This window comes from Nostoc sp. WHI (assembly GCF_015714725.1).
GTDB lineage: Bacteria > Cyanobacteriota > Cyanobacteriia > Cyanobacteriales > Nostocaceae > Nostoc.
The window spans coordinates 1-56,832 of record NZ_WBKM01000365.1 but is presented as its reverse complement, the minus strand read 5'-3'; the positions used below and the strand labels follow the sequence as shown (position 1 = coordinate 56,832).

Annotated in this window: 59 protein-coding genes and 2 pseudogenes; 15 read left to right on the top strand and 46 right to left on the bottom strand. The window is 40.9% G+C overall.

The genetic code is table 11. From position 1 onward, the window contains the following. Positions 1-229 precede the first annotated feature (229 nt). The gene (locus tag F8S12_RS37840) at positions 230-367 is read right to left on the bottom strand and encodes a hypothetical protein (protein WP_196521459.1); all 138 of its coding nucleotides are present in this window, start codon (positions 365-367) and stop codon (positions 230-232) included. A gap of 390 nt (positions 368-757) precedes the next feature. Here F8S12_RS37840 and F8S12_RS37835 point away from each other — a divergent pair, with 390 nt between their 5' ends. After that, entirely contained in the window at positions 758-2,959 is a 2,202-nt protein-coding gene (locus tag F8S12_RS37835) for an HAD-IIB family hydrolase (protein ID WP_196521458.1), read from the top strand. A gap of 363 nt (positions 2,960-3,322) precedes the next feature. Here the strand turns inward: F8S12_RS37835 and F8S12_RS37830 are convergent, their stop codons facing one another. The 3 genes from F8S12_RS37830 to tnpA all read right to left on the bottom strand — a co-directional run bounded on the left by F8S12_RS37830 (position 3,323) and on the right by tnpA (position 5,135). Then, complete coding sequence (locus tag F8S12_RS37830) at positions 3,323-3,814, bottom strand: YajQ family cyclic di-GMP-binding protein (RefSeq protein WP_196521457.1); 492 nt, start codon at positions 3,812-3,814, stop codon at positions 3,323-3,325. A 77-nt stretch (positions 3,815-3,891) separates the two neighbouring features. Then, positions 3,892-4,626 (bottom strand): DUF1995 family protein, encoded by a 735-nt coding sequence (locus tag F8S12_RS37825; protein WP_196521456.1) that lies wholly within the window; start codon positions 4,624-4,626, stop codon positions 3,892-3,894. Positions 4,627-4,712: 86 nt separating this feature from the next. After that, positions 4,713-5,135 carry an IS200/IS605 family transposase gene (gene tnpA / locus F8S12_RS37820; protein WP_196521455.1) on the bottom strand — a complete coding sequence of 141 codons (423 nt, stop codon included), beginning with the start codon at positions 5,133-5,135 and terminating at the stop codon, positions 4,713-4,715. A 63-nt stretch (positions 5,136-5,198) separates the two neighbouring features. Here tnpA and F8S12_RS37815 point away from each other — a divergent pair, with 63 nt between their 5' ends. Then, the gene (locus F8S12_RS37815) at positions 5,199-6,446 is read left to right on the top strand and encodes an RNA-guided endonuclease InsQ/TnpB family protein (protein WP_230968555.1); all 1,248 of its coding nucleotides are present in this window, start codon (positions 5,199-5,201) and stop codon (positions 6,444-6,446) included. Positions 6,447-6,802: 356 nt separating this feature from the next. On the opposite strand, the gene F8S12_RS37810 is transcribed toward F8S12_RS37815, so the two are convergent. The 6 genes from F8S12_RS37810 to F8S12_RS37780 all read right to left on the bottom strand — a co-directional run bounded on the left by F8S12_RS37810 (position 6,803) and on the right by F8S12_RS37780 (position 12,702). Beyond that, positions 6,803-7,828, bottom strand: coding sequence for a glucokinase (locus F8S12_RS37810; protein WP_196521454.1), 1,026 nt, complete (start codon positions 7,826-7,828; stop codon positions 6,803-6,805). 82 nt (positions 7,829-7,910) lie between these two features. Continuing rightward, positions 7,911-8,558 carry a histidine phosphatase family protein gene (locus F8S12_RS37805; protein ID WP_196521453.1) on the bottom strand — a complete coding sequence of 216 codons (648 nt, stop codon included), beginning with the start codon at positions 8,556-8,558 and terminating at the stop codon, positions 7,911-7,913. 812 nt (positions 8,559-9,370) lie between these two features. Then, the gene (locus tag F8S12_RS37800; RefSeq protein WP_196521452.1) at positions 9,371-9,940 is read right to left on the bottom strand and encodes a Uma2 family endonuclease; all 570 of its coding nucleotides are present in this window, start codon (positions 9,938-9,940) and stop codon (positions 9,371-9,373) included. A gap of 242 nt (positions 9,941-10,182) precedes the next feature. Continuing rightward, positions 10,183-11,037 carry a DUF4394 domain-containing protein gene (locus F8S12_RS37795; protein WP_196521451.1) on the bottom strand — a complete coding sequence of 285 codons (855 nt, stop codon included), beginning with the start codon at positions 11,035-11,037 and terminating at the stop codon, positions 10,183-10,185. Between the two features lie 400 nt (positions 11,038-11,437). After that, positions 11,438-11,845: an IS66 family transposase gene (locus F8S12_RS41875; RefSeq protein WP_269144872.1), complete on the bottom strand. Its 408-nt coding sequence runs from the start codon at positions 11,843-11,845 to the stop codon at positions 11,438-11,440. Positions 11,846-11,955: 110 nt separating this feature from the next. Then, a complete protein-coding gene (locus tag F8S12_RS37780; RefSeq protein ID WP_196521450.1) occupies positions 11,956-12,702 on the bottom strand; it encodes an ABC transporter ATP-binding protein in 747 nt (248 codons plus the stop codon). A 223-nt stretch (positions 12,703-12,925) separates the two neighbouring features. On the opposite strand from F8S12_RS37780, the gene F8S12_RS37775 reads away from it, so the two are divergent. After that, a complete protein-coding gene (locus F8S12_RS37775) occupies positions 12,926-13,822 on the top strand; it encodes a DUF4351 domain-containing protein (RefSeq protein WP_196521467.1) in 897 nt (298 codons plus the stop codon). Between the two features lie 53 nt (positions 13,823-13,875). Continuing rightward, a pseudogene (locus F8S12_RS37770) lies at positions 13,876-14,199 on the top strand (DUF4351 domain-containing protein); the annotation flags it as partial. Positions 14,200-14,201: 2 nt separating this feature from the next. On the opposite strand, the gene F8S12_RS37765 reads toward F8S12_RS37770, so the two are convergent. The 9 genes from F8S12_RS37765 to F8S12_RS37725 all read right to left on the bottom strand — a co-directional run bounded on the left by F8S12_RS37765 (position 14,202) and on the right by F8S12_RS37725 (position 22,691). After that, on the bottom strand, positions 14,202-14,993 hold the full coding sequence (locus tag F8S12_RS37765; protein ID WP_196521449.1) for an ABC transporter ATP-binding protein: 792 nt from the start codon (positions 14,991-14,993) through the stop codon (positions 14,202-14,204). Between the two features lie 23 nt (positions 14,994-15,016). Beyond that, positions 15,017-15,940, bottom strand: a complete 924-nt coding sequence (locus F8S12_RS37760) for a branched-chain amino acid ABC transporter permease (RefSeq protein ID WP_196521448.1) — start codon at positions 15,938-15,940, stop codon at positions 15,017-15,019. 49 nt (positions 15,941-15,989) lie between these two features. Further along, positions 15,990-16,592: a Uma2 family endonuclease gene (locus F8S12_RS37755; protein ID WP_196521447.1), complete on the bottom strand. Its 603-nt coding sequence runs from the start codon at positions 16,590-16,592 to the stop codon at positions 15,990-15,992. A 14-nt stretch (positions 16,593-16,606) separates the two neighbouring features. Beyond that, positions 16,607-17,557, bottom strand: coding sequence for a branched-chain amino acid ABC transporter permease (locus F8S12_RS37750; RefSeq protein ID WP_196521446.1), 951 nt, complete (start codon positions 17,555-17,557; stop codon positions 16,607-16,609). A 7-nt stretch (positions 17,558-17,564) separates the two neighbouring features. After that, the gene (locus F8S12_RS37745) at positions 17,565-18,803 is read right to left on the bottom strand and encodes an ABC transporter substrate-binding protein (RefSeq protein ID WP_196521445.1); all 1,239 of its coding nucleotides are present in this window, start codon (positions 18,801-18,803) and stop codon (positions 17,565-17,567) included. 369 nt (positions 18,804-19,172) lie between these two features. Then, on the bottom strand, positions 19,173-19,982 hold the full coding sequence (locus F8S12_RS37740) for a WecB/TagA/CpsF family glycosyltransferase (protein WP_196521444.1): 810 nt from the start codon (positions 19,980-19,982) through the stop codon (positions 19,173-19,175). Between the two features lie 15 nt (positions 19,983-19,997). Next, a complete protein-coding gene (locus F8S12_RS37735; protein WP_196521443.1) occupies positions 19,998-21,071 on the bottom strand; it encodes a glycosyltransferase family 4 protein in 1,074 nt (357 codons plus the stop codon). Positions 21,072-21,630: 559 nt separating this feature from the next. After that, positions 21,631-21,960, bottom strand: a complete 330-nt coding sequence (locus F8S12_RS37730; protein ID WP_196521442.1) for a DUF6464 family protein — start codon at positions 21,958-21,960, stop codon at positions 21,631-21,633. A gap of 230 nt (positions 21,961-22,190) precedes the next feature. Further along, a complete protein-coding gene (locus tag F8S12_RS37725; RefSeq protein ID WP_196521441.1) occupies positions 22,191-22,691 on the bottom strand; it encodes a hypothetical protein in 501 nt (166 codons plus the stop codon). A 355-nt stretch (positions 22,692-23,046) separates the two neighbouring features. Between F8S12_RS37725 and F8S12_RS37720 the strand changes: the two genes are divergently transcribed. Together F8S12_RS37720 and F8S12_RS37715 are read left to right on the top strand one after the other, a co-directional pair. Then, positions 23,047-23,538, top strand: coding sequence for a GNAT family N-acetyltransferase (locus F8S12_RS37720; RefSeq protein ID WP_196521440.1), 492 nt, complete (start codon positions 23,047-23,049; stop codon positions 23,536-23,538). A gap of 16 nt (positions 23,539-23,554) precedes the next feature. Next, positions 23,555-24,097 (top strand): annotated as a pseudogene (locus tag F8S12_RS37715) (alpha/beta hydrolase). Here F8S12_RS37715 and F8S12_RS37710 read toward each other — a convergent pair. The 21 genes from F8S12_RS37710 to F8S12_RS37610 form a co-directional block, all read right to left on the bottom strand. Beyond that, positions 24,094-24,291, bottom strand: coding sequence for a hypothetical protein (locus F8S12_RS37710; RefSeq protein ID WP_196521439.1), 198 nt, complete (start codon positions 24,289-24,291; stop codon positions 24,094-24,096). The pseudogene F8S12_RS37715 and the gene F8S12_RS37710 overlap by 4 nt on opposite strands. Before the next feature lie 122 nt (positions 24,292-24,413). Continuing rightward, complete coding sequence (locus F8S12_RS37705) at positions 24,414-25,034, bottom strand: low-complexity tail membrane protein (protein ID WP_196521438.1); 621 nt, start codon at positions 25,032-25,034, stop codon at positions 24,414-24,416. 91 nt (positions 25,035-25,125) lie between these two features. Continuing rightward, complete coding sequence (gene infB / locus F8S12_RS37700) at positions 25,126-28,278, bottom strand: translation initiation factor IF-2 (protein WP_196521437.1); 3,153 nt, start codon at positions 28,276-28,278, stop codon at positions 25,126-25,128. Between the two features lie 487 nt (positions 28,279-28,765). Beyond that, a complete protein-coding gene (locus F8S12_RS37695) occupies positions 28,766-29,035 on the bottom strand; it encodes a YlxR family protein (protein ID WP_196521436.1) in 270 nt (89 codons plus the stop codon). 150 nt (positions 29,036-29,185) lie between these two features. Continuing rightward, a complete protein-coding gene (gene nusA / locus F8S12_RS37690; protein WP_196521435.1) occupies positions 29,186-30,460 on the bottom strand; it encodes a transcription termination factor NusA in 1,275 nt (424 codons plus the stop codon). 206 nt (positions 30,461-30,666) lie between these two features. Further along, on the bottom strand, positions 30,667-31,128 hold the full coding sequence (gene rimP / locus F8S12_RS37685; RefSeq protein ID WP_196521465.1) for a ribosome maturation factor RimP: 462 nt from the start codon (positions 31,126-31,128) through the stop codon (positions 30,667-30,669). Positions 31,129-31,480: 352 nt separating this feature from the next. Continuing rightward, positions 31,481-31,804: a type II toxin-antitoxin system VapC family toxin gene (locus F8S12_RS37680; RefSeq protein ID WP_196521434.1), complete on the bottom strand. Its 324-nt coding sequence runs from the start codon at positions 31,802-31,804 to the stop codon at positions 31,481-31,483. A 105-nt stretch (positions 31,805-31,909) separates the two neighbouring features. Next, positions 31,910-32,191 (bottom strand): hypothetical protein, encoded by a 282-nt coding sequence (locus tag F8S12_RS37675; protein WP_196521433.1) that lies wholly within the window; start codon positions 32,189-32,191, stop codon positions 31,910-31,912. A gap of 179 nt (positions 32,192-32,370) precedes the next feature. Continuing rightward, positions 32,371-32,613 carry a YgiT-type zinc finger protein gene (locus F8S12_RS37670; protein ID WP_196521432.1) on the bottom strand — a complete coding sequence of 81 codons (243 nt, stop codon included), beginning with the start codon at positions 32,611-32,613 and terminating at the stop codon, positions 32,371-32,373. Positions 32,614-32,624: 11 nt separating this feature from the next. Continuing rightward, on the bottom strand, positions 32,625-33,026 hold the full coding sequence (locus tag F8S12_RS37665; RefSeq protein ID WP_196521431.1) for a hypothetical protein: 402 nt from the start codon (positions 33,024-33,026) through the stop codon (positions 32,625-32,627). Positions 33,027-33,028: 2 nt separating this feature from the next. Next, on the bottom strand, positions 33,029-33,436 hold the full coding sequence (locus F8S12_RS37660; protein WP_196521430.1) for a hypothetical protein: 408 nt from the start codon (positions 33,434-33,436) through the stop codon (positions 33,029-33,031). After that, positions 33,429-33,923: a hypothetical protein gene (locus tag F8S12_RS37655; protein ID WP_196521429.1), complete on the bottom strand. Its 495-nt coding sequence runs from the start codon at positions 33,921-33,923 to the stop codon at positions 33,429-33,431. Before F8S12_RS37655 ends, F8S12_RS37660 begins: the two co-directional genes overlap by 8 nt. 219 nt (positions 33,924-34,142) lie before the next feature. Then, a complete protein-coding gene (locus F8S12_RS37650; RefSeq protein WP_230968553.1) occupies positions 34,143-34,490 on the bottom strand; it encodes a type II toxin-antitoxin system RelE family toxin in 348 nt (115 codons plus the stop codon). Continuing rightward, positions 34,462-34,725: a type II toxin-antitoxin system Phd/YefM family antitoxin gene (locus F8S12_RS37645; protein WP_196521428.1), complete on the bottom strand. Its 264-nt coding sequence runs from the start codon at positions 34,723-34,725 to the stop codon at positions 34,462-34,464. Before F8S12_RS37645 ends, F8S12_RS37650 begins: the two co-directional genes overlap by 29 nt. A 268-nt stretch (positions 34,726-34,993) precedes the next feature. Next, a complete protein-coding gene (locus F8S12_RS37640) occupies positions 34,994-35,257 on the bottom strand; it encodes a DUF2281 domain-containing protein (protein ID WP_196521427.1) in 264 nt (87 codons plus the stop codon). Between the two features lie 178 nt (positions 35,258-35,435). After that, positions 35,436-35,678, bottom strand: coding sequence for a YgiT-type zinc finger protein (locus F8S12_RS37635; protein WP_196521426.1), 243 nt, complete (start codon positions 35,676-35,678; stop codon positions 35,436-35,438). A 135-nt stretch (positions 35,679-35,813) separates the two neighbouring features. Beyond that, positions 35,814-36,938, bottom strand: a complete 1,125-nt coding sequence (locus tag F8S12_RS37630; protein ID WP_196521425.1) for an AAA family ATPase — start codon at positions 36,936-36,938, stop codon at positions 35,814-35,816. 147 nt (positions 36,939-37,085) lie between these two features. Continuing rightward, positions 37,086-38,876, bottom strand: a complete 1,791-nt coding sequence (gene typA, locus F8S12_RS37625; RefSeq protein ID WP_196521424.1) for a translational GTPase TypA — start codon at positions 38,874-38,876, stop codon at positions 37,086-37,088. A gap of 278 nt (positions 38,877-39,154) precedes the next feature. Beyond that, positions 39,155-40,174 (bottom strand): aldo/keto reductase, encoded by a 1,020-nt coding sequence (locus F8S12_RS37620; RefSeq protein WP_196521423.1) that lies wholly within the window; start codon positions 40,172-40,174, stop codon positions 39,155-39,157. Positions 40,175-40,312: 138 nt separating this feature from the next. Beyond that, entirely contained in the window at positions 40,313-40,648 is a 336-nt protein-coding gene (petJ, locus tag F8S12_RS37615; protein ID WP_196521422.1) for a cytochrome c6 PetJ, read from the bottom strand. Between the two features lie 55 nt (positions 40,649-40,703). Then, a complete protein-coding gene (locus F8S12_RS37610; protein ID WP_196521421.1) occupies positions 40,704-40,928 on the bottom strand; it encodes a hypothetical protein in 225 nt (74 codons plus the stop codon). A gap of 191 nt (positions 40,929-41,119) precedes the next feature. Here F8S12_RS37610 and F8S12_RS37605 point away from each other — a divergent pair, with 191 nt between their 5' ends. After that, positions 41,120-41,920: a histidine kinase gene (locus tag F8S12_RS37605; RefSeq protein WP_196521420.1), complete on the top strand. Its 801-nt coding sequence runs from the start codon at positions 41,120-41,122 to the stop codon at positions 41,918-41,920. 621 nt (positions 41,921-42,541) lie between these two features. Here the strand turns inward: F8S12_RS37605 and F8S12_RS37600 are convergent. From F8S12_RS37600 to F8S12_RS37585, 4 genes are all read right to left on the bottom strand, one after another. Continuing rightward, positions 42,542-42,733, bottom strand: a complete 192-nt coding sequence (locus tag F8S12_RS37600; RefSeq protein WP_196521419.1) for a YqaE/Pmp3 family membrane protein — start codon at positions 42,731-42,733, stop codon at positions 42,542-42,544. Between the two features lie 149 nt (positions 42,734-42,882). Further along, on the bottom strand, positions 42,883-43,278 hold the full coding sequence (locus tag F8S12_RS37595) for a phage holin family protein (RefSeq protein ID WP_196521418.1): 396 nt from the start codon (positions 43,276-43,278) through the stop codon (positions 42,883-42,885). Between the two features lie 542 nt (positions 43,279-43,820). Further along, positions 43,821-44,162 carry a 2Fe-2S iron-sulfur cluster-binding protein gene (locus tag F8S12_RS37590; protein ID WP_196521417.1) on the bottom strand — a complete coding sequence of 114 codons (342 nt, stop codon included), beginning with the start codon at positions 44,160-44,162 and terminating at the stop codon, positions 43,821-43,823. 13 nt (positions 44,163-44,175) lie between these two features. Next, on the bottom strand, positions 44,176-46,335 hold the full coding sequence (locus tag F8S12_RS37585; RefSeq protein WP_196521416.1) for a Tex family protein: 2,160 nt from the start codon (positions 46,333-46,335) through the stop codon (positions 44,176-44,178). A gap of 271 nt (positions 46,336-46,606) precedes the next feature. Between F8S12_RS37585 and F8S12_RS37580 the strand changes: the two genes are divergently transcribed. From F8S12_RS37580 to F8S12_RS37550, 7 genes are all read left to right on the top strand, one after another. Then, positions 46,607-46,921 (top strand): hypothetical protein, encoded by a 315-nt coding sequence (locus F8S12_RS37580; protein WP_230968552.1) that lies wholly within the window; start codon positions 46,607-46,609, stop codon positions 46,919-46,921. 734 nt (positions 46,922-47,655) lie between these two features. Next, complete coding sequence (locus tag F8S12_RS37575; RefSeq protein ID WP_196521415.1) at positions 47,656-48,039, top strand: EamA family transporter; 384 nt, start codon at positions 47,656-47,658, stop codon at positions 48,037-48,039. Between the two features lie 36 nt (positions 48,040-48,075). Then, the gene (locus F8S12_RS37570) at positions 48,076-48,432 is read left to right on the top strand and encodes an EamA family transporter (protein ID WP_196521414.1); all 357 of its coding nucleotides are present in this window, start codon (positions 48,076-48,078) and stop codon (positions 48,430-48,432) included. Between the two features lie 92 nt (positions 48,433-48,524). Continuing rightward, positions 48,525-49,829 (top strand): NAD(P)/FAD-dependent oxidoreductase, encoded by a 1,305-nt coding sequence (locus tag F8S12_RS37565; RefSeq protein WP_196521413.1) that lies wholly within the window; start codon positions 48,525-48,527, stop codon positions 49,827-49,829. Positions 49,830-49,869: 40 nt separating this feature from the next. Beyond that, positions 49,870-50,694 (top strand): glycosyltransferase family 2 protein, encoded by an 825-nt coding sequence (locus tag F8S12_RS37560; RefSeq protein ID WP_196521412.1) that lies wholly within the window; start codon positions 49,870-49,872, stop codon positions 50,692-50,694. A gap of 545 nt (positions 50,695-51,239) precedes the next feature. After that, positions 51,240-52,712, top strand: coding sequence for a TldD/PmbA family protein (locus F8S12_RS37555; RefSeq protein WP_196521411.1), 1,473 nt, complete (start codon positions 51,240-51,242; stop codon positions 52,710-52,712). 338 nt (positions 52,713-53,050) lie between these two features. Continuing rightward, the gene (locus F8S12_RS37550; RefSeq protein WP_196521462.1) at positions 53,051-54,391 is read left to right on the top strand and encodes a TldD/PmbA family protein; all 1,341 of its coding nucleotides are present in this window, start codon (positions 53,051-53,053) and stop codon (positions 54,389-54,391) included. Positions 54,392-54,461: 70 nt separating this feature from the next. Here F8S12_RS37550 and F8S12_RS37545 read toward each other — a convergent pair whose 3' ends face one another. Then, positions 54,462-54,902: a pentapeptide repeat-containing protein gene (locus tag F8S12_RS37545; RefSeq protein ID WP_196521410.1), complete on the bottom strand. Its 441-nt coding sequence runs from the start codon at positions 54,900-54,902 to the stop codon at positions 54,462-54,464. Between the two features lie 446 nt (positions 54,903-55,348). Here F8S12_RS37545 and F8S12_RS37540 point away from each other — a divergent pair, with 446 nt between their 5' ends. After that, positions 55,349-55,687 carry a carbohydrate-binding module family 14 protein gene (locus F8S12_RS37540; RefSeq protein ID WP_196521409.1) on the top strand — a complete coding sequence of 113 codons (339 nt, stop codon included), beginning with the start codon at positions 55,349-55,351 and terminating at the stop codon, positions 55,685-55,687. 117 nt (positions 55,688-55,804) lie between these two features. Here F8S12_RS37540 and F8S12_RS37535 read toward each other — a convergent pair whose 3' ends face one another. After that, on the bottom strand, positions 55,805-56,818 hold the full coding sequence (locus F8S12_RS37535; RefSeq protein ID WP_196521408.1) for an aspartate carbamoyltransferase catalytic subunit: 1,014 nt from the start codon (positions 56,816-56,818) through the stop codon (positions 55,805-55,807). Positions 56,819-56,832 lie beyond the last annotated feature (14 nt).

Sequence of the window (56,832 nt, the reverse complement as noted above, 5' to 3'; positions counted from 1 at the left end):
GTTTGTGATCCTGCATAGAATAATCCCTTTGTTTAGCAAAAGGCTCAATTATTTTAAGTAGCCGTACAGAATTAATTACATCATGTCATTCGCTCGTAATAGCTGTGATATTTTTGTTTATTTACTTATTTTGTGCATCTTGATACAGAATTTTTACCAACAATAAGTTCTTCAGCAGATATAGACTTAATATTATTAATATCATCCCTAAGATGGTATTTTGTTGTTACTATTTGTAGTAAATAATTACTTTAGATATTTGTTTTTCAGAGGCAGTAGTAAAAACAGAAATATACAAAAAACTCCATATTTTATTTTTACTCCAAGGTGCGATCGCACCTTGGCTGATGCCGCTAGGCAGAGTCAAATATTTTTCTCAGCGCCGTTTTAACTGCTTTCTTATGATTCACATAACAAATTTGTCATTAGTCCTTTGTAAATCCGAGTGAGCAGAAATTGCAAAAATCCTAATTTTAAACTTTTGACACCAAAAATAACAGGCGATCGCTACGTCCTTTGCTGATAAAATAAGCCTATTTTATAATCTGGAAGTTAACTTGATTGCTGATGACAAATAATTAATTTTAGTCATTGAGGTTGATTTAAACCTAACAAAGTATTCACGCTGCCTTATTTTTGATGCATTCAGATGTTTAGCAAGATATGTATGAATGTTGTCCTGTAAAAATCAACGGTCGTTAGGTGCAAGAAACATAGAAATCGCAGGTGTATACAGTAAATTACTGAGGAAGACACGATGTCACAGAGTCCAGGGTTATATATTTTACTGGTCAGTGTTCATGGCTTAATTAGGGGACATAATCTGGAGTTAGGAAGAGATGCTGATACAGGTGGACAAACCAAATATGTAGTCGAACTTGCCTGTACATTAGCCAAAAACCCACAAGTAGAGCGAGTTGATTTAGTAACTCGTTTGGTAAACGATCCAAAAATCAGCCAAGACTACGCTCAACCGATAGAAATTCTCACAGACAAAGCTCAAATTATTCGCCTTCCCTGCGGCCCACGTCGCTACCTTCGCAAAGAAGTTCTCTGGTCGTATTTAGATACCTTTGCAGATGAATTGCTCAGATACATTCGCAAAGTTGGAAAAATCCCAAATGTTATTCACACACATTACGCCGACGCTGGATATGTAGGCTGTCAGGTCGCTGGCTGGTTAGGAACGCCCCTTGTGCATACTGGTCACTCCCTCGGACGCATTAAGCAGCAACGATTACTAGAACAGGGAACTAAACTGGAAGTTATTGAAGATCACTTTCGCATTAGTACACGAATTGATGCTGAAGAAACCACACTTGCTAGTGCAGCACTAGTCATTGCTAGTACTTATCAAGAAGTTGAACAGCAGTACAGCGTTTATGACCGATATCAACCTGAACGGATGGTAGTGATTCCTCCTGGTGTTACTCTAGAGCATTTTTACCCAGCACCAAAGGATTGGCAGAATCCACCCATTTACCAGCAATTGCAACGGTTTCTTAAAGATCCTCAAAAGCCAATAATTATGGCGATTTCTCGCCCGGCTTTTCGTAAAAATGTGAGTAGTCTGATTAAAGCTTATGGCGAAGATCCTGAACTACGTAACCTGGCAAACCTGGTACTTGTGCTGGGAAAACGAGAAGACATCATGACGATGGAATCGGGGCCACGCCAGGTATTTATAGAAATCTTGCAATTAATTGATCGCTATGACCTTTATGGTTACATTGCCTATCCCAAACATCATAACTCTGAAGATGTGCCTGACTTATATCGGCTGACAGCTAAAACACGAGGAGTTTTCATCAATCCAGCGCTCACAGAGCCATTTGGACTGACCTTGATTGAGGCTGCGGCATCTGGTGTACCAATCATTGCTACATCTGACGGCGGCCCACAAGATATCATATCAGCTTGTAAGAATGGTTTGCTGATTGATCCTTTAAACATTAAACAAATCCAGGATGCACTGCGAACGGCTTTGACAGATGCCGAACAATGGCAAAGCTGGTCTCGCAATGGCATGGTTAACGTCTGCCAACATTTCTCTTGGGATAGTCATGTCGAGCAGTATCTAAAGAAAGTGCGCCTATTTCCAAAACGACGAGTTCAATCTTTCCTTAGTCCTCTGCGCGAATCTCCAGCAGTCGAACATCCAGACTGGAATGTGCCTGATACTAACCGCCTGCCAACAGCCGATCGCTTCCTCGTAGCTGAAATTGATAACACATTATTGGGGAACCAAGAAGCACTGCACAAGTTGATTCAGCGCATCCATAACGAAGGACACACAACCGGAGTTGGCATTGCCACAGGTCGAAGCCTGAAAAGTACCTTGAGTATGTTGGAAGAATGGCGTTTCCCGATGCCAGACTTGCTAATTACATCAACAGGCAGTGAAATTTATTATGGGCCTCACATAGTAACAGACACGAGTTGGCAAAGACACATTAAAGCTAATTGGCAACCTGAAGCAATTCGGGAAGCGATGAAGGATATACCTGGAGTTGAATTGCAGCCACCAGAGACTCAAGGCAAGTTTAAGATCAGCTACTTTGTTGATACAGACAAATCGCCTAGCTACCCGGAAATCATCCGCCATCTGCGTCAGCAGCAGCTAGCCGTCAAAGGAATTTACTGCCATAGTAGGTATCTCGATTTAGTGCCTATCCGGGCTTCTAAGGGAGATGCCATTCGTTATGTTGCTTTGAAATGGGGATTACCTGTGAAACGGTTCTTAGTGGCAGGGGCATCAGGTAATGATGAATCAATGCTGGCTGGCAATACACTGGCAGTTGTAGTTGGAAATTACAGTGAAGAAATTGAAAAGTTTCGGGACTGTCCACAGATTTACTTTGCTCAAGGACAATATGCCTGGGGAATTTTGGAAGCGTTAGATCACTACGACTTTTTTGGTAATCTATCTCAAGCTCAGTCTGAGATGTTGGCAGTCTGATGTACCTGTTAAGTAGGTAGACAAAATTAATTGCACAATGTCATTGCGAATGAAGTAAAGCGGAATGTTCGCGTAGCGCGTTGCCCTGAGCTTGCCGTTCGCGGAGCGTCTCGTAGAGAAGGGTCTCTAAGAGTTGCAATCGCAGGCGTTTGGGATTGCGTCGGAAGCCTTGCAATGACCTTATAATATGTAATTAATTCTGCACAGGTACTTAGCTATCTTATTCAATGTCATAAGCTGTTGGGATGAATCAAAGCAGTGCGTAAGCGCCACCGATATATTGACGCTTACACTCAGCAAATTTGGGATTTAGCCCCTTAAATTGACATATTTCGGTTAGGCAGTGCACACCATACAAATCTTTTAACGATAATTTGTAAATTGCAAAGCCACCGGGTAGTCTTCTTGTTTCAACCGCTGCATGACAACTTGCAAGTCATCTTTAGATTTGGCAGAAACCCGCACTGCATCACCTTGAATTGAGGCTTGTACCTTTTTGAATTCGTCACGAATTAACTTAGAAATTTGTTTGGCGATTTCCTGACTGATGCCTTTTTTGAGTTTGATTTCTTGACGCACGCGATTACCACTGGCTGATTCAACCTTGCCAAAATCAAAGATTTTCTGGGAGAGGTTGCGCTTGCCAGCTTTTTCCCGCAGGATGTCGTGTAAAGAATTTAGGGTAAACTCGCTGTCAGTGCTGACATTAATGCTTTGTTCGACTAACTCGAAAGTAGTTTGAGTATCTTTGAGATCATAACGACCTTTGATGTCTCGTACAACTTGATCGACAGTATTAACCAATTCTTGTTGGTCAAAGTCGCTTACAATGTCAAAGGAAAAAGTAGAAGCCATAAAAGAAATATTTGAGATTTTGGATTTTAGATTGGGAATTAAGGATTAGGGATTGGGTATTAAGAAAACTTTTTCTCCTAACTACTCAACGCCTTTAAAAACCGTTGCAAACCCTTAAACACATTGGGCTTTCTCGCAGGTGTCGCATCTGTTTTTGTTTGCGGTTGTCCTTTTAAAAAGATAAGATCCAACTCATCACCTGATGGTTTTGTAGGTAATTCGGCAATTCTTTGATATTCGCCGCCTGTTTCCAGCCAAACTTCCCACTGTCCTGGGTAGCAGCGATATAGAGCGCTTTGATCGTCTACAGGGCGCAGATAATAGCAGGATTCAATAGTACTGATGAAACGATCGCGGATTTTTCTAGCTGTATAACCAATGCCCACGACTCCAGAATCTTCTAGGCGAGGATTTAACAAGATTAAAGGGCGATCGCCTATTACTTCACACAGCTTTTCTAATTGCGTCACTTCTACGGAAGTGGGGGCAATGAACAAGAAAATTTCATCCTCTGGCTGAATTTTTGTCTGCAAGGAAGCAGCCCTTCCCGTGCCAATATCGGAAATTTGAAATGGTGCATCGGCCCAATCGCGTCTGGCTAGGGCAGCAGCACCAGCGTCAGCAAAGAAAATCTTCAACCGGGAATCATATTCTGTAAACAGTGGCAGAAATTGTTCCGCCACCGGCATAAACTTGAGTTCTGGGAACAGGAACTCAACTTGTAAGCGAGTACAGCCATCTGCAAGGGCAGCTTGGGTAGCTACACGAGATTGGGCGATCGCATCTTCAAGACTGTTGGGAAGTTCACTCATACTTTATTATCAGATTTCGCGGAAAACCCCATCCGTCTACACGGTGGGGATGGATTAGCTAATGCGGAGCGGAGCGTAGTAGACAATCATTCTTTGCCGCCTGACTGTCCTTTAATATAATCCTTAACTATTTCCAACGGCGCTCCACCACATGAAACCACGCATTTAGAATCATGCCATAGTTTAACTTTTTCGCCCCAGTAAAACTTGCCTATTTCTGATTTGTACTGTTGTCTTAAAATCCTGCTAGAAGCAGACTTAAGCGAAGCCATTAAATCAGAAATATTGTTGTCTGGGTGTAGATTTACAAGCAAATGCACATGATCTGGTTCTCCATTAAATTCTTCAAGGATACACTGATTGGCGGTCAATACCCGCACAAAAATAGGCTCCATATCTGCAAGCATCACACTCGTAAAAACTGACCTACGAAACTTAGTTATGAAAACCATGTGTAGATGAATGTCAAAAACTACGTGCGCTCCTTTCCTTAAACTATCTCTACTCACTTCGAGTCAACCCTAGAATCTATGATATAGTATTGAGAGTAACACAATCACACCATTCGACTGATGTTATATGGCTGCCAACAAATACTATTAAACCCCGACAATGCTCTAAAAGCAATTTTAGAGTTTTTGTGTGGTGAAGCAACAAAACTCTCTAATTGCGGAACGTACTATGCACGCCAGCTTTACTTCAAGACGGGTCTAATCCCTAGCAAGTTTGATTTAAATAATGAACTGTCTGACAACATTCATTTTGCGGCAATGTACTCCCAAGCAGCCCAACAATGCTTGATGCAAGTGCAAGAGTCATTTAAGTCATTCGTGGGTCTACTTAAAGGAATAAAAAATGGAACTGTAACGCAAAAACCAAAGCTTCCAGGATATCGAGATAGCGGATTAAGCTTGGTAACATATCCGGCTCAAGCCATAAAACTGAAACCACAAGGTTTACGTTTCCCTTTGGGTAGCAAAGTTAAAGCATGGTTTGAAATAGCCGAATTCTACTTGCCTATGCCATCTAACCTTGACCACAAGCAAATTAGAGAGTATCGAATTCTCCCTAGAAATGGTGAATTCTATTTAGAGCTTGTTTACAAACTTTCAACCATTCAATCTGATGTAGATTTCAATAAAGTCATTGGCATAGATCCAGGACTCAATAACTGGCTAACAATAGTTAGCAATGTTGGCACATCTTTGATTGTTGATGGCTTGCACCTCAAAAGTTTGAACCAGTGGTATAACAAACGAGTGTCTGTCCTTAAAGAGAATCAACCACAAGGATTCTGGAGTAAACAATTAGCTCTGATCACCGAGAAACGCAACAGGCAAGTTAGGGATGCGGTCAATAAAGCTGCTCGATTGATTTTAAATCACTGCCTTGAAAACAAAATAGGGACAATTGTTTTTGGATGGAATGAAGGTCAGCGCCAAAATATTAATCTTGGCAGCAAGACCAATCAAAAGTTTGTGCAAATTCCTACTGCCAGATTGAAAGACAGGATTGCTCAACTCTGTCAACAATACGGATTAAGGTTTGAGGAAACTGAAGAAAGCTACACGAGTAAAGCGAGTTTTTTAGACTCTGATTTGCTACCTACATTCGGCGAAAAACCTGAAGGGTGGCAAGAGTCTGGTAAGCGAGTTAAGCGTGGTTTGTACCGTTCGGCAAATGGTACAAAAATAAATGCTGATGCTAACGGTGCAGCAAATATTTTAAGAAAAGTAGCGGTGAAGCTTGGGCTAGACCTAAGTAGAATCAGTAGCGGCGATTTGATAGCGCCTTTAAGAATCCGGTTCTGGATTTCTTAAGAATCCCCATCCGCCGTTAGCGGTGGGGAGTATCAAGTCGCTTTAGCATTACTTCCATTGTTTCAGTATTAGCTCTGATTTTGGCGTTGCTAATGCGTCTTTTCGCTTTGCTACACTCGCAAGGACAATGTATTTGTTTGCGTAAGTCCTGGATAAATCTCGTACAAAGCATGTAATATCAAGTTCGGCAAATCACTTACGATATGTCATTGCGAATGTAACGTACTCCTAGGTCGAAGCAAGCTACGCGCTTGCGTCTCGTAGAGAAGTGGAATGAAGCAATCGCAAGGCTTTGGGATTGCCGCGCGACCCTCGCAATGACATAAGTATTAAGCCGGACATGATATAACTGGGGATTATAACCTAGCAGCACATAAAGCAGCACCAATTAGCCCTACTTGTGGATTGAGGATAACATACACGGGTATCTCTTCGAGGAGGGGGCGCATCCTGCCTTTTTGGGTGAAACTTAACAAGAAACCGCTATTTTGGATTAAGGGCAGAATTTTGGGGGCAATTCCACCAGCGATGTATAAGCCACCGTAAGGTAGAAGTTTGAGGGCGAGATTCCCGGCTTCTGCACCATAAGCGTCTATAAATAATTGCAAGGTTTGTTCCGAAAGGCGATCGCGTTTTTGTACTGCGGCTGTACCAATGGCAGCACCAGGATCGACGCTTTTCTCTTCCTGTCCCGCTTCTTGTTCCCAAGTTCTAATTATTTGGGCGATGTCTGGTGATTCGGTGGCAACTTTGCGATCGCGCAAAAATTGATAAATTGCCACAATTCCCTGTCCAGAAACTACCCGTTCCACAGAAACGCGCTGGATATCATGTTTATCCAACAGGTATTTCAACAACTGAAACTCTAACTCTTTCCGGGGAGCAAAGTCAGCGTGTCCACCTTCTGAGGGAAAGACTTGATACTGGTGTCCTTGCTTAATTAAAAATCCTTGTCCTAAGCCAGTCCCAGCGCCAATAATCGCAATGGGGGCATCGGGTTGGCATTTGCCAGCTTGCAACGTCAGTAAGTCTTGTTTATGTAAACCTAAAATGCCATAGCCAACGGCAGCAAAGTCGTTAATCAAAGAAATTTGCGGGATACCTAATTCTTGTTGTAGACGTTCGGTATCCAGGAACCAAGCCAAATTAGTCAGCTTGGCAGTATTTTGCACCACTGGCCCAGCGATCGCAAAACAAGCCTTTTGTGGTATTTTCGTGTTGGCTTTGACCAAAAACTGCTGCACTATGGGTACTAAATCGGGATAATCGCCACTGTGGTAAGTTTCCTGATAAATAGTATCTGAACTTGGTGAGTTTGATGTTTCAACCAATCGCAGAATAGTTTTCGTACCGCCGATGTCTCCTGCAAGTAACAAAGTCATAGAACTTATTCGCGGATTAATTACTTTTTGTAGGATATACCCAACGTAGCCAAAGCCATAATTGCAAATCTCTATCAGAGATTCAAGCAAATCGAATAACTTCCTCTATGTGGGTTAAATGGGAAGTATCTCCCTTTAGTTCTAACAACCATTTTGGGTCTTCGCGCACGACTTTTACCAGAGAACATAGAGAAGCCTTAATTTCTGTTTTGGCAATTTCCCCTACTAACCCCATTGCTCCCCCCAACACAGATGCACCGTGTGCTACTAGCAGGATATCCTGTGGAAAGAATTCAGTAGCTAAACATCTTGCAGTTTGCCCAGAACGTTCTCGCACTTTTTCGTGAGTTTCAGGGTATTTGGCGGCGATGCGCGAAGTATAGCCGATGTCAATTCTGGGGAATAACTCTGCTAATGCTGGAGTTGAGAGTCTTTCGGGTTCTTCTGTCATCCAAGCTGGATTTAGCCATTCACTCAAGCCTGTTTCCAATTTGATCGGTAAATCCATAACTTCTGCCACTGCGTTTGCCGTTTGTACGGTTCTCAAAAATGGGGAGGCGAAAATATGGGAAATTTTTTCTGCTTTCAATCGTTTAGCTAACTGTTGCGCCTGCACGAAACCATCGTCAGACAAGGGTGGATCGTAGCGTCGTTCGGCGGTGAGAAACCAATCGGGGTTTACGAAGTCGAGGCGGTTGGCGTGTCTTGCGATCCAGACTATTTGACTCATGGGTTTAATTATTCCGGTGAATAGAATTCGCCGCTAAACAAATATAGATATCTGCAAGGAGGGCTGCAAATATTAATATATGACAAAAATCGTAATATTATTTAATAATACTAATGATTAGGAAAACTTATTAGTGCTGTCAATGTAGTTTTATTTAAAGCCTTTTTAGCCAAGTCTCTAAAGCAATATCGACTAAAAGCTCTAGACAATTGGTTTCCTCATGATACTTTTATTCATATTGATCAGTAGCCGTACTTAAATTAGACATAAAATGTAATTACGAGCGGAACGGAGTGAAGCTTACTCCTATAGAGAAGCTGCGCGGAGAGTGTCGTAGAGAATTAATCTCAAAGCCTCTATTTTACGTGTTTAAATTAAACCTACTTAGTATCTGCAAAATCGTTAATTTAATAATTAACTAGAAAATACATAAATATTTTAATAGTTTAGATAAAACTTAAATATTCATGTTATTTTATTTAAAATAAATAGACTTTTTATAAAAATTTTCGTTTATTCATATCTTATAAGTAAACATGGAAAACCAATACTTGCTAAACTTAATTAACATTACTATCAGTGCAAGTGTAACATCGGGAATATTTTTGTTTTTTAAAATAAACAATTCAGTAAAATATGATTAGCAACACGACTTTATTCAAAGTTTATTTGTATTTTTATATGTTATGCTTCTTCTTCTAGCATCAATTATTACAGTCTTTCTTTTTATGCATCCAATAATTAATTTATTTAAACAGTCCTTTTTAAACTTTCAGTTTTATCGGCAAGAATTAAGTACAGGAATTTTAGTACTAAGAATTAACAGTATTTTGTTTGGTTATAAAGCTTACAGTTAATTGAAGATTACTAACTAAATCGGGGACTGGTAATATTTCTTGTTCTTCTTGTAAAAGTTCTGGTTGCTGCTTTGGTGGATAGACTAAAACAGAACGCTCATCTGGATCAATCAGCCAACCAAAGCGAGTACCATATTTTAAACAATGCAAAATATTTCCGGTTACTTTAGTCTGGCTTTGATCTGGCGAAAGAATCTCAATCGTCCAATCTGGATATGCCTTAAAAACATTTGACACATCTCCACGTTCATCTAGGGGAATCCGTTCCCAAGCAAATACAGCTACATCAGGGACAATTGAACGCCCACCAAAAGTACATCGCAATTCGGGGAAAGCTAGGGCAATTTTTCGACTTTCAACTACTTCATTTATACCTGTGACTAACTTACCTTGTAATTTGCTATGTTTTCCTTGAGGTATTGGCTTTTGAATAATTTGACCGTTGATGTATTCTAAGCTAGGTTTTGTTTCTGGTAGTTTCAAAAACTCCTCCAAAGTCAGAGATTTAGTTGGGGATTTTACCATCTGCTTCTTGTATTTTAGTACAGCACAAGTAGTCTGCTCTCTAGGGTAAGACTTATAAAGAATATAAATTAAAAATTTGGTATTGCTAAATTAAGGTATGAAATTTAAAAATTCCGCTTATGAGGAGTTCGTGAGGTTTTCTAAAGCGTCTGCTCTGCTCTCAATTGAATATCTTAACAATCAAGAGCAGAGCATACGCGTTTACGCTTTTAACAAATAGATCAAGTCGAGCTTGGGGACGCCTACCTAGATCTAACGGCTAAACCAATGAAGTTACCTTTAGGTACATCGGCGATTTTAGTTGCAGAGCCAGTAGATAGGTCAATAGTGTAAAGAACTGAACCAGATAGTGCATAGGCAGTATTTTTGCCTTGTGCATCTGTAAAGATGTCAAACCCGCTTGTGGGTGCAAAGTTAACACCAAGCTTGCCGATAGTGTTGAGAGTACCACTATTGGGTGGGCTTTGCAGTACTAACACATCAAGATCGTAATCAATGCCATAAAGTTGAGTTGATGTGGCTCCAGCAACCGAATTTATGTAAGCGGCACCGGTAACGTTGGAGTCAACTGCGGCGTTGACATCACCACTAGCATAGGCTAGGGATGTATCGACAAGAACTGCACCAGTATCTGCATTGGTACGAAGATTTTGGTCATTGCTACCTACTATCCGTAAGCGGTCTACTACGGGATTGAAGTCAAACCCTGACTGAAATCCTCCATTAAAACTGCTAGATAGTAGGCTCACAAAGGTCGCTTGACCAGTTCTAGGGTTGAGCGTGTATACCTTGTCAGTATCGGTGACACCATAAAGCAAACCGTTTGCTGGACGGAAGTCAATACCTTGTAAGTTGCCGTCAATTCCTTTGACTTGAATTGCGAAAGCAAATCCACTTGGATCTATATTTACAAGAGTATTATTTGAGGTTAGGCCAATGAATCTTAAAGGAGACCATTTGCCTGTAACATTGATTTGAAGGATCTCAGTTGATTTAGTGTTCCCAACGTCAGCTGAAATTTTGTTAGCACTCAAGCCAAGACTTGCAGTAACTACAGCAACTACAATGGCAATTTTACGTGTAATAAAACCTTTCATCCTACACTCCAAGATAAAGTTTTCTGAATTTTGATTCGGCAAGTATCTACCCATTATTAAAAGTATTAATGGTTAAAGCTTACTGATAACTATAGATTACACTTAAATCCTTTTTGACAGGTTAAGAAACCATTAACTTTGCTAATTTCAATATGTAGTTACACTGTAAATAGCTTAGTGTGTGACTATCAAATTTAATGTTGTAGTGAGTCACTACTGCGCGGCTTGAAGAACGGCTTTACAAAGTCCAATTGTCCAAAACTAAATTTGGTACTTGACAAAAGTCTCGGTTGTTCTGTGTAACCAAAATTCCATTTACTGAGAGAGCGATGGCAGCAATCCGTAAATCCTGCCGACCAACTTTAATCTTTTGATAGAGTAGATTTGTAAGGATTCAGGTCTAATATTGAGTAAGCAGAGACGGGCGAGATTGGTAATTAAGAGAATCAGCCAGTAGTGCCTGTACAAAAAAATTAATCACAGAGCGACCTTGACGGCGACAAGTCTGCACCACCGTCAACAAATTAGCAGTGTGTTGAAACCGCTTCATTGAACGGGAACCACCACTAACCTTACGTTTTGTCACAGCCAAACGCAGCGATCGTTCAGCCTGATTATTATTTTGTTCCAGTTTTTTGTTCGATAAAAAAAGGGCTATTTCTAGGCTGACTAGTTCTAATACTTGACTCCGAACTGTTTTTTCTATGCCTTCAAGGTCTGTCAGCTTACTTTTGTCTGCTTCTTCATACAGCAGTGTTGACAATTCTTGTAAGCAGGCTTTGATTCGTTCTTGTTTATCTTGGTTCATGGTGAGTCATGCACACTGTTTTATCTGTTGTTATATTCTCCCAGAAATTGTATATCTTCCAAAAGTGGATGCTCCCTCTGCTTGTACCTCCCAAGTTTTCATTTAATTAATCATCCTAAATAAGCTTTTTTAACTCGCTCATCACTAATTAATTCGGATGCTGCACCTGTTAAGGTAATAGAACCAGCTTCTAAAACATAACCGCGATCGGCAATTTGCAGAGCAAGCTTGGCGTTTTGTTCAACTAACAGAATAGTCACCCCTGTAGCACGGAGATTTTCAATAATTGAGAAAATCTCCCGGACGATCGCAGGTGCTAAACCCAAGCTAGGCTCATCTAAAAGTAACAGTTGTGGTTTACTCATGACAGCGCGAGCGATCGCTAACATTTGTTGTTCACCACCACTGAGGGTTCCTGCTAATTGATTGCGTCTTTGTGATAAACGTGGAAATAGCTCAAATTGGCGCTGAATATCTGCTTTTATCTCGGCTTGATTAGAGCGAATATAAGCACCCAAAAGTAAATTATCAAATACTGTTTGCCGCGCTAATACTCTGCGCCCTTCTGGACAATGAGCGATACCAAGTTGTACAACCTCGTGAGCTTGGCGGCGGGTAATATTATGTCCATTATAGATAATCACGCCACTCTTGGGATTAACTATTTTAGATATAGCGCGGAGTGTTGTAGTTTTACCAGCACCATTAGCACCAATCAAAGTAACTACCTCGCCTTTTTGAATAATTAAATTAATCTTTTTAAGAGCTTGAATACCGCCATAACTTACATCAAGTTCTTGAACTTCTAAAATTGTAAAAGCTTGTTTATCTTCATATCGGCGTTCATCGGCGTTCATTTGTAGTTGATATCCAGAAATATTGACTTACATTAATATACAATTCCTAATATATGGCGTAGCCCGCACTTTTCTACGAGACGCTGCGCCTAGCTTGCTTCCACCAAGTGGTACGGCAAAGCTCAGTCACCGTCGTAGACATCGCTTCAATTTGAAATTAGCACTAGAATACTGTAATCCTTGTAGTGTATCCTTAAGTACTAATCTTTATATCAAACGTCCTGTGGCAAAAGCAGCAGATACAGGTGGTAAGCGACTGATTAGTTTAGCTCCTGATGCGTGGGTACAATGGGTTACACAGAATTCCGAAGTAGTAGCCAAAGAAATTCTCAACTCGGAGTTTCAGTGGATTAGCCGGGAAACAGATGTTTTAGTGAAGGCATACAGTGCCACCCACGGGGATTTTTTGGTGCTTAACGAACTACAGTTGCGTTATACAGCACATATGCCTCTACGCATGAGAGCTTATGCAGCACTAGCACAAGAGCGCTACCGACTGCCAACTTACCCAGTACTCGTTAACATCTTACCGCCGCCATCCACCTTAACTATTGTCAATAGTTACGAGCAAGAATTTTTGGGATTACGTGCTATCCAAGATTATCGCGTGATTAATTTGTGGGAAATCGATGCTGAGATTGTGTTTCAGCAACCATTGCCATCGTTGTTACCGTTTGTGCCAATCCTGCGAGGAGGAGGCGAGGCATCAGTTGTGCAACGCGCACTACAGATGCTACGAGCAGATGCACAGTTGAACCAATTAGAATCTTTGCTAGCATTTTTTGCTAGCTTTGTGTTAGACACGCCCTTAGTACAACAAATCATGAGGTGGGATATGGCAGTATTACGAGAATCGCCTTGGTATCAAGAAATTCTTGCTGAAGGAATTCAGCAAGGACTTCAGCAAGGTCTTCAGCAAGGACTTCAGCAAGGTGCAAGACAGGACTTAATCCGAATATTGCGAAGACGTTTTGGTGAAATTCCCCAAGAGTTAGAAGCGAGGCTTGAAGGTAAAAGTGTGGAACAATTAGAAAATTTAATGGATAGCGCGTTAGCGGAGCTTACCGGAGGTATCGCTGTGAATTCTTTAGAAGAATTTGTAAGTATTTTGTCTATTTGAGCAAACCACGTAGGCGCGGAGCGACTTGTCGCTAGACATCGCCTTTATTGCCTTTAGTGCAACAAATCATGAGGTGGGATATGGCAGTATTGCGAGAATCGCCTTGGTATCAAGAAATTCTTGCTGAAGGTTTTCAACAAGGTTTTCAACAAGGTTTTCAACAAGGTTTTCAACAAGGTCTTCAGCAAGGTTCAAGACAGTACTTAATCCGAATATTGCGAAGACGTTTTGGTGAAATTCCCCAAGAGTTTGAAGCGAGGCTTGAAGGTAAAAGTGTGGAACAATTAGAAAATTTAATGGATAGTGCGTTAGCGGAGCTTACCGGAGGTATCGCTGTCAATTCTTTAGAAGAATTTGTGAGTATTATGTCTACATAAATTCAATCATTTCCCAAATAAGCTTCAATTACAGCCGGGTCATTTCTGACTACAGATGGTTCACCCAATGCAATCAATTGACCAAAATCTAATACAGCAATGCGATCGCACAAACCCATAACCAATGGTACATGGTGTTCAATCAGGATGATTGTCAAATTGAAGTCATTGCGGAGACTGCGAATAAATGCACTAAGTTGCTGTTTTTCATTAGGGTTCATCCCCGCAGCTGGTTCATCAAGAAGTAAGATTTGCGGTTTTAATGCTAAAGCGCGGGCAATTTCCAAGCGACGTTGATCACCGTAGGCAAAGTTTTTAGCTTTTTCGTCAGCGCGATCGCTCAATCCCACCAAATCCAATAAATCTAAAGCTTTTTGCTTAGTTTTAAATTCTTCACTAGGCGCTGGTGGTAATCCCAAAACTCCTGTAATCATATTACTTTTAGTGTGTAAATGTCGGGCGATTATCACATTTTCTAACGCCGATAATTCCCCAAACAAGCGGATATTTTGGAAGGTACGGGCAATACCCAAAGCAGCAATTTGATGGGGACGCAGTTGGGAAATTTCTGCACCTTGATAGATTAATTTACCGCTAGAAGGTGGAATGAAGGCGGTAATCAAATTAAACAGTGTTGTTTTGCCAGCACCATTAGGGCCAATCAGTCCAAAAATCTCATATTTATTTACACTAAAAGATACATTATTTACCGCTACTAGACCACCAAAACGGCGAGTCAATGCTCTTGCTTCTAAGGCAATATTGCTGTTATCTGCTGGAATACTATGTGACATTTTTGCATATTATTATGAATAGTTCACTTTTGGATTTTGCGTTTTTTAAAAATATCTGGAGTAATTAGCCCTTGGGGGAAAAAGATTGTACCTATAACTATTAGTAAGCCAAAAATAATTAATCGGCCATCGCGCAAAAATTGTGCTAGCCAATTAGGTAAACCACCTGTGTCAGCTAGACTTCGCAGGATCTCTGGCAATGCAGTAAATGCCATACCTCCTATTACCGGACCTAAGAAAGTTCTCGAACCACCAATCAAGACAAAAGTTAAATATATAATACTAGCATCAAAAGTCCCTTGACGGGCATTCCAGGTATTAAGGAAGTGGGCGCTAATTGCACCTACAACCCCTGCAAGTATAGCCCCTAATGTAAATGCCAAAACTTTATAATAAGTGGGGTCAATTCCCATCGCACCCGCAGCTAATTCATCTTCGCGGATAGCGATAAAAGCCCTTCCGACGCGGATGCGTTCTAAACGATAAAGTAGCACCATACTAATTAATAGTAATGGCAAAGCAATCCACAAATATTCAATTTGTGTTTGGAAAGGTTGAGGAATACCAAAAATCCCTACAGCACCGCCTGTAATATCCAAATTCAGGGAGATGACGCGCAAAACTTCCACAAAAGCGATAGTAGCGATCGCTAAATAAATTCCTCGCAATCTCAACGCGGGAATTCCCACTACTACACCTAATAAACCACAAATTATACCAGCAATTAGCATTTCCAATAACAACAAAGGAATGGGAAACAGACTACTGCTAGATGTAAAAACTTTTGTGGATAAAATTGCTGCAATATATCCACCTAAAGCATAAAATCCCGGACTAGCTAAAGACAATTGCCCTGTCATTAGCGGTAAATAAAGCGATAACCCTAGTAACGCCCCCAATACCATAGAGATAATTAGAGAACCGTAAGTAGCGAAAAAATCAGCCATTTTAAAAGATTTTGATCAAGCTTAATCAAACTATCACTTTTATCAACTATTAAGCTGTTAATATTTGCTCTGCTGTCATCGCTAGTTCAGGAAAAGTTCGTGACACAATTCGTTCTGCATCTCTAAACTGTGTACGTTGGTATTTTCCCTCAGCATCTAATAGAAAAACAAATACAGCTGGAACTTTTGGGTTTCCCAAATACTCTCTAAGTCCAATTGCCAAATAATCTACAATCCAATATTCTGTAATACCTAAGCGTTGATATTCATCCAATTTATCAATGTAATCATCTTCCCAATTAGTTGATGTTACTTCTATAGCTAACTGGATTGGTTCTTCAAGTGCAGCATAAGCAGAACGATTTGAGCGCCATATATCTTTATCTATAACACTTACATCAGGCTTGCGCCCTTGCTCTGTGCCATCGGGAGTTATAGTTTTAAATACTGCTGTGTTATTAACTACATAATTCAGGTTGAATCGCCTAATTTCATCATTGAAACCAAACAATATAAAATTGGCGACATCATCATGATTTCTAGTTGCACGCACTTCTACAATTTCTCCATCTACAAGTTCATATAAACCTTCTTCTGGACACTGTTTTAAAAATTGCTCAAAGGTTAGTTTTTGTTTGGTGTATGTTTTCATGGCGCTACGTCTCTTTAAACTTTCTGAATAAACCGCCGTCCCAGTAAACCTTGGGGTCTAACTAATAACATGATAAACAAAATTCCAAAGGCTACTGCGTCTTTATATCCAGAGTATTCGGCGGGTACAAACGCCTCCACTAATCCAATTAATAAACCTCCTAACACTGCACCAGGAATACTACCTAAACCACCTAAGACAATTACCGCTAAACCCCGCAATCCAAAAGCAATACCGAAATATGGCCCTGCAATACTAACACTAGATGCAACTAAAGTTCCCGCCAATCCTGCTAAAAAACTGCTGATGAAAAATGTAAGGATGATAAAGCGATCGCTATTAATTCCTAACAAACTAGCAGTAGTTGGATCTTCTGCGATCGCTTGCATTGCCTTACCATATTTAGTCCGATTGATAAAATAGGTAAGAATTGCCACAATCGCAACTGATACACCAAAAATTACCACCTGGACGCTACGAATAGGAATTGGGTTTTCTGGACTACCAAAGTTAATCGCAGGTGGCAAATTACCATAAGTATTTGCTGGGTATGTGTAACTTTCCGCGCCTACTAAATACTGGATTAAATTTACAATTACCACTCCTACCCCCAAGCTGGAAACAACAGTTAGCAAAGGGTCAGATCCTTCACGCCGCAAAGGTTGAAAAGCAACACGTTCCATCGCTACCCCTACCAATCCTGCTAGGGTACTTCCTAAAATCAAGGACATAGCAAATGGTAATTTTATCGGTAGTACCGCATTAGCCAACAAACCATTAAATCCAAAATTACCACCCATCAATGCATAAGTAAAATATGCACCCAAGGTAAAAATAGCACCATGAGCTAAATTAATGATGCCTAAAATGGAATAAACTAAAGTATAGCCCAAGGCAAAAATTGCATAGATACTACCGATAGATAATCCGTTCAAAAATTGTTGCAAAAATAGAGTTAAATTCATGTTGCAACTATTTTATAAATACGAATTTTCCCGTGTTTCCATCTTTATCCATCTTAATTCGGGCAACGTAAAATTCTTTTTGAATCACATCACCCACTGGTGTAAAAGCAATCTCGCCCAAAGGAGTATCATACTTTCCGGCTAGTAGTTGCTTGTTCAATTCTGTACGCAGTTTATCAAGAGGTAATGTGCTGATTTTGGACTTTTTATCCAATTCTTTAAGAGCTTCAACATACACCTGTACCGCAGCAAAAGCTTGACCAGTAAATTGGGCTGGCTCTTTCTTATATTGCTCAACATAAGCTTGGCGAAATACCTTATTAATCTCACTAGGATGTTCAGGACTGTAAGCTTGAGCAATCAGCACACCATCGCAAAGTGCTTTACACACTGATAAAACATTTGGTGTATTCAGACCATTACCACCAATAATTATGCCTTTATAACCCAGTTCTCGCAGTTGTCGCACTAAGTTACCACCATCAGCAGCTAGTCCCGAAATAATTACTAAATCTGGTTTTAAGTTAATTGCATTGGTAGCTTGGGCTTGAAAGTCTGTATCAGTAGTTTGGAACTTTTGAACTGTTACTAATTCTAGCCCTTGAACTTTAACCGTGTTTTGAAAAATCTCCGTTTCTGATTTGTTAAAAGCATCATTTTGGGCGTAAAAAACTGCCACTTTTTTAATTTGAGGATTCTGTTTGAGTGCAGCTTTTACAGAATTAGGGGCAACTATCGAGACGGGCGAAGATACACGAGCTACATAATCACCAATTTCTGGAATTCCTTTTGCGGTATTTGATGCTCCAATAACTGGGACTTTAGCACGTTCGGCGATGGGGTCGGCACTAAAAGCTTGCTGTGACAAAGTAGGGCCAACAATACCGACAACTTTATCTTTATTAATTAAAGTTTGAAAAGCATTAATTGCTCCAGCTTCATCTCCGCTAGTATCTTGGATTACTAATTTAATCGGAGTGCCATTGATACCACCTTTACTATTGAAATACTTCTCGGCAATTCTGGCTCCAACAAATCCCTCTTGACCAAGTAATGCTACGTTGCTCGTTTGTGCTAAAGCAATACCGATGGGAATAGCACTCGATGTACCCGTGGTCGCGGCGGTATCAGTTACAGTGTTATTATTTGCAGAATTTGTCATAGTGTTAGTGCCACCACCACAGCTTGTTAGCAGCAAAGCGCAAATTGAAAATAATGCTGTTGTCCGAGGCAAAGCGTTTTTCATAGTTTAATAATCATGTAGTTATTAGATTAGCTATAAAAGCTAATAGCAAAGGTAACAATTTGCAAACAAGATGAGGCAGATTTACACTTTTGTAAGAATTTTATTAAATCATTTTTATTTGACTATGCAAAGACAAATATTCAATGGGTCACGCCTATTCTTCCCCAACTTTCCTTGGGACTTACCCTTAATACAGACAATCTAAGTATTATCGGTTTGGTTTTTCAATACCTATGGTGGTTAGAGTAGGCGTAGCCCGCTATAGACATCGCATTAACCTTAACCTATATGTTTTCTTACATAAGAATTCAGGTATAAATTCAAGTAATTAAAATCTGATGAAAAAAGAAAGTCGAGAATTGTTTAGCGCTACTTTGCCTTATGTGTGCTTTCATTACTGTTGGCGCAGTCAAGGTTTTGGGATAGGCTATTAAATAACCCTAAGCGCTGTTTCAGTACTAACCAAACAAAAGCAGGATTACCCAAGATATAACGCTTCCATAAGCGGCCAGGCTCAACTAAAAGCCGAAATAACCATTCCAAACCTGCTTTTTGCATCAAAACTGGTGATCTTGTCACCATGTTGCTAACTAGCTCAAAGCTGACCCCAATACCTACGGAAATCGGCACTCCTAAACACAAATAATTGGCAGCTATCCATTTTTCTTGTTTAGGTGCTCCCAAACCTACAAATAAAATATGGGGAGCCGCCTCTGTAATTGTTGAGTTGATTGAATTTAATTCTGTTGGTTGAGACTCAAATCCGTAGGGAGGACAGTAAGTACCAACAATCTGCAAAGCTGGATGTCTGGCAACAAGAGTTTCTTTAGCTTTTTCGGCAGAACCAGGGCGACCTCCTAATAAAAAGACCTTCAATCCTTTTTCAGCAGCAATGGCGCAGAGTTTCTCGAACAAATCTGTACCATTAACTCTACCTTTGAGGGGGGTTTGTAAAAACTTAGCCGCCCACAGGAGTGACACCCCATCTGGCACGACTAAAAAAGCCTTGCGATAAATCTCTTGAAAATTGGCATCCTTTTGTAAGGTCAAAATATGCATGGCATTAGGAGTAACAACATATTCTGGCTTACTGTGGGAGAGCACATGTTTAACGATTAGTTCTACAACTTCATCAAAATTATATTTATCAATTTTGACTCCACAAATATTAATTCTCATCAGATCAGCACCTCGTTAATTAAGTTGCGACAATGAATGATAGATATCGGCCAAACGAACTGAGCAATTTCTAATATCCAATGGCTCGACATTTTTCCTAGCAGTACTGCCTAGAGAAAGTCGTAAAGTCTCATTTTCAATCAACAATTCCATCGCTTCTGATAACTGTTGAATGTTTCCTGGGGTAACTAGCAGACCATTTTGATTTGAAATCACTAATTCAGGAATACCTCCAACAGGAGTTGCAATTATTGGCAAACTCCAACCCATAGCTTCTAAAATCGCCAGAGGCAAACCCTCGTTATAAGAAGGCAAAATAAACACATCTGCTTGTGACAAAACTTCATCCCGTTTTTCGGAATTAATCCAACCCAGAAAAGTTACCTGGTCTGCGATGTTGAGACTAGCAGCCAACTGCTGCGCTTTTTCGATTTCACCATCTCCTGCCAGAATTAACCGAGTATATTTTCTTTGATGATCCGGCAGGTTAGCAAATGCCTTAATCAAATCAAATGTCCCTTTGCGTTGACCGACTCGCCCACAAAAGAAGAAACTGATTTGAGTCCGATTTTTGCGGTCAGGAACCTCTGTAGGTAATTCGGAGGGGTTAGGCAAAATAATAACTTGCTTGGGATTTAAACATAGATTTAACACATAGTAATTTTGCCAACTTTCTGAAAGAACAATAAACCCTTGGCAGCGTTGAAGTACTTTACTTAAAACTTGCTGGACTCGTTGAGGAAGTTTAGCGTAAGTTACCTGAAATTCGGCACCATGAGTATGCATTAAGACGGGCTTATCAAAGATAAAGGCAACAACACAACAAATCGCTTTTCGGAAAATGCTACCACCATCGGAAATATGAATGTGTACAACATCTATTTTTTGACTTGATAATTTCCATAAAAATGTAGCTAAAGCTTTGCCGAAAACACTCACTCTGTAAGCAATTGAGCCTTCGTCATGGGTGTTTATATGCTGTATTTTTATCTCAGGAAGACTATGCTTAATTATCAGTTTTTCAACTGTTGCTATTCCGCCATTTTGTTCTAAACTAGGCCCCAGCATTAATACCTGTACTTGGTTCATTAGCGTTAATTTCTGTGTTTTTTTAGATAATAATTCAAGTCTAAAGTTAAATAATTCAAGGTGTAACTTGTTGAGAATGGCTAACAATGATTGAATAGCCTGCTCAAAAAAGTCAATAGCAGTAAGTAGGTCGGCGTAAATATTTATCGTTGGAATAAGGTAAGAGGCATAAGGGAAAAGGTTTTAGCCCAGTTTATCTTTCTTCATTAGTTTGGTTTTATTGTGCCAATCTACTTAAGTCGTTGACGATCGCAGGTTTGTACTACCTCAATCAGTACACTGGTTGTAACACTCTGCAAATTTTACTATTTCTCCCAGATTCATACAAGTTATCACTTAAGTGCTACACACCCCTAATATTTTATCCGTGTGTACGTGGTAATTTGTGAAGATTCTAAAATATACTTAAATAAATAATAATACTGAAAAATGCGGTAAGAACAACAACCTGTTGAGGAAGCGATGCTCAAATGTAAGGCGTTTCTCTAAGAAATGCTCGGCATAGCTTGATTTGACTTAGGAGTATGTGTCTTATGCGATCGCAGTTTGAAAAAATGGATTAAGCCTTTTTTTCAGTACCACCTCTCAACTCCTTAGATTCGTAGTGACGGCAACCATTACAAGGGCCGTCGGGATTAATAGCACAACGGATGTAACCAGACCTAGCATTAAATTTGCAGCTGATGTCGCCAATCAAGTAACCTACCCCTTCCAAATAATAGCGATCGCTCTCAACAGGTCTGACGCTTTGCCGTTCGTGCATCGCTGGAAAATTTATTGTTACTTGCCTGATCCGTAGGCGCGATCGCAAATGGGTTTTATGGATTACCCACAGGGAAAACAGGGACGGTAAAAAACCAATGGCAATCACTAAAAGTGTCTTTAACACCTTCTTTTTACCTCTTCTGTGCACTGATTGATTGTCCCTGATGTTGCACTTTAGTTTGACAAAAGTGCAAATCTTAGGGCAGCTTTGCTCAATTGCCACTACAGTTAGTGGCAATTAGCATAGCAGTGTAGTGTGTAGCAATTTTGAGGAAGAAGTTACTTCTTTCTGCCACTTCAATCAGCATAACTGCTACAACCTCAGAGGTGATCTGCCATTGAATATTGATAATTTTAAGATTTGTTGACTAATGCCTTTTTGAACAAGCGTCTAGTCTCAGCCCCACTCTTGTTTTTTCCATGTTCCTGCGATGCTAATCTTTTTTTATTTTGCTGACGAAGTTGCTGTGCTAGCAGTGCTGCTTCCCTTTCTGCTCGGAATAAATCAATATTTCGCATTGTCAGAATAAATGATTCGTCTGGCTGTTGTCTTACCCAAGGAACGCTAACTGCAAAATACTGACAAATATTTTTGCCTAGCTCGTTCTTCAGCAGTGGGTAACGTTTTTGACTATTGAGTGTGTTCGCGATCGCCTTCAACTCTAGTATCGCTGCTTCTAACTCTCCTGCTATTTGATTGATGCGTTCGACTTGTGCTGTTAAACGCTCCCACTCACTAATAATTTTTTCTGGTTGGGGTTGCAGTGGCACTATGGCTGTAGTCGCCGATGTAGGCTGCAACAGGGAAACTTTGAGCAAAATGGGCTTTTTGTAGCTGTCTTGGATTTGTTTCATATTCCCTTAAGCAAAGCTAGCTGACTTTGTAAGGCATTTTAGCAGTTATTTAGTACATTTGTACTGTATAAAGTGGATATATGAGGTTTAATTTCAGGAAAACCAGCAAATCACTGCCCAAGCATTGATTCGATTAAAGATTCAGGGGGAGACAAGATAGAAACTTTTCCTTGTCCCTAGCTTTCCAGGAGGCTTTAAAAGAATGAAACAGCCATGAGCTAAGGGGAGTAGAACAAGTGCCCAAGCCCAATTATTAAAGAAAAAATTTTAGCCACTTGCGAGGATTATGTAAAAGTAGCCCCACCAGCGTCGATAATATTTTTACTAGAGTTATTTATGATTAATTAACTTCCTGATGAAATTACGAATATACGAAATAGCTGATACTGAAGAAATTATCAAATTGTTTTACGACACTGTTCATGAGGTAAATATTCATGACTACACAGAAGAACAAGTAGCTGCTTGGGCACCAGCAAACATGGATATTGACTTTTGGATTAAAGGTTTAGCAAGTAAGTTTACTTATGTAGCAGAGGAGCAGGGCCAAATTATTGGTTTTGGGGAATTAGAGCTTAATGGCCATATTGACCGTTTTTACTGTCATAAAGATTTTCAAAGAAAAGGGGTTGGTAAGAAAATCTTAGAACAGCTTGAATCAAAAGCAAAGACTTTAGGGATTGAAAAGTTATTTACAGAAGCCAGCATTACAGCTAAACCTTTTTTTGAAAGCCAAAATTTTATTATTGTGAAACAGCAAGAGGTGGAACGGAGAGGGCAAAAATTTATAAATTTTGTTATGGAAAAATCTTTTGGCAATTGTAAATTATTGAATTCCAAACAATAGAATAGAGCATTTTACGATGCCTGCGGCGGGCTACGCCTACGCACCTGCGGAATCTGGGTTATTAGTTAGTACCTGTCTACTTTTGTCCACTCCTGTCTTTGCTGCGGAACGAATGGTGCTGAAGTATCGCATCTTCCGTGAATCACTTTCAGTGGAGCAGCTATCTACCTTTGCCCAAACAGGTGAACTCTCACTCATGTTCGCTACGAGTTAATTTAGCTTTGGCGCGACAAGATCCCAAAGCAGTCCGCCAGTATTTAACAGAACCAGTGAAAGTAAACCCTGTATTTTTAGATATAGCGATAGCCGGATTGGTAATATTATTTTGGATTAAATTAGTCAAGTTATTTATACACCGTCTCGGCGAGCAGATCGGCAGGCTTTGCGATCTGCTTTGGTACTTTCCGCGAGTCAAGACGGACAGGTGTCGCTAATTGAAATTATTAAGAATTATCCCACCAATGAAGTAGAAGTTGATGGCGTAGTTTACCGCCGTAGGCATCGCTTGGAGGGTGCGTACCGTCAACTCCGTCGCTTGCAAGATTTACTTAATTTTTAGTAAGCTAAAGTCTCTAAAGTTTCTCGTAAATACCTTTTTACCTGCTGTTCCAAGCGAAGTCCTTGTAATTGAGCATCGCGTTCTAGTTGCCAGCGTTGAAAACCGGAACTAGTGGAAATCGCATATTTGAGGCTATGCCAAATTTTAGTATCAGCAGAAAATTGGCGATCGCTAGAAGCTGGAATTTGAGCCATAGTTTCTCATTCCTCTGTTTTAATTTCAACAGTCAATAGTCAAGAGTTAGAAGTTTTACCTCTGCTCCCCTACTGCTTATTTTGTAGCCTTTTAAAGTAAAATGATATTACTTTGGAGGCTGTTATGAATCTGTATTAACCTTAAATAGGGATTGCAACAATCGGGGCAATATTTGATTAACTCGTACCCCTAAGATTGTGAAATCCTGTTTAATATTTTCTAAAGATAATGGTTCTATAGCCGCGAATTCTGTGTCATTAGTCACTAAAATTCGCATTACACTCACAGGAATTTGTAAAAATAGATTGCTGGCCAGAAAGGCTAACCCCGCAAACAATAGCCCAAGGCTGCGCCACTGTGGTAAAAATTTAGCTGTATTTGCTACTAATGGGGCAATTTGGTAGAGATACCACAGCATCCAAACTGACAATATTGCTGCCACTAGGGCCAGGATACGATTTAACTTTGTATTAACTAAATAGAGAATTTTTCGTTGACGCTCAGTCAGATTTTCTGGCTTTAAGGCTATTCCCAAAAGAGCAAATATGTAAAAAGGGCGACGCAACTGCATCCATAGCAGTGGCAGAATACCAATGGCGGCAACTAAGAATAACTCCATCCAAACGGGCAAAAATGGCTCGCCCACAGATAGGAACAATAAGCACAGTACTAAAAAAACAGGCAGAGTCGCTAATCCAGCAACGTGAATCCACAAAATAGGTTCAGAACGAAATGAAGACATATTATATAAAGTTATAAGTTATGAGTTAGGAGTTAGGAGCCTTTAACTCCTAATTTATCACTCCTAACTTGTAACCATTTTACCCTCAACACTATCTCGTTAAGGTGAGAGTTCGGCGCTTAGTAACCATCTGGTAGGCTTCGATGATGTCACCTTCAACCCAATCATTGAATTTATCCATGCCGACACCACATTCATAACCGGCGTTGACCTCACGGGCATCTTCTTTCATCCGTTTTAGGGAATCAAGCACGCCTTCGTAGAGTACCTTACCGCCGCGTCTTATCCTAACTTTGCAGTTACGAACTAACTTGCCAGATTGAACATAGCAACCGGCAACAGCACCACGACCGACTGGGAAGACGGCACGGACTTCGGTTTGACCCAAGGGTTCTTCCACCAACTCTGGTTCCAGAAGACCTTCCAAGGCATCTTGGATATCTTCCAGGAGTTTGTAGATCACGTTGTATTCTCGAACATCTACACCCGCTTCATCGGCTGCTTGTCTAGCACCACTGGCAAAGGTGGTACTGAAGCCAATAATCACAGCGTTACTGGCAGATGCTAAATCGATATCCGTCTCCGTGATTTCCCCAGCAGTAGCCAATAGCATCCGAATTTGGACTTCGTTTTGGGGGATTTGCTTGATCGCTCCCACAATGGCTTCCACGGAACCTTGGACATCTCCCTTCAAGATCAAGTTGAGTTCTTTCAACTCGCCTTCTTGTGCTTGAGCCGATAGAGTTGTGAGGGTGACACGACCCTGTAACAGACGGGATAGGCGTTGTCTGTCTGCGCGATCGCTAGCGAGTGTTCTTGCTTCTTTTTCGTTCCCGAAGACCTCGAACTCGTCGCCTGCTGCTGGCACATCACTTAAGCCCAACACCTCGACAGCAAAGGAAGGAGAGGCGATATCGACTCTTGCTCCTCTGTCATTAACCATTGCCCGCACCTTACCAAAGGCGGAGCCGGCTACGAGCATATCTCCCACATGCAGGGTGCCATTCTGAATCAGCAGGGTAGCAACTGCTCCCTTGGCTTTATCCAGATGGGCTTCAATCACAGTTCCTTTGGCGGAACGATCTGGGTTGGCAGACAGTTCTCCCACTTCTGCGACTAGCAGAATCATCTCTAAGAGCGTATCTAGGTTTTCGCCTCTGATAGCGCTCACGGGAACCATGATTGTTTCACCGCCCCAGTCTTCTGCGGTCAGACCATACTGGGTCAACTCTTGTTTCACCCGCTCTGGCTGTGCTGCTTCTTTGTCAATTTTGTTGATCGCTACAACAATTGGCACTCCCGCAGCTTGGGCGTGGCTAATGGCTTCAATGGTTTGGGGACGGACACCATCATCAGCAGCCACTACCAACACGGCAATGTCTGTTACCCGTGCTCCTCGCGCTCGCATAGCTGTAAAGGCTTCGTGACCGGGGGTATCCAAGAAGACTATTTGGTGGGGTTTGCCTTCATGTTCTACTTCCACATGGTACGCACCAATGTGTTGAGTTATACCACCAGCTTCACCAGCAGCTACTTTTGTTTTGCGAATCGAGTCGAGTAGGGTTGTTTTACCGTGGTCTACGTGACCCATAATTGTCACGACTGGCGGACGGCGGTGGAGATATTCTAAATCTTCTGCGCCGACCATTTCCGTAACTTTTCGAGCTTCTGCTTCTCGTTCGACGGTTTCGACTTCTATTTCTAGTTCTTTTCCTACCAGGGTAATTGTCGGAATATCCAGATTTTGGGTGATACTCACCGCCATGCCTTTAAGGAAGAGGATTTTTACAATCTCTGTATCGGCAACGGCTAAAACGTCAGATAGTTCTTGTACAGTCAACGGGCCTGTTATCACCACTTTTTCTGGACGATCGCGCTTTGTTTCAGCTTCTTGGCGACGGTTGTTGTGGTGATCACGGCTAGAACCAGACTTGGAACCAGATTTTTTACCTCTTGTTCTTGCAGTCGGGGCGCTAGCAAGCGTTGCGCCTGGCATCTGCACAGGTCGAGTCGCTTTGGGTTTGGGAGGACGGGCGATGGAAAGGCTGACTAGAACGGTAGTTGGTGCGTCTAGATCGTCATCATCGAGCAAATCTTCTTCAAAGTCATCATCAAGTATCGGCTTGATCCGCTTGCCTTTGACCCCAGCTTTTGCCTTTTCTTTAACTTCGTCAATAATTTCCTCTTCTACCCACTTTTTGCCCCCCTTGGTCGGGCGAGGCGGACTTGGGCGTTTCAAATCGAGGATATCAGGTACAACTGGCTCATCACCTAATCCGTCAGATTTACCCGCCATTCCTGACATATGTCTTGGTGGAGTAGCGGTCGGCATTGCTGCTACAGCTTCGCCAGGACGTGCTGGTCTGGGTCGTTGCCCCTCTCCTAGTGGTAATGGTGCTGATGGTCTACTGACCCTCTGCTCCGGTCTAGTGGGTGAGGGGGTAGGGCGAGCCTGTCTTTGTGGTGCAGCTGGTGGGGACTGGTCAGTTGGCAGTTTAGCAATTTTTGGCTTAACTTGCTCGCGATCGCCTTCGACAGGCCGGGGGCGTTCGCGTTTGAGAACCGGTTTGTCTCCTGTCTGAGATAGCTCCGGCTCAGACACCTGAGCTTCTTCTGCCGCAGGTCTTGCCGGTGGGGCAACTAGTTGCGGTTTTTGAGGTTTTTCCGGTTTTGACCTGGTTGGAACTATTTTTTCCGGTTTTTCCCCTGCTATTTTTTCCGGCGGCTGATTTGAATTGGGCGTTTGTTCCAGGTCTGTTATAGTAGGCTGCTCTTGGGTCTCAGGTTGATTCCGGGGTACAGGTCTAGTTGGTGCCGTCGGCTTCATGGGTGAGACTGGTGTAGCAAAAGGCCGTGGAGGAGAGGGAGGATTAGCTTCAGACAAGGCAGCTTGGGTATTGTTAGCAACTGACGCCTCTGGGGCGTTGGAGGTAGTATTTCTCAATATTTTGGGTTTGCGTATTTCCAAAATTTGCTGTTTGTGGGGTGCAGCAGGTCGGTTCCGTCCGCCGTTCGATGGTGAATTTGGCTTATGGCTGGTTGTACCTAGTTCCTTTTTGGCAGACACATTCGTAGCTGCGAGTTTTTCTGCTGCCGTGCGGATGTTTTCTGCCTCGGATTCGGAAATCGTGCTGCTATGGCTTTTGACCGAGATGCTGAGCTGGTCGCAAATTGCTAGTAGCTCTTTGTTATCCAAATTCAATTCCTTTGATAATTCATAGATTCTAACTTTGCCGTTGTTCATCCACTCTTCCCCTTAAATTTACAGTTTTAGCGGATGGTTGCCTGGTTTGCGACATCTCCATCCTTGGATTACTGTTTTTAGGTTGCCGTTCAGTTTTTGCCGGTGCCTCCAATCAGGAAAGAGAGATGTTTCGTTTTAATAATGGCATCTCCACCAAGAATGATGGTTGAGGGGCATCCATAAAAACTTTTTAAATAAAAAAAAGATTTCTACAGTAACCCTTGACGCCGAACTGCGCTTGAGCGCTACCAGGTTGCCATTTTGTAGTTTTTTGTTTTGCTGGTTCTGAATCTTCCACAACACAATTGAGTACATTTTGTTTTGGGAGTATTGCCCCGCTCCTCTTTTTATTGAAGAGCAGAATGCTTTTTACACCCATTTACTATTTTGGCACTAACCCTAACAATCAAGAAAGAATGTCAGTAAAGCTCGACTAGTTCGGCTTTCGTACAATTCCTCTGTTGATTACACCACTAAGTTGTTCCAACTAAATGTGATTTTGGGTATTGCTGTGGGCTAGACGTTGCGACAAGCTTTGGTACAGTGTTTCTGGCACTGATGCATGTAGCGATCGCCCTAGTCGATTTTTTTTTTGAGCCGCTTGTAGGCAACTCGCTTGCGGACAAATATAGGCAGAACGGCCCATGCCCTGATCTAATTGTACCTTTCCCGATGGAAAGACGCGGACAATCCGCCAAAACTCATCTTTTAAGGCTACTTTGCGACAACTAATACAGCGCCGATAATTTGGTTTCATCGGTTTTGTGTGATCTCAATCCAGTATTTTGGGTGTAAAAAGAAGTTTATTATTACTATTTTTTACTTATACCAAGTCGCTTTTGAGAAGTTATGCTTGAAACGGAAACTATAGTCAACAGTACTAAAACTCCACAAAAAGGTTAATAAACTACTCGTCATCGTTAGTGTCAAAAGTATCCTCCTCTAATTCGTCCTGATTTTCATCCTCTAATTCTTCCTCAAATTCAAGATCATCTTTCTCTGGTTGATATTTTGCTCTTACAGCTGTAAATTTGGCATCCTCTCCTGCATAGTCATACTTAGCTTTGTCTTTGATGTCAATTTTCCAACCAGTCAGGCGGGCTGCCAAACGAACATTTTGTCCTTCTTTCCCAATCGCTAAACTCAGTTGATCTTCAGCGACTAATACGTGAGTTTGGCGGCTTTCTGGATCCATAAGGCGCACTTCATCCACCCGTGCTGGACTCAAAGCATTAGCAATATATGTTGCTGGGTCTGGTGACCAGCGAATTACATCTATTTTTTCACCACGTAATTCGTTGACTACTACTTGAATTCGCGATCCCCTAGCTCCGATACAAGCGCCAACTGGGTCTACATCGCGATCAAGGGTATCTACTGCTATTTTAGTCCGAGGGCCTACATAACGTGACGGGGGGTTTGCCTCCCTAGCTACGGCAACAATCCGTACCACTTCATCTTCAATTTCTGGGACTTCGTTGGCGAAAAGATAAACTACCAAACCAGCATCTGCTCTAGATACTAGCAATTGTGGCCCCCGTTGCTGACCTTGGGAAACTTTTTTGAGATATATTTTGAAGGTGGCATTTGCCCGATAATTATCGTTAGGCAGCTGTTCCCGTTTCGGTAATTCGGCTTCTACTTCTGGTTGACCAAAGCCACTGCTGACTGCTAGAACCACCGATTGTCGCTCAAACCGCAGGACTCTTGCTTGCAAAACAGTTCCTTCTAAGTCTTGGAACTCTTCTTGCACCATCTGGCGCTGTTGATCCCGTAATTTTTGTGCCAGTACTTGCTTGGTTTGCATCGCCGCCATCCGACCAAATTCTCCTTGATCGGGTGTCACATCCAGCACCACAGAGTCCCCTAACTGCGCTTCGGGAGCTACTTGTTGAACTTCGTCTAGGGAAATCTGATGGTCTGTGTTATTGACTTCTTCAATAATGGTTTTGGTGGAAAGAACGCGAAATCCTTCTCCTTCAATATCGAGTTCTACTTCAAAATTATCAAAATAATCTTCGTCAAACTGTTTGCGCTCTAAATTTTGGGCACGACGATAACGTTCGTAGCCTTTAAGTAGTGCTTCTCTAATAGCTGATTGAACTGCGAGACGGGGTAAATTTCGCTCGCGACTTATACTTTCAATTAATTCTTTTAATCCAGGTAAACTAACCATTGACATAAGCAATCTCCTTTAAAAATCAGGGAGTGGGGAGTGGGGAGTGGGGAATGGGGACTTAAAACTACGCATTAGATAGAGCCAGCGATTAGAGATTAGCTTTACACTAGTCCCTAACCTCTAGCTCCTAGCTTCTAACCTCTAGCTCCTAGCCTCTAACTTCTAGCCAAGCTGCTCTAGCCTCTAACTCCTAAACCCTAGCCCTTTGTTTACCGGCGCTCATCTAGCTGCACCTTAGTAATTAGGGAACGGGGAATTTCGACTACACGACCTTTTTGGTTTAAGTAAAGTGCTGTCTCGTCCCGGCGAATCAACTGACCAATCCACTCTTGTTGTCCGTCGTAGGGTGGGGAAGTGAAGATAATGACAGGAAATCCTTTAAAGGAAATAAACTCCCTGTCGGTGACCAGTTGCCGCGAAATACCAGGACTGGACACTTCTAAAACATAGGCATCTGGAACGATTTGGGCAGCATCTAAAGAGGCTTCTAAAGCACGACTCATCCGCTCACAATCATTTAACCCAGTGTTTTCCTGAGGATTGCGAATGTCTACTCGCAATACTGGTGGACTTTGGTTAGTGTGAAAAACCACGCCAACCACCTCCAATCCCAGTTCTTCTGCCACTGGTGTCGCCAAATCAATAATTTGTGGAACTAAGGGATGAGCCATGAGAGAATTCAATAAAAAAAGTGGGCGTTGACCCACTTCCTGCGATAGATATATCTTCCAAGAAGTCTTGTGACGAACCAATAATGGTTCGCCCTAATTCGAGTTTAGCGCATTTCTTAGATAGTCAATAGTCAGCGAAGAGGAAAAGGGGCAGGAGGCAGGGGGCAGGGGGGAAACCCCATAAATAAATTTTATCTCGGCTGGCTAGAATGTTGATGACGTAGCGACTCATGCTTGCGCCTGATGCCCTTGTCGAAACCGCTCTAGAATTTGGTTTACGAATGTCTCTCCATCAATAGGTGGCGTGATAATTCGTATCTTTATCTAAATCGTGATTTGGTTACTCATTGCTTCAGACTGAAATGATTTCAAAGGTGTCTTGATGACCAATTCGATAAAACAAGAAATCAGAATCGAGGGTGAGAATTTGACGATACCCTGTCTTTTCAGCCGTCAAAACCAATGTTGCATCTGCTAAATCCATTGGGCGATCGCGGTATTGTTCCATCAGCGCCAACAAACGGCTGTAATCACTCTCCTGAATCTCGTAAACGGTCAGCAGTTTATCCAAAAGAAGTTGCCCCAACTGTTTTTGCATTTGCCAGCCGCCACGATGCAGGGCAAGATACATGGCTTCTGTGAGGCATGACCAGGTTGTGACCAGAGGCTTTGCCAAACTTATCACTGCGATTTTATAAGCATTGTGCTGAGGCTGAGTGCGTTCGCGTAGCGTGCCGTAGGCAATCAACTAAACACAATAAGACTCCTGCATCGCACAGGATCATAGCTCTAGCCCTTGTTGCCGATACTTGTCGAGTAGGAGTTGCTGATAGTTTCTGACTGGTTCAGGTGGAGATACCTCTAGCGAATCCACAGCCTCAAACCATTGTGACCGTTTTTCCACAAGCGTTTCATCAGGCTGACTGTCAGCAATTTTAACTTGATGTTTGTGGATAACAAAATCAATGAAATCGGTCACTTCTTGCAGGAGTGGTTCGGAAAGTTGCTGCAATTTTGCGTTAGCGAAGCTCGCCGAAGGCATCGCAGTTTCACGAATAGTCATGGGAATAATCCTTTTTTAGTCCTCTTCATTTTTACTCAAGGATTTGACTAAATGCACGGCAAGGGCGATCGCACTGTAAATCTATGCTGCTAATTGGCGATCGCTTTCTGTAAGAATGCCTATTGGTTAGCGATCTGTCTTTACCAATAACTTGAGGAGCTAACCTTACGCGGCGTTGATTATGCTGATTCTAGATGAGTGACCGGAATTTGTTCGATTCTTTCAGGGGGTTTCGCTCCAGTTGCAACAGCATGAACCGCATGAAGAATATCAGCAGAATAGTACCGATTACCACAGGTATCACAAACACCAATTGTCACATCTTCGAGGATGACAAATCCATCTCTATGTTTAAATGCCTCGCGCTTGACAATTCGAGGTTGAACAGTTCCTTCGCAATACTGACATTTATATCCATACATAGGGCTAGCCCTTAGAGCGTTCGTGAGAGAGTTGCCTGAATTCTTTTTTGAACCTCTTCATACTCTCTCAACACATTGGCTTCCATATTCTTCTCAGCAGCCTCTATCCGAGACTTAAGAACCTTTACTCGCTCTTCGAGCGTGAGATTCTTTAAAAAATCAACTTTAATCACATTTGACTCATCTTTTAACCAAGCAAGCAGATGTTGGAGCTTCTCGCGGGTTGTATAACGAGTTTTTGATTTGGCAAGTTTGCTTTCAATAGCTGCAACTACATTTGAGGTAGTATAAAGCCTAAGACCGCTTTTTCTTCTCGAAAAGTCTAATCCCTTAATAACCTGCTTGACCAAATAGTCAGACAATCCATACTCTCTTAAGTCTTCTTGGGTAACGATGCGAGGTACTTTATCCATAGTTAACTACTCCCCGCTAGCCAGAGGTAAGCCCTAAGCAAACCTTCCATCTCTGCTATGATTCTAGCTTGGTTTGCAATCGTTCTTTCCCTATCGACAATTATTTCATTTTGTGTGTTGATCAGCTTGTCTTTCCTCTCCAATTGCTCGCTGAACTCAACTTTCATCTTTTCTGTGACATTTTGTAGGTCATAAATTAGCTGCTCTAAGTTTTCAATCCGCTTCTTGTACAACGCTTCCTGTTTTTCCACATTTCTAAGCTTTGGAACAGACCATTTTGCATAACACAGCAAAACGTCATACTTTGAGTTGATTTCCGTCTCGGTATCTTTGATTGCTCGTTTTAGAGAAGCAATTGAACGATTAATCTCTTGAGCTACTTCTCTAATCCACCTCTCTGTGTCAGTCATATTTTTGCGTGTTCTCCTGCAAAAAGTCCTTCAAAAATTTTAATCCAGGTAAATCTCCAATCTGTTCCCCAAGCTGCTTATTACACAAGGGGTGAACTAACCTAAGATACTGATAAGAAATAACAAAAACTCTCAAGCTTGCTAAGTCAATCTGTGGATTGGCTTCGGCATACTTCTGCAAAAGTGCCAATGGTGCTAAATGATGAACTTCTGAATGATTAACAAGCACACCATTTGCTGCTGAAACCTGAAGCGAGCCATTACACTTAATACATTTCCCTTGCTGATCTATGAAGAGTTTTTCTTTAACAGCTTGACCTTCCTTTGTTTTGAGCCACCAGTTAAAGTATCTACGAAAGTTTGTAACCTTCTTAGCTTCCGTTAGAACGCCATCTATTTCTGTGATAGTCTCCTCCCAGATTTGGTGATCCCTTGTGTTTTGAACATTTTGCTGATGCAACTTTGATAGCAATTCGTCATTGCTCAATTGCTGGTTCCTCAGTATCAATTTTTTATCTGTGTATTGATATGAGTTTACCTTTTTTAGGTTTATAGATCACAGTGAGTATAGGGAGTGGTGTAATTTAATCAATTGAAAAACGTTTCGGGGTTGAACAGTTCCTTCGCAATACTCGCATCTATATCCATACATAGGGCTAGCCTTAAGCTTCAGTGACTTCATAAACAATGATAATCAGATAAATTTTTATATTAATTTCTGCAATAGATTATAAATATCCCCTTTATCACCTTCTTTTCGTAAGCCTACACCAACAACCAATACTACCACTTTATCAATTTCTACTTTGTAAAGTATACGATAGCGCTGACCAACAGCCCTAACACTACGATAATTGATAAGCTTTCCACTTAAAGGTTTTCCCTGTTTTTCTGGATCTGTTTTTAACTTATCAATACGTGAACTTAAAACTTTCTGGTGACGTTTATCTTTAATATTTTCTAACATCTCTAATGCTAGACGTGTTAACTGAATTTCAAATTCAATATTATCAGACTGTGGTATATCAGAGTCCGAGTTTGAGTTTGGCATCATTCCAGCTAATAGTTTCTCCTCTCTCCCCTTGAGCTATACTTTCTTGTAATTCTTGGGTAAATTCTTTATCAGATAAAATTTCCAGAGTTTCTAGTAAAGATTCATATTTCTCAAAACTAATTGCAGCTATTACTGGTTTACCATGTTTGGTAATAATTATTGGATCTTCTTTTAAATCGTCTGGTAAATCTAGAAGTTGCTCTTGTGCTTCTGTAATTGTTAGGTATTTTAGCATATTCTAGTTGATAAATAATAATTAACTATCATTATATCACTTGCTTGAAAAACCAACCTAAACCTAGTCCGATTTTCTAGAAAAATGTTCTTACACTCTTTCAAAATTACTTAGATGATAATAATTTACCTTAAATATATCAGTCTTATCTGAGTTTTTCTGAAATGAAAGAAGTACCAAAACAGATGATGTGTACGATGATGCTCCCCCTACGCACCGTAAATTTTTGCTATGGTTTGGCGATCGCTTTCTCTAAGAATAACCTTTGTTACCGATACTTGTTGAGTAGGATCTGCTCATAGTTGCTGACTGGTTCAGGTGGAGATACGTCTAGCGAATCCACAGCCTCAAACCATTGTGACCATTTTCCCACAAGTGGTTCATCAGGCTGACTGTCAGCAATTTTAACTTGATGTTTGTGCAAAACAAAATCAATGAAATCGGTCACTTCTTGTAGGAGTGGTTCGGAAAGTTGCTGCAATTTTGCGTTAGCGAAGCTCGCCAAAGGCATCGCAGTTTCACGAATAGTCATGAGAATAATCCTTTTTAAGTCCTCTTCATTGTTACTCAAAGATTTGACTAAATGCACGGCAAGGGCGATCGCACTGTAAATCTATGCTGCTAATTGGCGATCGCTTTCTGTAACAATCCTGCTGGCTAGCGATCTGTCTTTACCAATAACTTGAAGATATAACTTGACGCGGCATCGATTATGCTGATTCTAGATGAGTGACCGGAATTTGTTCGGTTCTTTCAGGGGGTTTTGCTCCAGTTGCAACAGCATGAACCTCATGAAGAATATCGCCAGAATAGTACCGCTTGCCACAGGTATCACAAACACCAATCGTCACATCTTCCAGGATGACAAATCCATCTCTATGTTTAAATGCCTCGCGCTTTACAATTCTAGGTTGAACAGTTCCTTCGCAATACTGACATTTATATCCATACATAATGATACCAAATCTTAAGACTACACCTTGTGATGCTCAACAGTTGCCATTCAGGAATTTGAATAATCACTTTTCATATCGAGTGCCGTGTATCAAAAAATATACTTCCACTAAGGTCTAGATACTCTGACATTCTCAAACAAGATACTGCGCCAGTTGCTCATGAGTGGGAACATCAGCAGGTTGAAAGGTTTTGAGGTCTATTTTTGATGGTTGGGCTAATGCTGCTAAACGGTTACATTGAATGGCAATACAACGATCAAAGATATTTCTCACAAATCTACCATTTCCAAGTTCTCCTATTTGATGTTCAAATTGATTAACTAAGAGATGCACTGCTTCCAGAGTCTTCTCTGAGAACAGATAGCCGTGCTGTTCACACCTGGCTTTAAAAATCTCGGTTAACTCGGACGGACAATAGTCTTCAAAATGAATCGACCTTGCAAATCTGGACTTTAGACCAGGATTAGATTCAATAAATCGAGACATTTCCCCTTTATATCCTGCAACAATAACTACCAGATCCTCTCTGTGGTCTTCCATCATTTTTAAAAGAGTATTGATTGCTTCTTGTCCATACATATCGCCGCGTCCGTCTGGAACAAGGGAGTAAGCCTCATCAATAAAAAGTACACCACCAAGAGCAGATTCAACTACTTTTGCTGTTTTCGGTGCTGTTTGTCCCAAGTATTCTGCAACTAAATTAGTCCGGTCTACTTCAAGAAAATGGCCTTTTGATAAAACACCAAGATTTTTGTATATCTCGCCTAAAATTCTAGCTACTGTGGTTTTGCCTGTTCCGGGGTTCCCCGTGAATACGAGGTGTCTAGTGATTGAAGGAGCTTTTATACCCGCTTTAGCTTGCATCTGGGCTACTTTTGCAATATTTACCAACTCTTGAACGGTAGATTTCACAGCACTTAATCCAGTTAATGAATGAAGTTGATCTAAACATAGCTGAAGCTCATGAGTGACTACTTCAGGTTGATTAGCATTAATGTGAGGTTGCTTGTGAATCTCTTTACAGACTTCTGCTGCCCATTCGTTGCCTATTTGTTTAATGTCAGTACCCAATAGGTTACGAGCTGTTTTTATTGCATTTTCTTTAGAAGCAGCTTCAGCAAAAAACAAGCAATCAATCTCTAACTGCTTTTCAGGTTTTTCTAGAAAATTATAAGCATCATCAATGGTACTCCAAGCAGCCCATAACCAAGAATTGCCGGAAGCACAGATACTAAAGACTGTAGAATTCCACGACATATATTATATATACACCAGACAGTGAACACAATGAATTACACATTGTTATGTTACCCATTCAGGTATTAAGATATTCATTTTCCTATTACCACAAAATAAAAAGCCCGCTCATGCGGGCTTTTTAAATCAATTAAGTTATAGCTTGACTTAGCGTTTTGCCAACTTCTTCGACATCTTCCGCAGACGAATCGATTGCGGTGTAACTTCCACCAATTCATCGGCCGCAATGTATTCCAAAGCACGCTCTAGGCTCATGTCGATCGGTGCTTGCAGTTGCACCAATTCATCGCCACCAGCAGCCCGGTGGTTGGTTAACTGCTTGGTCTTACAGATATTTAGTTCCAAATCTTGGGAACGAGTGTGTTCTCCCACAATCATCCCTCTGTAAACCTTTGTGCCAGGACCAATAAAGAATGCTCCTCTATCTTCGGCATTCCTCATGGCGTAGAAGGTAGAAACGCCTTCTTCAAAGGAGATTAAAACGCCTTTATTACGGGCTTCAATGTCACCACTTAATGGACGATAATCTAAAAAGCTGTGATTCATGATCCCCTCACCACGAGTCATCCGCATGAATTCACCCCGGAAACCAATCAAACCACGGGCGGGAATGACGAACTCTAGCTGAGTGCGATCGCCACTACCGGGCTGCATATCTTGCATTTCGCCTTTGCGTTGTCCCAGGCGTTCAATACAGCTACCCACACCATCGGCAGGAATGTCTAACACTAGAAGTTCAAAGGGTTCGCAAGGTTGACCGTTGACTTCGCGGTAAATTACCTGTGGCTGAGATACCTGAAACTCGAACCCTTCCCGCCGCATGGTTTCGATTAAAATACCTAAGTGGAGTTCCCCACGACCGGAAACGAGGAATTTATCGGGAGAATCGGTTTCTTCGACACGCAAAGCAACGTTGGTTTCGAGTTCGCGGAATAGGCGATCGCGTATTTGTCTTGATGTCACCAACTTACCTTCTTGACCAGCAAAGGGCGAATCATTCACCCAAAAGGCCATTTGCAAGGTTGGTTCATCCACTTTGATTAGTGGTAAAGCTAGTGGTTCATTGGGGTCGGTAATCGTTTCCCCAATATAAGCATCAGCGAAACCAGCCACCGCGACAATATAACCTGCGGTTGCTTCTTCCATGTCTATCCGCTTTAGTCCTTCAAACCCCATCAACTTGGTAATTTTACCCTTGACAATGGTGCCATCTTCTGTAATTAAAGCTGCTTGTTGTCCTGACCGGATCGTACCGTTGTGAATTCTGCCAATGACAATCCGTCCCAGATATTCTGAATAATCTAGGGTTGTAACTTGCAATTGCAGAGGCTTAGTGCTGTCGCCTACTGGAGGTGGAACGTGTTTCAGAATCGCATTAAACAGGGGTTGCATATCTACCGATTCTGCTTCCAAGCTTTCTTTGGCAAAACCTGCCATACCGGAGGCAAATAGATAGGTAAAATCACACTGGTCTTCATCCGCCCCTAATTCTAAGAACAGATCCAAGACTTTATCAACAGCAACGTGGGGGTCAACTTGACCACGGTCGATTTTGTTGATTACAACGATGGGGCGCAGACCTTTTTCCAAAGCTTTTTTCAGGACAAAGCGCGTTTGGGGCATGGGGCCTTCGTTGGCATCGACAATCAGAAGACATCCGTCAACCATGCCGAGTACGCGTTCAACTTCGCCACCAAAGTCAGCGTGTCCAGGAGTATCAACAATATTGATTAGCGTTTCTTTGTAGCGAACTGCTGTATTTTTTGACAGGATAGTAATACCCCGTTCCCGTTCTAGGGCGTTGGAATCCATGACGCAATCCGGAACGTCTTCACCTTCTCGGAAAATGCCGGATTGTTTGAGGAGTGCGTCAACCAGCGTGGTTTTGCCGTGGTCAACGTGGGCAATAATGGCGACGTTACGAATTGGGAGCGTCATAGAAGCTTTTGGTGAACTCTAGAGGGGGTTTTGAGATTTACATTTTAATGCTAGGCTGTTTTAACAGAATTAGTTATGATTAGCAAACTCTGTGAAGAACCTTTAACAATTCTAGCTTAATCGTCACAATTGCGGTGAGTTTTGTAAACCTCACAATTGGGATGTGTGGTAATTACGGCGTTGGTGGGATGAAAAAAAGCTTCTTTTACCAACAGGCGTTGCGTGAAGGGCAGTATTGCTTTTGAGAATTTTGACCGGATATGCCCAATTCCCAAGAATTATCGGCGATATTCGTCGCCACAATCGCCGATTAGCTGATACAAATCTCGTGATTGGCGAGATACAGCATTGATGCGATCGCGATCGTCTGCATCTAAACTAAAACTAAACACTTTGGCGTTATCTTCTAAATGTTCAGATACACCAAGTCTGGCACCAACTATCACACCTCCCACAGTTGGCTGATCTAAAATGTAACGCACTGCCACGTTGGAGATGCTTACCCTATGCTTATTAGCAATTTCTTTAAGAATAGCTAGCAACTCTTGAAATAATTGCCAACCACCCCAAGCATCAACCATATTTTTATATTTTTTCAAACTAGCACTGGCTAGATCAAATTCTCGTGGTTCCGGTTTACCTAAATATTTTTCTGATAACAAACCGCCGCAAACTGCGCCGTAAGTAAAAAGTTTTATATCATGCTGTTGACAAAACCGAATCATATTAACTTCGGGACGGCGATCAACAAGCGAAAATTGTACTTGATTAGAAACGATTTTGATACCTGCTTCGGTAATAATCTTCAAGTGTTCTGTATCAAAATTAGTCAAAGCTAAATGTTTTATTTTACCCTCAGTCTGAAGTTCCGTCATGTATTTCAGGGCATCTAGGTAATTTTTATCCTGATATTCCCACCAATGAAATTGCATCAAATCTAATGATTCTACATTCATCCTTCTCAGGGAAATATCAATGTTTTCTTCAACCAGTTTTTTCGTCATTTTGCCAGGACGAGGTACCCATTTTGTAAAGGCTTGAATGTTAGATAAAGCATCTTTACCACGAGTATCAATTAGTTGACAGCGAAACTCACCAATAAAGTCTTCTGCGGGGCCATAGTGGTCTGCTAAATCCCAAGTGGTAAAGCCTGCATCCACATATTTGAACATATCCTGAATGGCAGATTGATGGTTGATGTGTCCGTGTGCGCCAGACACTTGCCACATCCCATTTAATATCCGGCAAATGTTTAAATCGGGAGTGAATTGGAGACGACTAGCTACTGGTAAGTTCATTTTCAAGTTAGAAGTGAGAAAAGTTAATAATTAGTGAGTTGACAAGCAGGTTTTTACAGCCTTCTTAATTTTATTATGAATGATTCAGCATTGTTAAAGCTAATAACTGCTAAAGTCTTAACTCTTACTCATAACTTATTAACGCCAGTCTTTTTGGGCTTGTTCGAGAACGTAAGCAGCAACATTTTGAATTTGCTGTTCAGTGAGGCGGTCTTTATAGGCTGACATATTGTTTTTACCATTGGTAACTATGGATGTAATTGCCTCTATTGAATCCATACCATATTTTTTAAGCGCTTGCTTTTTGAGGTTTTTACCACGTCTGACTATATTACCGCCGTTGATATGACAACCAGCACAATGAACGCTAAATATTTGTTCACCGTTTACTGTTTCTGCTGCACTAGCAGGCAAGGTAAAAGTACTTATTAATAACAAAAACGTTACTAATATCATCGCTAGTAGTTTTTTCAATTACTTTCTCCTAATTTGGACATAGTTGTTACCAGAAATAAATACCAGAGCAATACTACAAAGATTCAAAGTCAGATGCAAATCCAGCAAAATTTGTGCAATCTTCCTGAAAAGCTTCGGCATCGCTAACATCCTCAATTTTATAGGACATGATCCGCGTGCCATCTGGTAATTTTTTAGAACCAATCAATTCACTTTTATACTTATCTGCGATCGCTTTAAATTCAGTACCATACTGCTTCCAGGCGTCGCTCGAACAAGTAATATTTACTTTCCACATATTTTCCTCTCAATTACTACTAGTAAATATTCATCATCTCACAAAGAGGCAACATATTACACATCACTTCCTTAGTGCTGGAATTTTCTATCTAAAGGAAGTGCCTAGCCTGAGCAGACTACGCCATAATATGAGTGTAGGAATACGTCTAGAAACTTTTATCCAAATTAGTTAAATCCCCAGAGTTAAAAATGCCTAACAATATCAAACAACAAATTCAAGCAGACTTGCAACAAGCTAAAGAAACCGGACAATTAAGAACTGATCGGATTCGAGAAATTGTTAAATCCGCAGTTTCTCAAGTTGCTTCTGAGTTCAAACAAGGTTCTACTGAACTTCGTAGTCTTGTGAAAGATGCAGTTTCTGCTGTCATTGAAAACTTTCAAGAAAAAGGTGGCGAACTCAAAGATGAAGTGACAGCTTCCATTGAAGGAGCGTTAGAAGGAATTAATAGTCAAAGACACGAAGCTATTTCTAAAACTCAGACAGATATCAAGCGGCTACAGGCTCAACTCGATGGTGAAGAAGAACAACTCCAGCAAGAGGTTGATGTAATTTTGGCAGAGATTGAAGAGACAGGTAAGGAAAAAACTGCTACTACTAAAACTGCCATTGATTCTGCTGTCAATACTCTTAAAGATAGCGAAGAAGCAGCATTGTTAAAGAAACGTTACGCGCAACTACAAGCGCAGCTAGCCATTGTTCGAGCTAATATAGCTGCACGCTATGGCGGACGTTCTATGGAGGTTCAAGATTATCTAGACGAGGCTAAACACTGGTATGATAAGGCTCGTCCTCAAGCAGAATCTCTGGCTGCACAGGTAGGAGAAAAGCGATCGCAGCTAGAAGATAAACTAGGTGAAGCTGGTACATCTCTAGCTAGAAAAGAGCGGCAGATTAAACAAACCTTGAGGGATTTACTCCTAACGGCGGCTGACTTGTTCAAAGATAAGGAATCTGCTAACAAAGAGCGGGATACTATTCATAAATAGACTGCTTTAAGATTTATTTGCTGTTTGTTTTTATAAGAGGATGTTTTAAAAGTCCTCTTGTCGGTAGCAAAACGTTTTAGATCCCTCTAAATCCCCCTTAAAAAGGGGGACTTTGATCCGGTTCCCCCATTTTTAAGGGGGGCTAGGGGGGATCAATTAAGTGCCTAAATCACAGCCAACCACTTTTAAAACATCCTGTAAAGCCGAAAGTTTGAAACTCAGTCAATCTTTAAGTAGGGAAGCAGGATGAACGGAGGAAACTCCGCTTATCTTGCCACTGCGTTACAGCACCTAAAGCCGTAACGCATTTGTTTTGTAGAGCGGTGCGTTAGGCAATACGGTTTGGTTAAGGTGCATAGTCCTTAATGATCCCCCTTAGTCCCCCTTAAAAAGGGGGAAATAGAGCTATTCTTAGCAAGCCTTTTTAAGGGGGGGGTTGTGGGGGGATCGAGTCTTATCCGAACCGTATTGGTGCGTTAGGCGCTTTCCAGAAATGTTTTTAACCATAGCGAAATATATGCATAATACAACGGCAGATTCTATATATAAAAAAAGTAGTGCGTTAGGTGTTTCACCTAACGCACTACTTAATTGGAAAGCCCCTAAAATTCATCTTACGTATTAGTAAATACGTCCCTGTTCATTAACTTGTTCTTCGTGTTTTGCAATGACCCAAACTGCATGAATACTACCAGGTATCCAACCTAGAACTGTAAGCAAAATGTTAATAAACAAAGTTGGGCCAACTCCAACTGTCAGGAAAACGCCTAAAGGAGGCAATAGCAAACCTAGAAGAAAACGAACTAATTTCATGATGTTGTTACAATTTTGTGATTTTGTTTAATTACATTATCTTGAAGATACCGAATTAGGAAATCCACCTAATGAATTATCTTAATTCGGAGATTTTATGTGGAGTAGATACTTGATGTAATTAGAATTTCTACTCCTGCGGATACTTATCAAGAAGATAATTTATCTTGGGTTCGGATATCACCACTGCTGGTCAAAAGGTTTTTTTCAACAAAGTAGTTGTTAATGAATGTGTTAGCAAAAGATAGAATTACGGGGCCTAGAAGGAAACCAATAATTCCGCTAACTGAAAAGCCTGGAACTAGCACTGATGCTAACCAGAAACAAAAACCGTTGACAATGAGCGAAAATCCTCCAAATGAGAGAAAGTTAAGTGGTAGAGAAAGAGTAGACAGAACTGGTTTAAAGGAACCGTTAATTAGACCAATTACTAAACCGGCAATCAAAGCTGCGGGAAAATTAGCAATATTAACGCCTGGAACAATTAAATCAACAATCAACAGGCTCAAAGCTGTAGCTAGGGCGGTTAAAAGTGGTATCAGCATTGTTTTTACCTATATAACTCGATATTTTTTGTAACTTCTTATCTCATCTTTAACTATCTGCTAGAGTTTCACCTCTCTTGCAAGATAGAATCTACTTCTACCATTAGGTTGATCATTGAAAAACTAATTACTCTGTTTAATCAATTAGGGAACACCAGAAAATAAATTATTCCATCTTGTGGGATGGGCATCTTGCCATTGGTGTCAACTTAACGTAAAAACCAGTCTAGATAATGCTTTTAGAGATTACCTCGTTCCCAGTCTCCGACTGGGAATGCCTAACGGGAGGCTCCGCCTCAAGACTTGCGGCAGAGCCGCTTTTGATTTGCATTTCTAGCCAGAGGCTAGAAACGAGGTTTAAAAGGGATTTTGGCTTAAGCAGGACTTACGCAAACAATAACCGAAACCCTTATTTTCAGGTAGGGGCAATTCATGAATTGCCCTTACAGCGTGTACTTTTGCGTAAGTCCTATTAAGTTGACACCAATGGCATCTTGCCGTCCTTATTACCTGAAAATAGCTGTAATGTCATAGGGCAAAAATCATTCAGATTTCCCAGACTCAGGCTGATAATAAAGGGCTGATTTATATAAAACTTGTTCTTGATGGGTTTCTAAAGTGCAATTAGACAAGGGGTAAGTTATACAAGTAACAACATAACCAGCCTGTGTCTCACTTTGACGGAGAAATTTTTGCTCACTTTGATCAACTTCACCGCTAATAAGTTTGGCAACACACGCAGAACATTCGCCTTGTTTACATCCAGATGGTAAGCGGATACCAGCTTCTTCTGCGATGTCGAGAATATATTGATCCTCTGGTACTTGAATGGTGCGATCTAACCCAAGTGTAAGATTGATGAATCGAACTTGATAAACTGCCATCTGCTATTTGTAATTATTGTTTAACTGCTTTCATCGACAAACTAATCCGCTTTAGTTTCTCGTCGATTTCTAGCACCTGCACTTTGACAACTTGTCCAACTTTGACAATTTTATTTGGATCATCTACAAATCTATCAGCAAGTTGGGATATGTGCACCAAGCCATCCTGATGTACGCCGATATCGACGAAGGCACCGAAGTTGGCGACGTTTGTCACGATTCCCTCTAGTTCCATTCCCACCTTTAAGTCCTTGATTTCCTTGATTCCTTCTCTGAAGGTGGCATACTTAAACTCTGCACGGGGGTCTCTACCTGGTTTTTCTAGTTCGCTGAGAATGTCGCGCAATGTAGGTTCGCCAACGCTATCGGTAACATATTTCTTCAGGTTGGTCTTTTTAAGTTTTTCGGCAATTTGCGTCACCTGATTTAATGGCACATTTAGATCAGATGCGATCGCTTCTACTACAGAATAACTCTCTGGATGCACTGCTGTATTATCTAATGGATTATCACCACCGCGAATCCGCAGAAAACCTGCTGCTTGTTCAAAAGCTTTTGGCCCCAGCTTCGCAACTTTCAACAGTTGTCGGCGGTTTTTAAAGGCTCCATGCTGGTTACGATAGGCGACAATGTTATTGGCAACTGTTGCTGTAATCCCAGAGACGGAAGTCAGAAGTTCTTTGGAGGCGGTGTTTAAGTCCACACCTACGTAGTTAACGCAGCTTTCTACGGTGTCATCCAATTTCTTTTTTAGCAACTTTTGATCGACATCGTGCTGATATTGTCCCACACCAATGGATTTAGGATCGATTTTTACAAGTTCCGCTAAGGGGTCTTGCAAGCGGCGACCGATGCTAATCGCACCGCGCACGGTAATATCTAAATCGGGAAACTCTTCCAGCGCTACAATACTTGCAGAATATATAGATGCGCCTGACTCATTCACCATCACCTTAACTGGTTTGCGTTCTATTGTTTGTAATACTTGCGTCACAAACTCTTCTGTCTCGCGGGAGGCTGTACCGTTACCAATGGCGATTAATTCAATCTTGTACTTTTCAATTAGATTTTTGACAGTTTGTAATGCTTTAAGTCGTTGTTCAGCCGCTTGGTGGGGAAACACCGCTTGGTATTCTAAAAATTTCCCTGTTTGGTCGAGGACTGCAACCTTACACCCAGTTCTAAATCCAGGGTCTATCGCCAGCGTTGGTTTCATTCCTGCTGGTGCAGACAGCAGCAACTCCCGCAGATTAGTTTCAAATGTCTTGATTGATTCTATGTCTGCGTAGATTTTCTTTTCAGAGATTACCTCCCCTATTAGAGAGATTTTCATTAAACGGTTGAAGGCATCCTTCAACATCATTTGATAAAAATCCCGAATTGTCTGGACTTTAGTTTTAATTTCTTTCGACTCAAGATAGTAAAGTACCATGTCTTCATCAAAAGCAATTTCAAAGTTTAATACTTTCTCAGTCTCACCCCGACACAATGCCAGCATATTGTGGGGTGCAATATTTTTGACGCGAATTTGATAGTTACGGTACATCTCAAATTTGGTTGTACCTTCAGGATAATCATTTTTAATACGAGAGACGAATATTCCCTCTTCTAGGAGATAGTCGCGGATATATGCGCGTAATTCAGCTTTTTCCGCTACTTCTTCCGCTAAGATGTCAGCAGCACCTTTGAGCGCCTCTTCTGCTGTTTTTACTCCCTTCGTTTCAGAAATATACTTAGCCGCTTCTTCTTCTAGGGAAGCTGTTGCAGCATTTTTAACATTTAGCGACTTGATGAACTCCGCCAATGGTTCGAGTCCTTTTTCTCTAGCAATGGTGGCGCGGGTGCGTCGTTTTGGTCGATAGGGTAAGTATAAATCCTCAAGTTCGGTTTTTTGTAGACAGGATGCGATTTTGGCTTTGAGTTCATCTGTGAGTTTACCTTGTTGAGCGATCGCATTTAAAATTGTTGACTTTCGTTCTTCAAGTTCTGTTAAATAAGTATATCTCTCAGCCAGGTCGCGTAGTTGTACCTCATTCATCTCGTCGGTGCGCTCTTTACGATAACGGGCGATAAAGGGAATCGTCGCACCCTCGGCCAAAAGTTCTAGCGCGTTTTGTACCTGATGGGGTTTGAGGTTTATTTCAGCTGCCAGTAGTTGAGGAATGTTGAGCATTGGATCTTTAAAATGAAAACGCTACTCCTAAAGGTAATATGCTAGATCCTGATCTTGACGCAAGCCCAAAGTTTTAAGCTTATTTACTCATCTGATTTCAAACCTCTTAAATCCGCGTCGGCGAACGGGAGTTTATATATAGGACTCCTGGCTGATTTCTGAACAAGATTTCTAATGGAAACCCTGATAAGTAGCAACTGACGTAAGACTGAGCGTTGTCCCAAGATTGCGTAATCTTGACTTTTCATAATATTTATTTCCATTGAGTGTTGTGGCTAAAACCTTATTGGTTGTAGAATTAGCCACAATTGCAAAAACGATTTCAATTTGTTTTATAAGTACTACAACTTTTAGTTTGGAGGCGAGTAAAATGCCTTTGTTTTTCCTGATACCACTGTGTACGGCTTTATTCACTGGCTATTTATTTAAAAAGAGTACTGATGAAATTGCATATATTGCGGGTGTATTTGCAGCTATTAGCTTGATTGTAAGCTTAGTATTAGCACCCTGGCAGATCCAGTTTGGATTGTTAATCATTGTCTTCTTTATTACCAACAGACTTTTGCAGGAAAATGAGTCCAAATAAACTCAAGCTACAGGAAAGCAACCTAGGCAAACTAAATGTATCAACCACCATGAACTAATTTTTTAAACTTTAAACTGCTGGGAATTAGTAAGACAGCTAATCTAGGAATACCCTCAAAAACGGAACTTGATACTTTTTTATGGGAAATTTTTGCGTGTAAGTATGGTCTTGATGAAGTATTTTAACAACTGGGGTTTGCCCGTTGAGAGAGGTGACGCTGGGCGGTGTGAATTTTACACTACTTAAGATTTTTCACAAATTATTTTACTATTGCTATTGATAAAAGTTTCGATTTTATGAAGTTTTTGTTTAAGTATATTTTCGGTAAATAAATTTTTGATGAAGTGCCACGATAAATTTGCAGCATGCTTTTCTCGTGGTATTCTAGTAGGTGATTATATGTAACAACAAATCTTTAAAGAAACCCCTAGATAAAATTACATATAATGAAACACAATCAAGTAAGTCTAGATACTAATGATGTAAAAACACTTATAGAGGTTTTCACTCGGATGAAATACACGAAAGGCTTGATCTAGCAAGAGATTTAGTTGTAAGAGTGTACCTCACCAAAACAGAAAACGCGGTTGAATCGAATTCAATCACCATAAACTATCGATTTATCAGCCGAGACTAATTTAAATTAGCTCTTACAGTCATTAAAAACTCAATCAAAACGGCATATTTTTTGCTGTCCGGTTTATACCTGCTATTTCGATTGAGGCAAATGTACTATGAAATCCATGTCGCAAGTTTCACGTTTTCAAATAATTCCTTATATCATCCTGTTTGTCAGTATTTTATTTAGTATTTCTGGACAATTGCTGATGAAGCATACCATGAGCAATACAGATGAGGGACTATTTACTTGGGCATTTATTCAACAATTAGTGTTATCTGTTAGTGTTTACTGCTTAGGAATAGTAAATTGGATATTGGCTCTACGATCTGTAAAATTGAGTATTGCTTATCCACTGACTAGTTTAAACTACGTCGGCATACTTTTCGGTTCATACTACTTTTTTAGTGAGGTGATCACACTAACTCGAATAGCAGGAGTTATCACTATTTTTCTGGGTGTTCTTTTAGTGGTTATTCCGCTTAAAAAGTCTACATGAATTTTCTATATTAAATTCCACAAAAAGCATTGACAAATGAACATCATTACTTGGCTACTTTTAATGCTTGTAGTTTTATTGGGAACAACAGCTAACTTGTCACTAAAATATGGACTTTACATTTCTAGCCCTACCAAAGGAGCAAGCGCCTCTATCCGAAATCTGTTATTCTCTCGTTACTTTTTAATTTGGTTTATCTGTTATACATTTATGACAATATTGTGGCTTTATGTATTGCGGATAATTCCTTTGAGTCAAGCATTTCCAGTTCTAGGATTAATGTATGCCCTTGTACCGATTGCTTCTCACTATCTTCTAAAAGAGCAGGTTATATTTAGCCAGTGGGTAGGAATTTCCATTATCATAACTGGCGTAGTTCTTGTTGTACATTAATACCTGAACAGGTAATTACAGAGGTTAATTAATATTAACGACCTCTGAATATAAATCTCAAAAATATCCTTATAATAATCTAAGTTTAATTTATGAATATAGGCATTATTGGCGGAGGCATAACTGGGCTAGTATTAGCACAACGCCTTTCACATAAAGGACATACAGTAACTGTCTTCGATAGCAACAAACAGCTCGGTGGATTGACCACCTATCATGATTATGGGTTATTTACCTGGGATCGCTTTTATCACGTTATCCTACCTTCTGATACTCACTTAATAAATTTTATCAGAGATATTGGTCTTGGAGACAAACTGCGTTGGCGGGGAAGTTTAACAGGATTCTACGACAATCAAAAATTTTATTCTATCAGTAACACTATAGAATTTTTGCGTTTTCCTCTGTTTGGAATTATAGGTAAAATCAGATTAGCTTTTACTCTCCTGTATGGTTCCCGTCTTAGTAACTGGCGGCGCTTGGAGAAAATTTTAGTTGCAGATTGGCTATTGAAACTCGGCGGTAAAAATACATACGAAAAGCTCTGGAAACCCTTGCTTCTATCCAAATTAGGAGAGAACTATAAGCGAATCTCAGCTGTTTTCATCTGGGCTTATATCAAACGACTATTTTCAGCGCGGGATTCTTCATTAAATAAAGAACAACTTGGTTATGTCTCTGGCGGTTACAAGACTGTTTTTGATCATTTAGAAAAATTAATTTACGCAGCTGGAGGTCATATCCACACAGGTGTTGCGGTGGAATATATCGCACCTAATCCAGGGGGTGGAATGTGGGTAGAATATCAGGGGAAAAAAGAACATTTTGATAAAGTTATTTTTACTGGGCCAGTTAACATCCTGCAACAGGTTGTTGCTAATGAACTGGTGAAAGTTTCAGATACTCATGAGACAGTAGAGTACCTGGGTGTAATCTGCATGGTACTTATTACTCGTAAGGCTCTGATTCCTTATTATGTAGTAAATATTGCCGATAGAAATATTCCTTTTACCGGAGTCATCGGTATGAGCAACCTAGTTTCTTTGCAGGAAACGGCAGGATATCACATCACATTCCTACCAAAATATATACTTTCTAGTGACCCCCTGTTAAAACAGCCAGATGATGAATTGCGCCAGGTATTTTTCCAGGGTATACGTTTGATGTTCCCAGAACTCAAAACAGATGACATCGTGGCAGCACACATTAATCGAGCTATTAAAGTACAGCCACTACAAGTTTTAGACTATTCAAATCTTGTTCCAAAAGTGAGTACTGAAAACGATGATTTTTTCGTCGTCAATACCTCACAGTTGGTCAATGATAGCGTTAACAACAACGCAGTAGTGCGACACGTCGATGAATTTCTCAGAAAATCAACATTACTGAATTATTGAAATTTGAGTAATGGAATTTTAAAAATAACACGAGGTCTTTATGAGTCTTTTTGTTCTTTTACCGGCATACAACGAGCAAGAATCAATTCGCCCCTTGTTCAAAAAGTTTCAGACATTGCAGCAAGTCTCTAATATGGAGATAAAACTGATTCTTGTTGATGATGGCAGTAGTGATGCAACTGCTCAGACTGCAATAGATGAATCTCAATCACTGGGCATATTACTGAAATTAGTACAACATCCCAAAAATGCTGGGTTAGGTCAAGCAATTAAAACAGGTTTCACCACTTTCTTAGAAATTTCTAAGGAAGGCGATTTTTTAGCTGCGATGGATTGCGATAATACTCAACCACCAGAACTTTTACTAAAGATGTATGACACCATGATAGCTGGTAGCTATGATATTGCGATCGCATCCAGATATCGAAAAGGCTCTAAAGTCATAGGTTTATCAAAATTTAGAGAGATAATGAGTTACGGAGCCAGCTGGCTTTTTAGAATTGCAGCCCATGTACCCGGTGTCAGAGACTACACTTGCGGTTACAGGCTGTATAACCGTACTTTCGTTAATAAACTGGATATGTATTATGGGGACAGTTTATTTACTGAAAGTGGATTTGCTTGCATGATAGATTTATTGCTAAAAGCCAAAGTGCTCAAACCAAAAATCGTAGAAATTCCAATGGTTTTGAGATATGATCAAAAACCTAGTGCCAGCAAAATGAAAATTGTTAAAACTATTATTAGAACATTAAAGCTGCTGTTTAAGAATCTATCATCCACAGGACAAACTGCCAATTTAGGTAAGACTGGTAATCAGCAAGAAATATCAAAAACTACGCTAAAAATTGGAAATCGTAAATAAACCTTAGAAGGAGAATCTAGCTTAAATTAAGCGTTTGCAGCAAACAAAATTGTATATTTAGTAGGAGTCATAATAATTAGTAATTATTAATGACGCTCCTACAAACGCTCGTTCTTCGCCAACTTTAATTATCACCCCAAGCCCTTTTATACCTCGTGACTTCTTTGGTTGAGAACAGTGCAAGTTAAATACCTAAGTATAGGTGCATCTCACTTTTATCTAAATTCGCGGAAAACCCCATCCGTCTATACGGTGGGGATGGATTAGCTAATACGGAGCGGAGCGAAGTAGACAATTGTCTTTAAATGTTAAAATAGAAAAGTAAGTATGAGTAACTGTCTACATGTTGAAGCATTCTAGCTTCGGTGAGACTCCGGCACAGTAAGTCACTACTGAATAAGCACAAATCTCTCTACAACTTTACTTTAAAGGAGGGAAATCCACACCGCCTTTATACCGACTGTGGCTTTCACTGATTTGTTAGACTGAAAACACCAGAATTTTTCAGTCAAATCTCTGAATTACGCCAGCAGACGAGGCTACCCATGCTTACAAGTACGCTACTTCTCTCGAATCAACTTCCCACCCTCCAATATTCCTCCACACCAGAACGCTTTGATGAAACCTGGGAAGCCCCCCTGGCTACTCTCCTGGGACTAGGACGCGCCTCTGGCGCTGACTTCATCGAATTATTTTTAGAGCGTCGCAACTATATTAGTTGTCTTGCAGAAGATGACTCTATTACTAGTATTTCACCCAGTCTATCTACAGGTGCCGGAGTCAGGGTATTTCGTGGCAAAGCCGATTGCTACGTTAGCACCAATGACCTTTCGTTTTCAGGTTTGAAAGCAGCCTTAGAAAAAGGTCTTTCTATCCTGGGATTGCAACTACCTGCTCCTAAAGCCTTCATCCCAGAAATCAACCTGGAATTATTGAGAGATTACGCCACGAAAAGAGGCAAAGATGCTTGGCTACCAGTGTGTAGCTCCATCCGAGAAATGGGAGAAGTCCTCCTTGATGGTACCGCCCACCTGAAGCAAAAAGCTACCCACATCCAATCGCGTCGCGCTACCTATTTCCGGGATTGGCAAGAAGTCTTAATCGCCGCCAGTGATGGTACTTTTGCCCGTGACATTCGTCTCACCCAATCAGTAGGATTTAACCTATTGTGTGCCGATGGTGCTAATCGTACCTCAATTGGCGATCGCGCTGGGAATACTAGCGATGCCAACTTCTTGAGAACTTGGGATTCTCAACAAGCCGCCGAAAAAATAGCAGAATCTGCTGGCAAAATGCTCTACGCCGATTACGTAGAATCGGGTACTTACCCCATCATTATGGCCAATCACTTTGGCGGCGTAATCTTCCACGAAGCTTGCGGACACCTGCTAGAAACCACTCAAATTGAACGCCATACCTCTCCCTTTGCTGACAAAAAAGGCGAAAAAATTGCCCACGAAAGTTTGACAGCCTGGGATGAAGGGCGCTCTGAAAATGCCTTCGGGACAATTGACATGGATGACGAAGGTATGCCCGCTCAAAGAACTTTATTAATTGAAAAAGGCGTTCTTAAAAACTTCTTAGCAGATAGAACAGGTTCTGCACGCACCGGACACCCCAGAACTGGAAGTGGGCGTCGCCAAAATTATACCTTTGCTGCTGCTAGCCGGATGCGTAATACTTATATTGATTCTGGCGAATACACCATTGATGATTTATTTGCCTCTGTTGATAAAGGTATTTACTGTAAAAAGATGGGTGGTGGTAGCGTTGGTGCTACAGGTCAATTTAACTTTAGTGTTGATGAAGCTTATTTGATTGAAAATGGCAAAATCACCAAACCGTTAAAGGGAGCAATTCTAATCGGTGAAGCCAAGGAAATTATGAATAAAATTTCCATGTGTTCCCAAGATTTGGAAATTGCACCAGGTTTTTGTGGCTCTGTCAGTGGCAGTATTTACACCACAGTAGGACAACCCCACATCAAAGTTGATTCTATTACCGTAGGTGGACGATAAGAATTTTAGATTTTAGATTTTGGATTTTGGTGAAGCAGCGCGGTCTTGGGGGTTTCCCCCATGAGTGACTGCTGAACCCGTTCGCGTAGCGTCTCCCCTTGGGAGAAGGGATTGTGAATGAGCAGGATATTGTGTCAATAAAAAGCTACGAGACAAATATAAGTCATAAGCTAAACCACATCTAGCATAATACTCAGTTGTAGGGTGGGCATTTCGCCCGCCCAATAAATACAAGCAAATTTTCTGTGGAAAAGCTTAACATCCAAAATCCAAAATCTAATATCCAAGATAACATTGCTTCCAATCCAAAATCTAAAATCCAAAATCTAAAATTGACTATGCCAAATATCAATGAGATTGCAAATTCTGCCAAGGACAATGCTGAGAAGCTTGGTATTAAGAAATTCGACATCTATGGCTCAACAGTAGATGATACTAGCGTGCAAGTAGACCAAGGTGAGCCAAAACAAGTTAAAGCCTCAAATCGCTCTGGTGTTACTGTTCGTGTCTGGAATGAAGATAATACAATGGGTGTCACCAGCACCACAGATGTAGATGCCAAAGGACTAGAATTAGCTTTAAAAACTGCCTACGAAGCCAGTTTCTTTGGGGTTAAAGAAAACGTCCCTGATTTTAGTCCAGAAGCTACTGTTCCTATTTTAAATAAACCTCAGGATAGGACACCGCAAGCACCTGTTGCCGAACTCATAGAAAGATTGTTGGTAGCTGAAAAAGAACTACTGGCAGCTCATCCAGCAATTAAAGGTGTGCCTTATAATGGGTTATCGCAAAGAGATATTGACAGATTTTATCTCAATAGCGACGGTGCAGTCAGAAATGAATCTCACTCTTTGGCATCAGTTTATCTTTACAGCAAAACTGAGGAAGAAGGAAAAAAACCGCGCAGTGCAGGTGCTTATAGAATCAACCAAAGTTTAGATAATCTAGACATCAATGGTTGTATCAAAGAAACTGCTGATAAAACTATCAGTCACTTGAACTATGAAAAAATCAAAACTGGTAAATATCGAGTTGTTTTCTCAGCCGAAGCTTTCTTAAGTCTGTTGGGTGCTTTTTCTAACTTGTTCAACGCCCAAAGTATTTTGGACAATCAAAGCCTATCTACTGCTGATGATTTAGGTAAGCAAATTGCTTCTCCTCTGCTTTCAGTTTTTGACGATGCACTGCACCCAGCTAATGTAGGCGCAGAAACTTTTGATGGTGAAGGAACTCCTACTCGTCAAATTTCGCTGATTGAAAATGGTGTTTTAACAAGCTTTCTTCACAGTGCCGGCACTGCTAAAAGGTTAAATACCCAGCCAACAGGTAATGCTAGTATTGGTGCAAAAGTTAGCGTGAGTCCCAATTTTTATCACGTTTTTACAACAGCAACTCCTGAAGAGGAGTTGAGCTTAGATACTGCTGAAAATGTGATTTTTATCGATGACTTACAAGCCCTCCATGCTGGAGTTAAATCTCTGCAAGGTTCGTTTTCTTTGCCGTTTGATGGTTGGCTAGTTAATAAAGGTGTCAGGACGAGTATTGAGTCAGCAACAGTTGCTGGCGATTTCTTGGAGCTATTAAAGTCAATTATTTATGTAGAAAAGGAGGCTGAGTTAACGCCAGGAGGAGTTTGTCCGAAAATTTGGGTTAATGAACTATCGATTACCGGTGAATAAAATTTAGAAAGTGCGGAGTTAGGAGTTAAATATAGCTCTTAACTCATCACTTTGACCTTATGACTCGTCATTAATATTCACCACCTACGCTAATAGCAGTATTAAACACGTCAGCACCACTTAAATCAATACCAGCTAAAACTGCGCCATTTACGTCGGTATTATATAAATGAGCATTACTCAAATTAACGTTGGTGAGATTAGCATCATTTAAGATAGTATCGCTGACAAACGCATCTGTGAGATTAGCAGACTTCAAATTGGCACCAGTTAAATCAGCACCTTCTAAATTAGCACCTTCGAGATTAGCTCCTTTTAAATTGGCATTTCTCAAGTCAACACCTATTAGATGAGCGCCTTTGAGGTTTGCTCCTGTTAAATCACATCCGAAACATTCTCTAGTTTCTAGCAAGCGCCGCACAGGGGCAGAGTTTTCTGCTTTGACGGAAATGGGAGCGGCTAAAGATAGCGTGCTGAGTATGGCTGCTGCCGTCAAAAAAATTCGTTTCATATTTACCTCCGACACTTCTAGAAGTCATGAAATTTTTCACTTCTACGATACCAGTGTGTCAAGATTACAGAATTCTGTCCTCATGCGATCAGAGGAATATAGCAATCCGATTTTATTTTTGAACTTATCTGTGTAGTTAGGCAAGAGGCAAGAGGCAAGAGGCAAAGGGAAAGAATGCTCTTTGAATTGTACGGAGTTTTTTCAAAAATCAAATATGAGTCCTATATATAATTTCTATGAGATTAGGTATTTTTCTGTAAGGTAGTCCGATGGGACTAAAAGTAAAAGATTGTTAGTAATAATTCTATACATATAGAGCGAAATTTCTGACCCCATTCTTTATATCTATTTGTGAAAAATCCGGGTTAACTGTCATTGCGTATTTAACGGCGATCGCCGTATAATACAAAAGTTTTAATTAATTGACTCATCGGAGATTGAATTTGATGAAAAAGCTAATCAAGCAAATCATTTGTAGTTTCATAGCAATTGTAGTGGTCATAGGGCTAACAACGGGTAGTGCAAATGCCCAATCACTTTCCAAAACGGATAGTGGCACTCTAGAGAGAGCATCTGTTTCTGATTATCCATGTGGACCTGAAGATGTTGATAATCTCTACCCAAACCCAGAAAACCCTAATTCCTTTTATCAATGTGCGCCTTATGGTATTGTACTAATGCCATGTCCGTCGGGCTTGGTATTCGATGCTAACGTGGATCGCTGCGAATACGACAATGTGCCTGCGCCTTTGGTAGAATCTGATGAGCAACTTACAAAAAATTAAATCTCCAATAATTGAGAATATTTGGTATTTCTTGTCAATGCCTAAGTCCTATGTACAAGGGTTCTGAGTAACTCATAAGTAGTTACTTTGACTTTTGTAGTTAGCCAAAAAGGTTTATTAAGCCTTACCACTACCTAACAAATACAGCAACGCCATCCGAACAGCGACACCACTGGTAACTTGCGATTGAATTAGACTAAATTCTGGGTCATCCATCAATTCAGAACTAATTTCAACACCACGGTTAACTGGGCCTGGATGCAAAACTTTGACGTTAGGTTTACAAAGTTGCAGTTTTGTGCGTGTAATGCCAAATAGCTGATGATATTCTCGCAAACTTGGCAGTAAATGAGCCGTCATGCGTTCCTTTTGCAGGCGCAAAGTCATGACAAAATCGGCATTTTGCAAAGCTGGTTCTAGCTGCCAATGAAGAAATAGTTGGGGAGTGGGGGAATAACTCCTGACTCCTGCTTCCTCAGAGATATATTCGGCAAATAACTTGGGTAAAAGGGTGGGCGGTGCTGCGAGATGCACTTCGGCACCACTGGCAATTAAACTCCAGATATTCGATCGCGCCACGCGAGAATGGAGAATATCCCCAACGATCGCAATCTTTTTACCCTTTAAAAGTTCTAATCTGGGACTAGCTGGGTCAATTAGAGTACAAATGGTAAATAAATCTAGCAGTGCTTGGGAAGGATGCTCATGTTGACCATCACCAGCATTCAGGACACTAACTTTTACATCTAGACGATCCATTTCAGCCGCGATCGCATTCGGTACTCCTGCCTCTTTATGGCGGACTACCATAATATCAGTTCCCATGGCCAAATAGGTCTTCGCCGTGTCGAGAATTGTTTCTCCCTTGGTCATAGAGGAAGTGGCTGCGGCGAAGTTCAGCGTATCTGCACTTAAGCGTTTGGCAGCGAGTTCAAAACTGCTACGAGTGCGGGTAGAGGGTTCAAAAAATAAATTCGCTACTACCTGTCCCTGCAAGCTTGGTACTTTTTTCGTCCCCCGTGATAGCACCTCTTGAAAACTGGCAGCAGTTTGCAAAACTGTATCGTATTCAGTAGTAGTGAAGTCAGCTAGGGAAAGAATGTGATGACGATTCCAGGTGTTAGTAGGCATAAGGAGTGGGGAGT

What these genes read in the sequence shown, in the direction of transcription:
- F8S12_RS37835 (WP_196521458.1), top strand. Translation starts at nt 758, where the DNA reads ATGTCACAGAGTCCAGGGTTATATATTTTACTGGTCAGTGTTCATGGC.
- F8S12_RS37830 (WP_196521457.1), bottom strand. Translation starts at nt 3,814, where the DNA reads ATGGCTTCTACTTTTTCCTTTGACATTGTAAGCGACTTTGACCAACAA.
- F8S12_RS37825 (WP_196521456.1), bottom strand. Translation starts at nt 4,626, where the DNA reads ATGAGTGAACTTCCCAACAGTCTTGAAGATGCGATCGCCCAATCTCGT.
- F8S12_RS37815 (WP_230968555.1), top strand. Translation starts at nt 5,199, where the DNA reads ATGTTATATGGCTGCCAACAAATACTATTAAACCCCGACAATGCTCTA.
- F8S12_RS37810 (WP_196521454.1), bottom strand. Translation starts at nt 7,828, where the DNA reads ATGACTTTGTTACTTGCAGGAGACATCGGCGGTACGAAAACTATTCTG.
- F8S12_RS37805 (WP_196521453.1), bottom strand. Translation starts at nt 8,558, where the DNA reads ATGAGTCAAATAGTCTGGATCGCAAGACACGCCAACCGCCTCGACTTC.
- F8S12_RS37800 (WP_196521452.1), bottom strand. Translation starts at nt 9,940, where the DNA reads ATGGTAAAATCCCCAACTAAATCTCTGACTTTGGAGGAGTTTTTGAAA.
- F8S12_RS37795 (WP_196521451.1), bottom strand. Translation starts at nt 11,037, where the DNA reads ATGAAAGGTTTTATTACACGTAAAATTGCCATTGTAGTTGCTGTAGTT.
- F8S12_RS41875 (WP_269144872.1), bottom strand. Translation starts at nt 11,845, where the DNA reads ATGAACCAAGATAAACAAGAACGAATCAAAGCCTGCTTACAAGAATTG.
- F8S12_RS37780 (WP_196521450.1), bottom strand. Translation starts at nt 12,702, where the DNA reads ATGAACGCCGATGAACGCCGATATGAAGATAAACAAGCTTTTACAATT.
- F8S12_RS37765 (WP_196521449.1), bottom strand. Translation starts at nt 14,993, where the DNA reads ATGTCACATAGTATTCCAGCAGATAACAGCAATATTGCCTTAGAAGCA.
- F8S12_RS37760 (WP_196521448.1), bottom strand. Translation starts at nt 15,940, where the DNA reads ATGGCTGATTTTTTCGCTACTTACGGTTCTCTAATTATCTCTATGGTA.
- F8S12_RS37755 (WP_196521447.1), bottom strand. Translation starts at nt 16,592, where the DNA reads ATGAAAACATACACCAAACAAAAACTAACCTTTGAGCAATTTTTAAAA.
- F8S12_RS37750 (WP_196521446.1), bottom strand. Translation starts at nt 17,557, where the DNA reads ATGAATTTAACTCTATTTTTGCAACAATTTTTGAACGGATTATCTATC.
- F8S12_RS37745 (WP_196521445.1), bottom strand. Translation starts at nt 18,803, where the DNA reads ATGAAAAACGCTTTGCCTCGGACAACAGCATTATTTTCAATTTGCGCT.
- F8S12_RS37740 (WP_196521444.1), bottom strand. Translation starts at nt 19,982, where the DNA reads ATGAGAATTAATATTTGTGGAGTCAAAATTGATAAATATAATTTTGAT.
- F8S12_RS37735 (WP_196521443.1), bottom strand. Translation starts at nt 21,071, where the DNA reads ATGAACCAAGTACAGGTATTAATGCTGGGGCCTAGTTTAGAACAAAAT.
- F8S12_RS37725 (WP_196521441.1), bottom strand. Translation starts at nt 22,691, where the DNA reads ATGAAACAAATCCAAGACAGCTACAAAAAGCCCATTTTGCTCAAAGTT.
- F8S12_RS37720 (WP_196521440.1), top strand. Translation starts at nt 23,047, where the DNA reads ATGAAATTACGAATATACGAAATAGCTGATACTGAAGAAATTATCAAA.
- F8S12_RS37710 (WP_196521439.1), bottom strand. Translation starts at nt 24,291, where the DNA reads ATGGCTCAAATTCCAGCTTCTAGCGATCGCCAATTTTCTGCTGATACT.
- F8S12_RS37705 (WP_196521438.1), bottom strand. Translation starts at nt 25,034, where the DNA reads ATGTCTTCATTTCGTTCTGAACCTATTTTGTGGATTCACGTTGCTGGA.
- infB (WP_196521437.1), bottom strand. Translation starts at nt 28,278, where the DNA reads ATGAACAACGGCAAAGTTAGAATCTATGAATTATCAAAGGAATTGAAT.
- F8S12_RS37695 (WP_196521436.1), bottom strand. Translation starts at nt 29,035, where the DNA reads ATGAAACCAAATTATCGGCGCTGTATTAGTTGTCGCAAAGTAGCCTTA.
- nusA (WP_196521435.1), bottom strand. Translation starts at nt 30,460, where the DNA reads ATGTCAATGGTTAGTTTACCTGGATTAAAAGAATTAATTGAAAGTATA.
- rimP (WP_196521465.1), bottom strand. Translation starts at nt 31,128, where the DNA reads ATGGCTCATCCCTTAGTTCCACAAATTATTGATTTGGCGACACCAGTG.
- F8S12_RS37675 (WP_196521433.1), bottom strand. Translation starts at nt 32,191, where the DNA reads ATGACTATTCGTGAAACTGCGATGCCTTCGGCGAGCTTCGCTAACGCA.
- F8S12_RS37670 (WP_196521432.1), bottom strand. Translation starts at nt 32,613, where the DNA reads ATGTATGGATATAAATGTCAGTATTGCGAAGGAACTGTTCAACCTCGA.
- F8S12_RS37665 (WP_196521431.1), bottom strand. Translation starts at nt 33,026, where the DNA reads ATGGATAAAGTACCTCGCATCGTTACCCAAGAAGACTTAAGAGAGTAT.
- F8S12_RS37660 (WP_196521430.1), bottom strand. Translation starts at nt 33,436, where the DNA reads ATGACTGACACAGAGAGGTGGATTAGAGAAGTAGCTCAAGAGATTAAT.
- F8S12_RS37650 (WP_230968553.1), bottom strand. Translation starts at nt 34,490, where the DNA reads ATGATGCCAAACTCAAACTCGGACTCTGATATACCACAGTCTGATAAT.
- F8S12_RS37645 (WP_196521428.1), bottom strand. Translation starts at nt 34,725, where the DNA reads ATGCTAAAATACCTAACAATTACAGAAGCACAAGAGCAACTTCTAGAT.
- F8S12_RS37640 (WP_196521427.1), bottom strand. Translation starts at nt 35,257, where the DNA reads ATGACTATTCGTGAAACTGCGATGCCTTTGGCGAGCTTCGCTAACGCA.
- F8S12_RS37635 (WP_196521426.1), bottom strand. Translation starts at nt 35,678, where the DNA reads ATGTATGGATATAAATGTCAGTATTGCGAAGGAACTGTTCAACCTAGA.
- F8S12_RS37630 (WP_196521425.1), bottom strand. Translation starts at nt 36,938, where the DNA reads ATGTCGTGGAATTCTACAGTCTTTAGTATCTGTGCTTCCGGCAATTCT.
- typA (WP_196521424.1), bottom strand. Translation starts at nt 38,876, where the DNA reads ATGACGCTCCCAATTCGTAACGTCGCCATTATTGCCCACGTTGACCAC.
- F8S12_RS37620 (WP_196521423.1), bottom strand. Translation starts at nt 40,174, where the DNA reads ATGAACTTACCAGTAGCTAGTCGTCTCCAATTCACTCCCGATTTAAAC.
- F8S12_RS37610 (WP_196521421.1), bottom strand. Translation starts at nt 40,928, where the DNA reads ATGTGGAAAGTAAATATTACTTGTTCGAGCGACGCCTGGAAGCAGTAT.
- F8S12_RS37605 (WP_196521420.1), top strand. Translation starts at nt 41,120, where the DNA reads ATGCCTAACAATATCAAACAACAAATTCAAGCAGACTTGCAACAAGCT.
- F8S12_RS37600 (WP_196521419.1), bottom strand. Translation starts at nt 42,733, where the DNA reads ATGAAATTAGTTCGTTTTCTTCTAGGTTTGCTATTGCCTCCTTTAGGC.
- F8S12_RS37595 (WP_196521418.1), bottom strand. Translation starts at nt 43,278, where the DNA reads ATGCTGATACCACTTTTAACCGCCCTAGCTACAGCTTTGAGCCTGTTG.
- F8S12_RS37590 (WP_196521417.1), bottom strand. Translation starts at nt 44,162, where the DNA reads ATGGCAGTTTATCAAGTTCGATTCATCAATCTTACACTTGGGTTAGAT.
- F8S12_RS37585 (WP_196521416.1), bottom strand. Translation starts at nt 46,335, where the DNA reads ATGCTCAACATTCCTCAACTACTGGCAGCTGAAATAAACCTCAAACCC.
- F8S12_RS37575 (WP_196521415.1), top strand. Translation starts at nt 47,656, where the DNA reads ATGAAATCCATGTCGCAAGTTTCACGTTTTCAAATAATTCCTTATATC.
- F8S12_RS37570 (WP_196521414.1), top strand. Translation starts at nt 48,076, where the DNA reads ATGAACATCATTACTTGGCTACTTTTAATGCTTGTAGTTTTATTGGGA.
- F8S12_RS37565 (WP_196521413.1), top strand. Translation starts at nt 48,525, where the DNA reads ATGAATATAGGCATTATTGGCGGAGGCATAACTGGGCTAGTATTAGCA.
- F8S12_RS37560 (WP_196521412.1), top strand. Translation starts at nt 49,870, where the DNA reads ATGAGTCTTTTTGTTCTTTTACCGGCATACAACGAGCAAGAATCAATT.
- F8S12_RS37555 (WP_196521411.1), top strand. Translation starts at nt 51,240, where the DNA reads ATGCTTACAAGTACGCTACTTCTCTCGAATCAACTTCCCACCCTCCAA.
- F8S12_RS37550 (WP_196521462.1), top strand. Translation starts at nt 53,051, where the DNA reads ATGCCAAATATCAATGAGATTGCAAATTCTGCCAAGGACAATGCTGAG.
- F8S12_RS37545 (WP_196521410.1), bottom strand. Translation starts at nt 54,902, where the DNA reads ATGAAACGAATTTTTTTGACGGCAGCAGCCATACTCAGCACGCTATCT.
- F8S12_RS37540 (WP_196521409.1), top strand. Translation starts at nt 55,349, where the DNA reads ATGAAAAAGCTAATCAAGCAAATCATTTGTAGTTTCATAGCAATTGTA.
- F8S12_RS37535 (WP_196521408.1), bottom strand. Translation starts at nt 56,818, where the DNA reads ATGCCTACTAACACCTGGAATCGTCATCACATTCTTTCCCTAGCTGAC.